This is a genomic window from Chryseobacterium polytrichastri (assembly GCF_900142445.1).
Taxonomy (GTDB): Bacteria; Bacteroidota; Bacteroidia; order Flavobacteriales; family Weeksellaceae; genus Chryseobacterium; species Chryseobacterium polytrichastri.
In genome coordinates, this window is record NZ_FRAV01000033.1 from 1 (window position 1) to 57,372 (window position 57,372).

A 57,372-nucleotide genomic window follows, 5' to 3' on the forward strand; every position below is an offset into this window, starting at 1 on the left:
CACCGGAAATGATGCATAAAAAATCCGGAAAAGTAAAATCTTCCGGATTCGTATCTTAATTGATAACTTGTAAACCTATTTTAGGACTAGTCAAATATAAAAAGGAACAATAGAATGAAAATGACAATAATCATTCTATTATTTTTTAATGATGTGTAATTAGATTCATTACAACTCCTAAAATCATTATCGAAATTCCGAATGTAATCATTCCCAATATATAAGAAATAAAGGCTTTGAAATAACTGATTACCCTATTCTTATCGAAGAATTGCCCAACTGCCCAGGAAAAATAAACAAACACGATTACAGCAGCAATCTGCATGAGATGATATTTCGTTACTCCTTCAAAAATGGCAAAAACAGAAAACATCAGCATTTCCATTCCTAGAACAAAGCATAGGAGGATTAATATTTCAAAGAAATTATAATCATATTTCTTGAAAAATATTTTTAACCAAAAAGCAATAAATCCTCCCATTATGATATTAGAATAGCCATAATGACTTTGAACCCAATTATTAATCGCATTGAACTGCGAATCTTTTGCTCCATCAATTTTTATATAACTCTGTTCGATATGAAAAAAATGATTGATCAGCGTGTAAATTAGGGATGTAACAATAATAAAAATGATAGGTTTTACAAGTCTGCTTCGGTTTTCATTGATGAAATTTTTAATATTTTCTCCGGGTCTTATTAATAATTCCCGTACGGTGTATAAAATACCTCTCTCAAAATGTAAAATGTGCTCAATTTCATGGAGGATGTAGTGCCCGTCGATTCTTTTGGGTTTTAGGTTTTGCTTACAGTTGGTACAAAATTCTTCACTCATGGCTAGTTTAAATTTTAAATACAAAAAAAGATAATTGATTTTAAAAACACTTTACACTTTTGTTTAGTTTTTTGGTATTTTTATCAGATGGAAAATGAAAAGTACTCATTATTCAACCGAAATAAAATAAATGCAATATCTAACGAGGATAAACTTCAGTTTGGTAATTATTTGGAAGTCGTAAAATCTTTTGCTAAAATAACGTATCAAAGTGTGTATGTTATTGATTATGAAAAAATGAAGTTTGAATATGTTTCAGATAATCCATTGTTTTTATCTGGATATTCTGCTGAAGAAGTTACTGAAATGGGATATGAATTTTATTTTAGGAATGTACCCAAAGAAGATTTCGAATTATTGAGCATGATTAATGATCTTGGATTTGATTTTTATGACCAATTACCTAAAAATGATGAACGAAAATTATACAGTATTTCATATGATTTTCATTTAAAAGGTAAATATGATAAACCGATTCTTATTAACCATAAACTTACACCTCTTTTTCTTAGCGAAAATGGATCTGTCTGGAAATCATTATGTATCGTGTCTATTTCACATAATAAAAACGCGGGAAATGTAGCCATACATAAACAAGGTTCTGATGTGTTTTGGAAATTAGATATGTTAGAAAAAGTTTGGATTGCCGAAAATAAATCAAAACTTAAAGAAAAAGAACTGGAAATACTCCGATTATACGCTCAGGGATTAACGATCAATCAGATTGCCGAAAGAATATTTATTTCATCCGATACCTTAAAATATTACAGAAGAAAGATTTTTGATGCTTTTGGAGTTAAAAATTTTACAGAGGCACTTTCTTTTGCAATAGATAATAAGATTATTTAACTTAAAAATAAAAGCAGGAAAATTAATTCCTGCTTTTCTGTTATTTATAAGGATTTGCTTTTTTCTTTTTAATAAATCTATCAACACCAAAAGCTTTATAACCATACAATGAAAATAGTCCTAAGATCATGATGTATAAAACCTGTGGAAGATAGAAAAAATAGCTCAACCACGTAAAATTATCCATCGGACGGTTCCCAACTTTAGGATCAATAGGAATCAATTCTGTTGGAATAGAATGGATATCTTTTGTGAAAAGAGCCACAAGCATCACAATGATTAAGGCGAATGAACTCAGTCTTGTCAACAGTCCCAGAATCAATAATAATCCCCAGAACATTTCATTAGATGCAACAAAGTTAGCCATGAATTGAGGGTTTGAAAAGCCCAGACTTGTAATGGTTTTCAACATATATCCTTGAAAAACAGGATGGAATAGTTTATTGAAACCAGTGATAAAGAAGAATAAACCTATGCTTATTCTACATAGCACATAAAACACGTCTCCGATTTTGTTGAAATTTTCTTTTTGCATTGTGTATTCTATAATTAATTAAAAAAAACTGTGTGTGAGGGGGATTAAGAAGCCAAATGTATAAAAAGTTCAATCAAAATTCAAATAAATTCCTAGATACCGTAGTTATGAGAAAAATTATTAAATTTAGCCAACAGAAAAATCTAATATTTCATGATAGATAAAAGAGTAAAAAATGCAAAGGAGGCCATCGACGGAATTAAAGATGGAATGACTTTAATGTTGGGTGGTTTTGGACTTTGCGGGATTCCTGAAAACTCAATTAATGCTTTAGTAGAAAGCGATGTGAAAGATTTAACATGTATTTCAAATAATGCAGGTGTTGATGATTTCGGATTGGGATTATTGCTTCATAAAAGACAAATTAAGAAGATGATTTCTTCTTATGTAGGAGAAAATGCAGAGTTCGAAAGACAAATGCTTTCGGGAGAATTGGATGTTGAATTAACTCCACAGGGAACTCTTGCTGAAAAATGCAGAGCGGCTCAGGCTGGAATTCCTGCTTTTTATACGCCTGCAGGTTTCGGAACTGAAGTAGCTGAAGGTAAAGAAGTAAAAGATTTTCACGGCAAACCTCATATCTTGGAACATGCTTACGAAGCAGATTTCTCTATTGTTAAAGCTTGGAAAGGAGATCACGCAGGAAACCTTATTTTCAAAGGATCTGCAAGAAACTTTAACCATCCAATGGCTGGAGCGGCAAAAATTACGGTTGCTGAGGTAGAAGAATTGGTAGCACCGGGAGAATTAGATCCGAACCAAATTCACATTCCGGGAATTATGATCCAAAGAATTTTCCAGGGAGAAAAATTTGAAAAGAGAATTGAACAAAGAACAGTTAGAACGAAAGAATAATCTCTTTTGATGAAGAGTATTCGAAACAAAATATTTTAACACTTAGTTTTTACAACAAAGAAGAACACATTAGTTTTTGAAAATCTTTAGATATTGAGCGGAGTCGAAATATTCTTCTTATGTGCTCTTAATTATTTCCAAAGCTTTAGACCTTCTCAAGTGCTAAAATCTTTTGAAACTTTTGTGGTTAAAGAATAAAAATAAAGCGCTGAAATATTTTCAGCGCTTTGTTTATGTTATGATTCCGGGGAAATAAGCATTTTTCTTTCTCCGATTTGTTGGCGCCACATGGCGTAGTATAATCCTTTTTCGGCAATCAAATTATCGTGAGAACCCATTTCTATGACTTGTCCGCGTTCCAATACATAGATTCGATCTGCATGCATGATGGTGCTTAAACGGTGGGCAATAAGAACGGTGATCTGTTCCTTTTCTTTGGAAATGTTTTTGATGGTAGAGGTAATCTCTTCTTCAGTAATACTGTCCAATGCGGATGTTGCTTCATCAAAAATCAATAAATGTGGTTTTCTTAAAAGTGCTCTTGCAATAGCAATTCTTTGTTTTTCACCACCACTTAGTTTTAATCCACCTTCCCCGATAACGGTTTCAATGCCTTTTTCGGCTCTTTCTATTAATGCAGTACAACTCGATTTCTGTAGCGCTATTTCTATATCAACTTCTGAGGCGTTAGGATTCACAAAAAGAAGATTTTCTTTAATGGTTCCTGCAAAAAGTTGGGTATCTTGGGTTACAAAACCAATTTGATTTCTCAGTTCATCAAAATCAAATTCTTTTCCATTAATCGTATTGTAAAAAATATTTCCTTCCTGAGGTCTGTAAAGCCCAACCAGCAATTTCACCAACGTACTTTTTCCTGAACCACTTGGTCCTACAAAAGCGATGGTTTCACCGTTTTTAACATCAAAAGAGATATTATTTAAGGCTTTATATTGAGCAGACTGATGTTTGAAAGAAACGTGTTTAAATTCTAATTCTTCAATAGCCCCAATTTGTTTTGGATGAAGTGGTTTTTCTTCAACCTCTTTTTTCATTAAACGATCAAAATTAGTAAGGGACGCTTCGGCTTCACGATAAGAAATAATGATGTTCCCGATTTCCTGCATCGGCCCGAAAATAAAGAATCCATAAAACATTAGAGATAAATATTGTCCGGGAGTAACGATGTTTTTAAAAATTAATAATAACAAGGTCATGGTGATCATCTGTTGAAGAAAATTCACCATCGTTCCCTGAATAAAACTTAAAGAACGGATACTTTTAACCTTTCTAAGTTCAAGTCCAAGGATCTTGTACGTATTATTATTTAAACGGATAACTTCCTGATTGGTTAATCCTAAACTTTTAACAATCTCAATGTTTCTTAAGCTTTCCGTAGTACTTCCCGCTAAAGCAGTCGTTTCTGAAACGATATTTTTCTGGATGCTCTTGATTCTCTTACTTAATAAATTGGTAATAAAGGCAATTAGAAAAATTCCGCAAATATACACCGGCATAATCGACCAGTGTAAACGGATAGCATACACGGAAACGAAAATGATGCTGACTAAAATTCCGAAGAAAATATTAATAAAACTCGTAATAAATTTTACGGTATCTTCTCTTACTTTCGTTAAAATAGACAAGGTTTCACCACTTCTCTGGTCTTCAAATTCCTGATAGGGCAATGCCATGGAATGTTTTAACCCATCTGTAAAGATTTTCGCACCAAACTTTTGGGTTATCACACTTACGGCATAATCCTGAAAAGCTTTAGCAATTCTACTGATCATGGCTGTTCCGATAAGTAATCCTAAAAAATAGAAAACACCGTGGTAAATTCCATCTCCATATAAGTATTGATTTAGATTTCTTGATAAAAGTTTTTCCTTATCAAAAAAATTAGGGTGCGTAACCAGCTGATCCAGGATATTACCTGTGATCGCCGGAGCAAATAAAGAAAAAACCTGATTAATTGTTGCCAAAAATAAACAAAGGGCAATCAACCATTGGTAAGGTTTAAGGTATCTTAAAAGTATTTTCATTTTAATAAATAATTGTACAAAATTAACAATATTATTTTGACTAACAGTGTTAATAATTTTTATGATTATCTGTGATTTGACATAATTGAAAAAATCTTTGTATTAAAAATTATCCTTGTCAAGGTTCAAAACCTTGACAAGGATACTCTCAGAAGAATTTGCTTAAAGATATTCTTAAAAAGTACACTTTATCCCGAACTAAGGCGATAGTAATAATTTTGAACAACAAAGACCTTTTGTATTCAAGTGAAAATATTTAAATTGCAGTCTAAGTTTTTAATATGCTCACAAAAGAACAAATTGCTAAAAGAATTTCAAAAGAACTGAAAGATCGTTACTATGTAAATCTAGGAATAGGAATCCCTACTTTGGTCGCTAACTACGTTCCAGAAGGTATTTCCGTAGAATTTCAAAGTGAAAACGGAGTGTTGGGAATGGGACCTTTCCCTTTTGAAGGCGAAGAAGATGCAGACGTCATCAACGCTGGAAAACAAACGATCACGATCTTAGAAGGAGGTTCATTCTTCGACTCTGCATTCAGTTTCGGGATGATCAGAGGTCAGAAAGTAGACCTTACTATTCTTGGAGCAATGGAAGTTTCAGAAAACGGAGACATCGCCAACTGGAAAATCCCAGGCAAAATGGTGAAAGGAATGGGTGGCGCCATGGATTTGGTAGCTTCTGCAGAAAACATTATCGTAGCAATGATGCACGTTAATAAAGCAGGAGAAAGTAAGATCCTTAAAAAGTGTTCACTTCCTTTAACTGGTGTAAACTGTGTGAAAAGAGTTGTTACTGAATTAGCGGTTTTAGATGTTACTCCAGAAGGGTTCAAGTTGGTGGAAAGAGCACCCGGAATTTCAGTAGAACATATTGTAAAATCTACAGAAGCAGATCTTATCATTGAAGGAGAGATTCCAGAGATGCAATTCTAAATAAAAAAAACCTTGTCATTGACAAGGTTTTTTTATGACTTCATTAATTGACAAAACAAAATTACGTTATAATAAAACGGTTAGTATTAGGAATGTCATGCTGAACGTAGCCGAAGCATCTAATATTTTAATGGAGTATCTGTTTTAAGACAAAGCAAAATTACTTAATAAAATTACTTACCATCCTGCGCCCCAAAAACCTTCTGTAAAATAGAAGTGGTTCTCATGGCAGGTGTATCTCTTATTCCGCTTTCTTTTTGGGCTACCATTTTAAAAACTCCATTGATTGTTTCTGTGGTAACATATTCATTAATATCGGTTGTAACAGCTTGTCCGGTTAACGTATTATATTTTGAAATAATAGTTTTCCAAACGCTATCAGCACCTACTTTTCCTAATGAAGCTTTCACTTTTGGTTCGAAAGCAGTAAACAATTGGCTTTGAGTTTTACCCTGTAAATAAGTTGTTGCTGCATTATTAGATCCTAATAGAATATTCTTTGCATCGGTAATGGTCATTGATGTAATGGCACTCGTAAAAATAGGGGTGGCTTCCGTCACTGCATCTTCAGCAGCTCTGTTCAGTAATTTTACGCCTTGGTCAGCTAAACTTCCCATTCCTATGGAACGAAGGGTAGTATCTATTTTTCTCAGCTTTTCAGGCATTAGAATTTTTACTGCTTCATTTTTTAAAAAACCGTCTGTTACACCTAGTTTTTTTACGCCTTCTGTAACCCCAATACTTAAAGCTTCTTTTAATCCTGAAGAAATTTGTGTAGAGGTAAGATTACCAATGTTTACCGAAGAATGATTTGTTGAAGGAGTCGTCGTAGAAGTGGTTGGAGTATTTGTTTTCACAGGATTATTAAGGTCTACGCCCGTTTTATCCTTTACGGTAGATTTTATAATATCTAAAATTTGTGCCTGTGCAGAAACTGAAAATAACAGTACGCTGGCTAATAAAATTATTTTTCTCATCGTTTATTTTTCTGCAAAATTAGATGTTTTATTGTAGAATAAGTTAAAAAGTAGGTTGAAGTTTTTCAGAAAATAATTATATTCGCTAAAACCATAATCAAGCAAGATGATACGTTATCTATTTCTATTTTCTGTACTGCTTTCTAATGCATTTTTTTCTCAAACTCAATTGAATTTAATTCCTTATCCTCAAACTTTACAACTCAATGCCGGAAATTTTACTATTTCTGATATTCTTATATTGAGTAATGAATTGCCAAAAGAAGAAACGGATTACTTTAAAAAGAAACTAGATGCAAATATCAAATTTCAGCATTCAGGTAAGTCCGATGCACAATTGGTATATTCTCAGTTACCAAAATCAAATAATTCTCAGCAAAATAATGAGTTTTATACTCTTGAAGTTTTACCAAAGCAGATTCTCATTAAATCATATACCAAACAAGGATATTTTTTAGCGCTTCAAACATTAATTCAACTGATTGAATCTAATCAAAATAATAAAAAAATCCCTTGCTTAAAAATCGAAGACCAGCCTAAATTTGCATGGCGTGGAATGCATTTAGATGTGTGCCGCCACTTTTTCACGGTGAATGAAGTAAAGCAGTATATCGATTATCTGGCGATGTATAAACTGAATACTTTTCATTGGCACTTAACAGACGATCAGGGTTGGAGAATTGAGATTAAAAAATATCCGAAACTTACAGAAATTGGTTCAAAACGTAAAGAGTCGATGATTGGAGCGTATGTTGACAATACCTTTGACGGAAAACCATACGGACCTTATTTTTATACGCAAGAACAGATCAAAGAGGTGGTGAAATATGCTACGGAAAGACATATCACAGTAGTTCCAGAAATTGAAATGCCTGGTCACGCGTTGGCTGCATTATCTGCTTACCCTGAATTGGCTTGTACCAAAGGACCTTTCGAATCTGCTACAAAGTGGGGTGTTTTTGATGATGTTTTTTGTCCGAAAGAAGAGACTTTTACATTTTTAGAAAACGTGTTGGATGAGGTGATGAGTCTTTTTCCATCGCAATACATTCATATCGGTGGTGATGAATGTCCGAAAACAAGATGGAAAGAATGTGCTCATTGTCAGGAATTAATTAAGAAAAATAATTTGAAGGATGAACATGGTTTACAAAGTTATTTTATTCACAGAATTGAAAAATATGTCAACAGTAAAGGGCGAAAAATCATCGGCTGGGATGAAATCTTAGAAGGTGGATTAGCGCCCAATGCAGCCGTAATGAGCTGGACGGGAGTAAACGGAGGGATTGAAGCTGCAAAATCAAAACATTTTGCGGTAATGACACCGGGATCTTTTTGTTATTTTGATCATTATCAAGGGGATCCACAATCAGAGCCAAATGCTTTTGGTGGATTTACTCCTTTAGATAAAGTCTATTCTTACAACCCGATTCCATCAGAATTAAATGCAGAGGAAGCAAAATATATTTTGGGAGTGCAGGCTAATTTATGGACGGAATATATTCTGGATTTTAAACAGGTACAATACATGATTTTTCCAAGATTAATGGCACTTTCAGAAGTAGGTTGGGGAACTTCAGATCAGAAAAAATATAAAGAGTTCGAAGGAAGAGTGATCAATCAGTTCAAAGTGTTGGATAAAATGAATGTGAATTACGCCAAAAGCATTTACAATGTTTTAGGAAAAGTAATTTCAAATAATAGCAATGGAATAGCGTACGAACTTTCAACTTCTCAAAATTCAAGTGGGATAAAATATACGTTGGATGGTACAGATCCTACAGCAACTTCTCAGACGTATCAAAATCCAATTCCTGTTTCAAAATCAATGACGATTAAATCAGCTTATTTTGAAAATGGGCAGATAAAAAGTGCAGTTTCTTCTCAACAATTCACAATCTCAAAAACAACAGGTAAAACGATCACGTTAGAGGAGCAACCAAGTGAAAACTATTCTTTTGGCGGCGCTTTTACGTTAATTGATGGAATTATTGGAAATCAAAAACAGCTGGGTAAAACATGGCTAGGCTTTCAAGGAAAAGATGTTGTAGCAACAATTGATTTTGGAGATAAGACTCCATTTTCAGAAGTATCTTTTAATACCTTAGAAAATAAAGGAAGCTGGATTCATTTGGCAAAATCTGCACAAATTTTTGTTTCTGATGATAATAAAAATTTCAAATTAATTAAAGAAATCGGGAAAGATGAAATTCAAAATTCAAAAGGAAAAATAAAACTCAACGTGGGAAATCAAAATTCAAAATATATTAAAATTAAAATAGAAAACGCAGGAATTATTCCGGCTGGAAATCCGGGAGCCGACTCAAAAGCATGGCTTTTTGTTGACGAAATCGGTGCAAATTAAAAATATATGTAATCATCTAATCCTTAATTCCTGCAACCTAATACCTATAAAAAACGATGAACTCTAGAAGAAAATTTATAAAAAATACAGCCTTGGCATCTTCAGCATTATTGTTGAATCCATTGGATTTAATTGCTAAAGGTTTACCTGAAACAAATAATAAAATTGTCAATAAACCTATCGTACTTTCAACTTGGAATTTTGGTTTAAAAGCGAATGAAGAAGCTTGGACAATATTAGGGAAAGGAGGACGAGCCTTAGATGCCGTAGAAAAAGGCGTTCGTCTGGTTGAAAATGATCCCACTGAAAGAAGTGTGGGATATGGCGGTCGCCCCGACAGAGATGGTAGGGTGACATTGGATGCTTGTATTATGGACGAGAACTACAATATTGGTTCAGTTGCCTGTATCGAAAATATCAAAAACCCGATTTCTGTCGCAAGAGCCGTGATGGAGAAAACGCCGCACGTTATGTTGGTAGGTGATGGAGCCTTACAATTTGCAGTTTCTCAAGGTTTTAAAAAAGAAAATATTTTAACTGCTGAGTCTGAAAAAGAATGGAAGGAGTGGTTGAAAGACAGCAAGTATCAACCTATTGTAAACATTGAAAATCACGATACAATCGGAATGATTGCTTTGGACGCTCAAGGAAACCTTTCAGGAGCGTGTACAACGAGCGGAATGGCTTTTAAAATGCACGGAAGAGTAGGAGATTCTCCTATTATTGGAGCCGGATTGTTTGTTGATAATGAAGTAGGTGCTGCAACCGCAACCGGACACGGAGAAGAAGTTATCAGAACAGTGGGAACTCATCTTGTGGTAGAATTAATGCGACAAGGCCGAAAGCCTCAACAAGCTTGTAAAGAAGCGGTGGAAAGAATTGTACAAATTACGAAGAGAAGAAATAAGAATTTGAAAGATATTCAGGTTGGTTTTATTGCTATTAATAAAAAAGGGGAATATGGTTCATATTGTATTCAGGACGGGTTTAATTTTGCCGTTTATGATCAAAAAGGAAATCGTTTGGAAAAGCCTGAATTCGCTTTGAAGTAATTGATAGGAACGGGCTTTAGCCCGTTTTCAAAATATAAAATAATCAATTGGCTTTAGCCAAAACGTAAATAATAATGAAATTAATAATTCTTTCTTCCTTATTTTTAATGATTGCCTGTAAAGAAAAGGAAACTGAAAAAAGATCTGAATACAAAGCGCCAACAAAAGAAAATCCAATTTCAGAGAATAAATCCAATGAATCTGAAGATGCAAAAAAATGGCTGACAGAAAGTATTGAGAAATTTTTCAAAACAGATCTTTCTACAATGGATTCGGCTATGCAGAATATCACCACCAAAGACTATTATGAGTATAAAACAGATGCTACCAATGTAGAGATGGATACCGAGGGAAGTCTTACGGAAAAGGAGTTTGAACAAAAATGGAAAAGTAAGTTTAATATTGAAAAAGCAGGAACGGGTGTTGGATTTTTAATTTCAGGACAAGACTGGAATGAAATCAAAGTTTCAAAATGCAATTTCATTTCTCAAGATGGAAATACGTATTTGTTTGATGTGATTCTTGAGGATAAAGAATATAAAGCAGAATATCCAATTCAGGTGAAAGTAGTGAAAGAAAAAGAGGGATTTCGTATTGCTGATGTCCTTCAATAATATTTCCCAATTAAAATAAAAGAAGTCAAAAATGTCAAAAATAGAAATAGCGTGCTTCAATCCGGAATCGGCAATGATTGCTTTTGAAAACGGAGCCGACAGAATAGAATTGTGTGATGGATTAAGCGAAGGCGGAACCACACCAAACTTTGAAACAACAAAACAGCTTAGAGAAAAAATAAATATTCCGATTTTTGTAATGATCCGTCCTCGTGGTGGAGATTTTACCTATTCGGATGCCGAATTTGAGCAGATGAAAGAAGAATTGGTTCAATTAAAATCCTTGCGTATTGACGGTTTTGTCTTCGGAATTTTAGATGAAAATGAGGAAGTTAATATTGAACAGAATAAAGAATTGATTAAACTTGCAAAACCTTATCAATGTACATTTCACCGTGCTTTCGACAGAGCGAAAGGTTTAGAATCCTCTTTAGAAAAAGTAATTGATTGCGGATTTAAAACAATTCTTACTTCAGGTCAAAAACCCAATGTTTCTGAAGGAAAAGAAAACCTTAAAAAGCTGGTTGAGTTATCCAATGGAAGAATTGAAATTCTTGTCGGTGGCGGATTACGTTCCACAAATATTCAGGAAATAAGAGAATATACACAGGCTCAGTATTTCCATTCTTCTGCCATTACGGATGGTGGTTCTTTCGCGAATGCTGATGAGGTGATAGCTTTGAAAAAATAAATAAGTGTATGTAATTCAACGGTGTGTTTGTCATTCAGAACGGAACAAAGTGTAGTGAAGAATCTCAACTTAATATTCTTAAAAACTTAATTATAATCTTAATGTTTAAATATAATAATTTAGATTCTTCCTTCGTCAGAATGACAAACGGTACGCTAATTCAAATAAAATAATTAATGAACAAAACTTTCCTTTTTGCTTTCCTTTTTATTCAAAACCTTCTATTTTCCCAATTTTCAGAACGAAATTTATCTTCTGAAAAATGGCAATTCAAAAACTCAAAGGAACAAAAATGGCTTATCGCCACAGTTCCGGGAACGGTTCATTTGGATTTAATAAATAACAAAATCATTCCTGATCCTTACAAGGATGAAAATGAAAAGAAAGTTCAGTGGATAGAAAATGAAGATTGGGATTATCAGACATTATTTAAAATTTCCTCAACAGAATTAACCAACGAAAATATAGAGTTGGTATTTAACGGATTGGATACATTTTCAGAAATTTATCTGAATGGCAAACTATTGAAGAAAACAGATAATATGTTCAGGAAATGGGAGATTTCTGCTAAAGAACAATTGAAAGTTGGAGATAATTTATTACAAATCAAATTCAAATCTGCGGTTAATGTCGGAAAAGAATTAGCAAAAAAAGTTCCTTTTACAATGCCGGAATCTCCAAGAAGTTTTGTGAGAAAAGCGCAATATCAGTTTGGATGGGATTGGGGACCGAGATTGGTTACAGCAGGAATTTGGAAAGATATTAAGTTAAATTTCTGGAATAATGCTAAGCTTGAAAACGTCAAAATCGAGCAGAAAAGTTTAACAAAACAAAAAGCAGAACTCAGGATTCAAACAGAAATTATTGCAGATAAAGAAGGTAAGTATACTGTTTCCGTTAATAGTAAGACGAGCAATTTTCAATTAAAAAAAGGAAAAAACACCATTCAGATTCCTTTTACGATTAATAATCCAAAACTTTGGCAACCCAACGGTTGGGGCGATCCGAATTTGTATGACATGAAAATTTCACTACAAAAAGATTCAAAAATTATTGATAATAAAATTGAAAGAATTGGCTTAAGAACGATTGAATTAATCCAGGAAAAAGATGCTAAAGGAAAATCTTTCTATTTTAAAGTGAATGGAAATCCGATGTATGTAAAAGGAACGAACTGGATTCCTGCAGATAGCTTTTCTCCAAGAATTACCAAAGAAAAATATCAGAAATTGATTAAGGATTCCAAAGAAGCGAATATGAATATGGTTCGCATTTGGGGTGGTGGGATTTACGAAGATGACGAGTTTTACAAGGCTTGCGACGAAAACGGAATTATGGTATGGCAGGATTTTATGTTTGCCGGAAGTTTTTACCCTTCAGACGAAGCATTTTTAAACAATGTAAAAGACGAAGTAAAAGATCAGGTGAACCGACTTCAAAATCATGCATCAATTGCTTTATGGTGTGGAAATAATGAAGTGGATGAAGCGATTGTCAATTGGGGATATCAAAAGCAATTGAAATATTCAAAAGAAGATTCTTTACAGGTTTGGAAAGATTATAAAAAAGTTTTCCATGAATTAATACCCAATACGTTAAAAGAAAACTTAACGGCTGATAAAAATATCTATTGGCCAAGTTCACCGTCAATCGGTTGGGGACACAAAGAAAGCCTGACAGAAGGAGATTCTCATTATTGGGGCGTTTGGTGGGGCGAGCAGCCGTTTGAAATGTATAATGAAAAAGTTCCTAGATTTGCTTCAGAATACGGTTTTCAAGGAATGCCAACATTGGAAACTACAAAATCTATGTTTTCAGGAAACCCGAATTTAAGTTTGGAAAACGGAATCATTAAAGCACACGAAAAGCATTCGAGAGGTTGGGAAATCATTAACACCTACATGAAAAGGGATTACAATTTTCCGACAGACTTTGTGAAATATAATTATGTTTCTCAGCTACTTCAAGCCCGTGGCATGCAGATCGCCATTGAGTCCCATCGTCGGGCAAAACCTTACAATATGGGAACCCTGTATTGGCAGTTGAATGATTGCTGGCCTGTGGTTTCATGGTCTTCTATTGATTATTTAGGAAACTGGAAAGCGTTGCATTATCAGATAAAAAGAAGCTTTGAAAATCAGATCATTTTAACGGAAGAAAAAGATGGAGTTCTGAATTTTTATTTGGTAAATGATGAGTTAAAAAGGATTGATGGAGTGACATTAGATTTAGATATGGTTAAATTTAATGGAGAAAAGTCCGGCTCTGCAGGAACTGTAGATTCAAAAGATGTAGCTGAAAATAGTATACTAAAATTTGATTCCTTTTCACTTGAAGAAGTTATTGGGCATACAGATAAAAATGAAATGATCCTTAACATTACTGCCAGAGATAAAAGTGATAAAATCATTGCTCAAAATCATTATTTCTTCTCAAAGCCAAAAGATTTAAAGCTTACAAAACCAAACATTCAAATCAAGAAAATTTCTTCAACAGAAATTGAAATTTCCACAGACGTTTTGGCGAAAGATGTGTATTTAATTGGCGACGTACATTTCAGTGATAATTTCTTTGATCTGCTCCCGAAAACATCAAAAAGAATTACCCTTTCTAAACCTTTAGAAAAAGTTGAGGTAATAAGTTTGTGGGATACGATGAACAATTAAAATATAAGCTCAGTTGAGTTTTCAGACTAAAAGGATTGGTAGATAGCTAGTCCTTTTTTCGTAGGTATTAATGCGTAGGTGGCATTTACGGGAACCCGTAAAAATTCACAGGTGCTTTTTTATAACATTGTAAAAAAAATACTAATATCTATCGTATGTATAACGAAAAATTGGAAAGACTCATTGAGTTGGCATTAGCTGATGGGGAATTAACAGAGAAAGAAAAACAAGTGCTTTTTAAAAATGCCGAAGCCGAAGGAATAGACTTGGATGAATTTGAAATTGTTTTGGAAGCCAGACTTTTTGAAAAAACAAATGATAAAAATTCAACATCTGCTGCTCCTCAGTCCGATAAGCTCGGGGATATTAAAAAATGTCCTGGTTGTGGAGCCATTGCTGAAAGTTTTGCTACTAAATGTCCAGATTGCGGAACGGAATTTAGAAACATAGAAGTATCAAGCAGCATCATCAGATTTTTTGAAAAGCTAGATGAAGTAGAAGCAACCAGAGATGGTAATTTCTATTCCCAGCATACCAGTAGTAATATTAATCTTGTTACCATTGTACTTTGGATATTTTTATGGCCAATTCTTATATTTTTCAAAGGAATACAGTTTATTATTAATAAATCCAGACCGGGCAAATGGTCTACCACCGATGCTAGGAAAGAAGAATTGGTTTTGAATTATCCTGTTCCGGTTTCTAAAGAAGGGATACTTGAATTTCTCACATTGTCGGCAAGTAAGATCAATACCGCTTCTTATTTTTCTTTATTTTCAGAGCAAACTAAGTATAAGAATACATGGAATAAGATATGGCTTAAGAAAATAGAGCAGATTAATTCTAAAGCGTCTATTTCAATGAAAAGTGATACTGAAACCTATGGGGAAGTGTTTAGTATTGTCGAAAATGCGAGAAATGTTTTACCAGAGAAAATAATAGGAAGGTTTTTAAAGTATTAGGTTCAATGGTTATACTAGTGATAATTGTACTTCTATGGGGGAGTATTTCAAGTAAGCTTGATGAAAACAGAAATACTACCTATGCTTCAAAAGTTAAATCTGCTGAGAAGTTTATAGAAAATAAAAAATATGATGAGGCTGCAGAGCTTGCTGTCAATATTGATGATAAGCACAGTGTTGAAATCAAAAGCAAGATACAGCTGGCAAAGCTTACAGAACAGTTGGATACTTTAGAGCCTTTCATTCAAAATAAGGAATATTCTAAAATCCGCTTAGCATTAGAAAAAATGAGATGGGCTAGAATAAGTAATAAATCGGATTATAAAACAAAGGATATTGAAGAGGTTTCTTACAGGATTTTTATAGCAAAAAAAGAGGCGATTAATAATCAATTGCCTGAAAAAAAGAGAGCGGATATTGAAAGTATATACCTATAAATTTTAAAGAAAATCATGAGACTATTTGGAAATAAAAAGGAAGGAGGGATGATGGATGTGATCCGTTGTGACGAACAGGAATATCTGGTTTGGAAATGGAGCCCCTCAGGTACTGCCAATTCCACGAATAAAGAAAACAGTATCCGTTATGGAAGCAGTTTACGCGTAAAGGAAGGTGAGCTCGCCGTATTTTTTTATAAACAAAATGACGGAACCATTCAGGATTTTATACAAGGACCTCACGACCAGACGATCCATTCTGCGAACTTTCCAATTCTTACTAATATTGTAGGAGCAGCATTCGGGGGAGGTTCCCCGTTTCAGGCAGAGATCTATTTTATCAATCTTTCCGGAAATATACAGATCAAATTTGGAATTCCTTATTTTGATATGTATGATCCGAGATTGATGGATCTTGGAGTTCCATGTGCGGTACGCGGAACCCTGACTTTTAACCTGACCGATTATAAGAACTTCATTAAATTGAACCGGCTAATCAATTTTAGTCTGGATGATTTTAAAGTACAGATCAAGGATTTTTTTCAAAGGAAAATTAAGTCGGTGATGATCAGTGCCCCGCTGGACTATAATATTCCTGTCATGCAGATTGAAAGAAAAATTGATGAGGTAAGTGATATAATACAAGGCAGATTAAAAGATGAATTAGAAGAGTGTTTTGGAATTAATCTGAAGCGTCTGGATATAGGAACGATCGAGCTTGATAAAGAGCATCCTCATTATCAACAGCTTAAAAGAGCAACAGCTGATCAGCAAACGAAATTTACTGAGGCTAAAACAAATATTGAAATTGAAAATCTATCCGAAGTAACAAGAATCCAACGAAAAGACACGGAGCTGGGTGTAGAAGCGAAACATTTTGCTGTTCATCAGCTGAATCAGCATGCCGACGTCCTGAAAACAGCTGCTGCCAGCCTGGGAGGAATGAGCCATGTGGATTTAGGCCATGGAGATGGGTTAAATGCTGCAGGGCTTATGGTAGGAATGGGAGTCGGTGCTTCCATGAGAACGCAGCTTGGGGGGCTGATGGATAATATTACGAATACACCGCCCCCGATTACCCCGGAGCCCATGTTTCATATTGCCCGGAACGGACAGCAATTTGGACCCTACAATCTGGAATCTCTCAGACAGCTGGTACAATCCGGGCAGTTTTCAATGAATCACCACGTTTGGAAAGAAGGAATGTCAGGATGGGAATTAGCAGGGAATGTACCAGGAGTTGCCGGATTATTTAATGTCACACCACCACCAATAATTTAAAAACAATGAAATTTGATATTGTAAAAACCATGATTGCCATTGCTGTAAGCTGTCTTGTTGCTTATGGATGCTATACTTTTAATACCGGTGATCACAAAGAACTATTAACTGTCGGAAGTCTGATTTTTCTGATACCTACTTTAATTTTAACAATCGGTATCCAATTTAATCTACCCCGAACAAATTCACTGATTAAAACTGTTTCGGGTATGTTTTTCGGATTAGCTGTAGTGTGCAATCTTACATTTTCATTGGTAAGCTTTAAAGAACCGTCCTTATACATTATCGTATGTGGAGTCTTATTTTTGGTCTATCTCCTGATTGCCTACTCCATAAGTAGAGCGCATCAATAGCAGTTTTATTATTAAAAGTAAATCAACCTTATAGGTTTTCAAAACCTATAAGGCTTGAGAAAATAGAGAATAGGATTCAAAAAAAGATAAACTTTAGCTTTTCAACTCAAAAATCAGCCGTAAATTTGGGCTATAGTTTGATGTAATTATGGTAAATTTTGTTCTGATCGCGGTTTGCATTGTAGCAGGAATGATTTTCAAAGCAACAAAATCGATCCATCCCGATGCGCATAAAGGCATCAACACCTGGATTCTTTACCTGGCACTTCCTGCGGTTTCCTTTAAATATTTGCCTAAAGTTCACTGGACAACAGAAATGTTTTTTCCGATTGTCGCAACTTTCCTAATTGCTGTTTTTTGCTTCTTTTTCATGATGTTTTACGGCAAAAGTAAAGGCTATTCCAGAAGATCAAGAAGTACAATGGAATTGGTAAGTGGATACAGCAATACCTCATTCATTGGGTTTCCATTAATAGCAGCTTTTTATGGCGAAAGCCTTTTAAGTATCGCAATTATTTGTGATCAGACGATGTTTTTTGCGCTTTCAACTTTGGGAATTATTGCGGCTGTAAAAGGAGGAAGCAAATCAGGGAAAGTCAGTGCCTTATTTATTTTGAAAAGATTGGTCACTTTTCCGCCACTTGTTGGTTGTATTGCAGCTCTGGTTTTATCTCAATTTATTGATTTCACTTTAGCACAGCCATTTTTTGATAAACTGGCAGCCACCGTAAGTCCCTTAGCTTTGTTTTCGGTGGGATTACAATTAAAATTCAATGGTTGGAAAAAACTAATTCCTCAAATGTCAGTTTCAATGTTATATAAATTGATTTTGGCACCTGCGATTGTATTAGGATTAGCTTTATTATTAGGGATAAAAGGGGATGTAGCAAAGATTACGGTCTTTGAAGCGGCAATGCCAACCGTGGTAACTTCAAGTATCATTGCAGAACAATTTAGGCTCAATACCAAACTGACGAATTTAATTATTGGATTCAGTATTATTGTAGGGTTTCTGACGACGGCAATTTGGTATGAGATTATTGACTTAATATTTTAATTAGTTTATTAATTCAAAGTCATACAATATAATAGAGTCAATATTATCTTTCCACTGCTCAATATGTGAAGTATTACTTACAGACGGCATAATTGAAGTTGATTCATAGGAAGAGGCCCCTTTTAATCTTATTTTAGCTTTAAAAATCATTTTTTTTCCTGTTTTTTGAATTGTAAGCAAAATATTAACAGGAGTTGTCATCATTTGAGCTTCGGAAAATGTGAATTCGATACTGTTGTCTTTTATATCATCTTTCTTAAATTTTTGTAGCATATCAAGAAGATCCAATTTTTCTGTGATACTTTCTTCTTTGATGATTTTAAAACTGATGATTTTATTACCTTTGAATTCAGGGTTAAGAAGAATTTTTTCACCAATAGGAATTATAATTTCTCCCTTATTTAAAGAAACTTTTTCCTGAGCTTGGGTAATAATGATAAGAAATAAAAATAATAATGCAAGGATTTTTTTCATGGTTAGTTGTATTAAGTTGAAAAGTTGAATTGATATAACAACGATAAAAATAGAAAAAATTGCAGTTCTCTAAAGAAACATTTAATTTTACACTTTAAATATTTTCCCTTGCGATACGCCCAAATTGTTTTACCACTAAATTTAAAAGGTTCTTTCACGTATAAAGTTCCTGAGGAACTGATGTCTGTTATTCTGCTCGGAATGCGTGTTTTGGTTCCTTTTGGCGGAAAGAAAATTTATACGGGAATTGTTTTTGAACTTCATGACAACGAACCTGAAAATTTTGTGGCCAAAGAAGTCATAAGCCTTTTGGATGATGTTCCGATTTTACCGAAAGAACAGATCAATTTTTGGAATTGGCTTGCCGATTATTATTTGTGTGGGCTGGGAGAAATTTACCGTTTTGCATTTCCTTCTTCTTTGAAATTGGAAAGTGAAACATATTTAAAATTAAGAGCCAACGTAATGGTTGATTTTGAAAATCTGGATGTGAACGAAATGTATCTTATTCAGGCTTTGGAAGTCAGACAGCTGATTAATCTTTCAGATATTGAGGCTTTTATTCCGAAAAAAGAGATTATTAAAACCATCAATTCTTTGATTGATCTTCAATACATTGAGATTGATGAAAAGATAACGGAAAAATACAAAGCAAAAGAAGTAGCTTATGTAAAGATCAATCCATCGGTTTTAAGCAATCAAAACCTTACGGAGATCCTTTCAAAACTGAATAAAGCTCCGAAGCAAAAAGACCTTTTTCTTATTATTCTTGATAAACAGACTGAAGATCCTTCAGGCTTTATAAAGAAATCCGATTTGTTTGCAGATGGCAATTTTGGAAGTTCGCATTTTAAATCTTTAGTAGATAAGGATTTAGTGGAAGAATATTATATGCAGAAAGACAGGATTGAAAGTTATGATGGCGAAATTGAAGAAATCGAAGAACTTTCCGAACTTCAAAAAGTTGCAAAAGCTGAAGTTGATGAAGCATTTGAAGCCAAAGAAAATGTATTGCTTCATGGCGTTACTTCTTCTGGAAAGACGCATATTTATTTAGATAAAATTGAAGAATGCATCAACGAAGGAAAAAATGTATTATTCTTACTTCCTGAGATTTCTTTAACCAAGCAAATCACCCAAAGATTAGAAAAGAAGTATGGCCGACAAATCGGTTTTTATCACCAAAAGCTAACGGATTTTGAGCGGGTAGAAGTGTGGCGAAGAATCAAACAAAACGATATCCGAATTCTTATCGGAACACGAAATTCTTTGTTTTTACCGAATCAAAATTTGGGATTAATTATTGTGGATGAAGAACATGATTCTGCCTACAAACAGTTTACGCCTTATTTTAATGGGAAAGATTCAGCGTTGGTTCTAGCGAGTTTTTATGATGCAAGAGTAATCTTAGGATCAGCAACACCATCGGTGGAAAGCTACTATCGCGCAAGAAAAGGGAAGATGAAATATATTTTCCTTACAGAACGTTTCGGAAATGTAAACTTACCTGAATTTGAATTAATTAATTTTAAAGAGGCTCAGGATTCTAAAAAAGTATCAGGGAATTTTTCCTTACGATTAATTGAAGAACTTCAGAGAACATTAGACGATAAAAATCAGGCTATTATTCTTCACAACCGCCGTGGATATTCAAATGTGGTAGAATGTGAAAGTTGTGGCTACGTAAATTACTGTTCCAATTGCGATGTTGTGATGACATTTCATAAGGCCGCAAATGAAATGAAGTGTCATTATTGTGGTCAAAGAGCATCAAAACCTAAAGCCTGTCCAAAATGTAATTCTGAAAAACTGAATGAAAAAGGTGTCGGTGTAGAGCAGATCCATGAAGAGGTTTCTAAAATTTTCCCTGATAATGAAGTAGACCGAATGGATGTAGATTCTATGCGGAAAAAATTCGCCTACGAAAAATTATACGAAAAAATTGAAGATCGAGAAACTGATATTGTGGTAGGAACTCAGATGATTTCCAAAGGATTGGATTTTGATCATATAGAATTGGTAGGTATTCCGAAAGCAGATTCCTTATTATATGTTCAGGATTTCAGAGCGGAAGAAAGAGCCTATCAGTTGATTACGCAGGTTTCAGGAAGAGCGGGAAGAGTTTCAGGTAAAGGGAAGATTTTAATTCAGACCTATAATCCTGATCACTCTGTTTTTCAGCTGATCAAAATGAATAATACAGCGAAGATCTATAAATATTTCCTTACAGAACGTCAGAAATTTCACTATCCGCCTTTCACAAAACTCATTATGATCGAGATGAAACACAGGAGAGAAGATAAAGTAAACCGTGCTTCCCAGTTTTTAGGATCTATTCTAAGGAAATACCTTCCGGAAGACTGTGTGCTGGGTCCTGAAAGAGCACAGATTACAAGAATGAATAATCTCTATCAGTTTCAAATTATGCTGAAGCTTCCAAGAGGGAAAAACTATGAAAAGTTTAAGAGTATGGTTTTATTAAGTTTAAAAGAATTTGATGAAATTACTGCTTACCAAAGCATCAAAAAAGATGTTTTAGTGGACTTTTAACAATTTTTAACAAAATTTACAGTCTTTTATAAGCGTTAAAGGGTTGATTTCTAACAATAATTTCTACTTTTGGTCGTTGATTAAATGTTTGGTTCTTTTATTGATTGATTTTTAACGAATCTTTTTTATTTGAATCAAATAGAAAACAAAAACAAATTAGATGGTAAATTTCAGAAAATATGTTTCAAGTGTAGCAGTATTGGCTTCTGGTTTATTCCTCGCTCAATCTACTGTTTCTACGGTTCTTTATTCTCAGGCCTACGATAATCAAAAAAGCAACTTAAACTTGCCTTCTCCTATCGCTGCGGTAGTGGAGAAAACGGTATTGTCGGCTAAAGAATTGGTAGATATTAATGTAAACACAATGATGACAGATCCTGTGCTGAAAAACGCAACGTGGGGATTTGTAGTATATGATCCTAAAACGAAGAAGGTCATTTCTTCATACAATGAAAATACTCCTTTGGTTCCGGCTTCTACAACGAAATTATTAACTACAGAAACTGCATTGAATCTTTTAGGAGAGAATTATCGTTGGATGACGCAGTTGGAATACTCAGGAAGTGTGGATGAAAATGGGGTTTTAAACGGTAATCTCTATGTGGTAGGTAGTGGTGATCCTTCTTTAGGAACAAACAAAGCCGGAGCTTGGTCGTACAGAGATATTGTGGCAGACTTCATCAGTGGGATGTCTCGTGAGGGAATCAAAAAGGTAAATGGTGATATTATTATTCAGACAGCGCTTTTCAAGGGTAACATTTCGCGACTTCCGGAAAATGTTGTTTGGTTAGAGAACAATAATTATTATTTACCTGTTGGTACAACTCGTGAAATAAATCCTGCCAACGAAAAACTGATCGTTAAAAAAGGAAACACTTTCTCAGGAGAGAAAAAATTCTTCTATGTTTCTCCTTACAACAGCCAAATGGTTTTTGCAGATAAATATGAAGGTGACGGAATTTTAACTACAAAATTACCTGATGCACCTGCATTTTTAGCCAATACGTTGAGAGCAACCATGATAAAAAGCGGACTTGCTGTTACAGGAAAAGTAACGCCTAAAATGACAGATGCAACCCCTGAAAGCAGAAAGTTGGTTTCGTCTTATAAATCTCCAACGTTAGGTGATATTATTTACTATACGAACCAGCATAGTGATAATTCTTTAGCGGAGGCTTTATTGAAAACAGTAGGCTTCCAGAGTAAAGGAGATCAAACTTCAGAATCGGGAAGAATCGTGGTGACAAATCACCTAAAAGAAGATGGTTTTGATATGTTAGGATTGAATTATATCGATGGGAGCGGACTTTCAAGAAGTAATAATGTAACACCTATTTCTCAGGTTAAATATTTAACCTCTTTAATGGATGAAAAATACTATAAAACGTATTTAACTTCATTACCAATCGGTGGACAATCGGGAACGTTAAAAAGAATGTTTGTAGGAACAGGAAACGGACAAATTTTTGCAAAGACCGGAACTTTAAATAAAGTAAAAGCATTAGCAGGATATATGAAAACAAACTCAGGTAAGACTTTAGTGTTTTCATTGTTAGTTAATAATTATTCGGGATCGGTTGATATGGTGAAAAAAAGAATGGAAAAAATTCTTGAACCGGCCTTAGATCTTTAAGAAATATTTATTTCAATAATATAAGAACCTTTTAATCAATGATTAGAAGGTTTTTTTTATCTTTGATATTCTAATGTACTGAATATGAGAAAATTTTATCTGCTGGTTGTGGCTGTTTTAGCATTTCAACAATTATATAGTCAGACTCAGGATCAAAATATAGAAATGAAAGGGCTTATTGCAAAGGAAGCTAAATCTTTTGCCAAGAAAATGATAGCTTACAATATCAATCCTAACACCTTAAATTACGATTTGCAGTATCAGAGAATGGATGTTACTTTAAATCCATCGGTGTATAATATTTCGGGTTCGGTGACTTCTCATTTTAAGCCGACTCAAAGTATGAACAGTATCTATTTTGATCTGGCGAATACGCTAACGGTTTCTCAGGTACAATACCACGGAACAAATCTTATTTTTCAGCAACTTCCCACGAAAGAAGTGAAGATCGATTTTCCAGCTTCTCTTCCTGCCAATGTGTTGGATTCTCTAACCATACAATATGCGGGACCACCTGATACAGTTAACAGTGCTTTTGCAACAGGAACTCAAAATGGAAACTTTATACTTTCAACATTAAACGAACCGTATGGTGCCCAAGATTGGTTTCCTACCAAGCAAAGTATGAATGATAAAATCGACCGGTTTGATTTTAAAATTACAACACCCTCTCAATACAGCGTAGCAGCGAATGGAAAATTAATGTCTGAAACTTCTCTTCCGAATGGTCAGAAATTGACTTTCTGGAGGACAATGTATCCAACATCGGCTTACTTGATTGCTCTTGCGATTACGAATTTCGTGAAATTAAATGATACCATGGGAAATCCTCCTTTTCCATTTGTGAATTATTTATATCCTACTTCTGCCAGCAATCCATCCATTATGGCTGATATTGATTGGACGAAGCAGATCATGAATACTTTTGAAACGTACTTTGGGTTGTATCCTTTCCGAAATGAAAAGTATGGGCATATGGAGTTTCAATATGGAGGGACGTGTATGGAGCATCAGACGATGTCTTCTATGAGCGGTTGGAATAAACCGGTGATTGCTCATGAGCTGGCTCATCAATGGTTTGGAGATAAAGTAACCTGCGGTGCATGGAATGACATTTGGCTGAACGAAGGTTTTGCCACATTTGGTGAGCATTTAGCAAATGAGAAGCTGCTCATGACGACTCCTCAGTTTATGAATTATTTGCTTGGGCAGAAAGATTATATCACAAGCGCTCCGGGTGGAAGTACCTATGTTCCAGATTCAAAATTAGGGAATGTTGGAGACATTTTCAACGGTAGATTATCTTATGCGAAAGGTGGATATGTTGTAAGAATGATTAAATGGATTTTAGGAGATACGGTTTTTTATCAGGCGATTAAAGACTATCATGCAAGACCAAACTTAGCTTATAATTATGCAAAAACACAGGATCTAAGTGCTTCTTTATTGCAGTCTACAGGAAAAGATTTTACAGAATTTTTTAATGATTGGATTTATGGGGAAGGGTATCCAACTTATACGATAAAGTGGAAGCAGGTGGGTAATCAGGTAACCTTTAAAGCATCACAAACGCAAAGCAGCCCTGTGGTAAGCTTTTTTGAAATGCCTTTGCCTATAAAAGTGACAGGAACAGGCGGAGAAACAGCTTATTTTGCCTTAAATAATACCACAAACAATCAGTATTTTACACAATCTGTTTCGTTTCCTATAGCCAGTGTACAGTTTAATTATGAATATCAGTTGGTGGAAAAAAACTCTACGGTAGCTCAGGATAATACATTGTCTACAGAAGACTTGAGTGTTGACCAGTTTTCATTATATCCAAATCCTGCAAAGAATGAACTGTATATAAAAGGAATTGCTAAACCAACAGAATACACAATTCATTTTGTAGATGGTAAATTGGTTAGAAAGGATAAATATCAGCCTAATAAACCAATTAATATTTCAGAACTTATTCCGGGGACATACATTTTCACAATCAAAGAAAAAAATATTAAGTTTATTAAGCATTAAAATAATATTTTAAAAGCATAGGAAAAGCCTTCATTATTGAAGGCTTTTTTGATTAATACTATTTATCAGCTTACAAAAATAAGTGATGAATCGGTTTACATTAAAAAATCGGATAATAGAAATAATGTGAACGTTCTGCAGATAGCATTGCATAAAGTAATTCCATGGGGTAAAATATTTTAATTGTTAATGATTTTATTATTGAGTTCTCAGATTTGAAAACTGCTGTGTCTTTTAAGGGCTTTCTGTGCTCTTTTATTGGCGATCTTTACTTTATAGCTGAACCATTTTTCTTTAAAGATCTTTCTCATCGCATTATCAAAATGTCTAATGATTACCAGATTTTTAAAGCCTCTCCATTTCTCCAGCCAACTTGAAGGTAATGCTCTTATAGAAACAGAGTATCCTTCTGTTTCATATTGGATATAATGCCACCAACCCGACGGAATATAAAGCGTTTCTCCAGGTTGTATAATGGCTTCATACCCGTTGAGGTATTTTAAAGCAGGGTATTTTTTATAATTGGCTTCTTGAAGATTAATCAGGCTATGAAAATTGTAAGGCAGTTTATACATCAAATCTGATTGTTCCCACGGAAAAAGCCAGATCTTTTTGATTCCCTGAAATTGAGTAATAAAGACATGAGACATATCGATATCAATATGATTTCGGGTAATAGAACCTTTTCCTCCAAAGAACATAAACGGCAACCATTTTAAAATTTTCCCTTTGGTAATATCGTTATAATGAATATCCTCTTTCATTTCTGGTTTTATGCTTAAAAGATTAAATAGGAATAAACGATGTTCTGTAGCTTTCGAACTGATGAGGTCTAGATATTCTGAAAATGTTGTTTCACCAACAGGTTTGCTGGCCACTCTGTCGATAGATTCTAGCTCGCCTCCATAAACATTCACTTTTGTATTTCCGGCAATTTCTTTGAAAAATGTGTAATTCCATTTGGTAAAGGCAGGGCTGTCTGCATCTATAAAGTCTTCTAAAATAATAGGTTGGTTGGGTTTCATGAAATCGTTCAGAAAGTCTTCCGATGCTAAATTCTTGGTCTTTTTTACTGGAGATAATTTCATTCTGTAAAATTTATAGTTCAAATGTAATCATTATCCTACTAAATTAGTAGACTAATGATTGAAATTTAATAATCAATATCAAAATTTTACAATAAAGAATCATAAAAGCAAATACTTTAAAGCCTTTTTACTAAATTAGCGCATCAAAAAATTATCTAAAATGATCTCTGAAAAATATCTTCAAAATTTACAGAACGAACTTAAGAATATTGAGAACGACGGGCTTTTCAAAAAAGAAAGAATCATCACTTCTCAGCAAAGTGCAGAAATTGAAGCCAACGGTAAAAAACTGTTGAACTTCTGTGCCAACAACTATTTGGGATTATCAAACAATGCTGAGGTTATGAAAGCTTCTCAGGATATGATTGGGTCTCATGGTTACGGAATGTCTTCTGTACGTTTCATTTGTGGAACTCAGGATATTCACAAGCAGTTGGAAGAAAAAATTGCTGAATTCTTAGGTCTTGAAGATACTATTTTATATGCTGCTTGTTTCGATGCGAATGGAGGTGTTTTTGAACCTTTATTTACAGAAGAAGATGCTATTATTTCAGATGAATTAAACCACGCTTCGATCATTGACGGAGTTCGTCTTTGTAAAGCGGCAAGATACCGTTACAAAAACAATAATATGGCAGATTTGGAAGCTCAGTTAATTGCAGCTTCTGAAAAAAATCACCGTTTCAAAATTATTGTAACAGACGGAGTTTTCTCAATGGACGGAATTGTTGCAGACCTAAAAGGAGTTTGTGACCTGGCAGATAAATATGATGCGTTGGTAATGGTTGATGATTCTCACGCAACAGGTTTCATCGGGAAAACTGGTCGTGGAACGCACGAAGCCAACGAAGTAATGGGTAGAGTAGATATTATCACTTCTACACTAGGAAAAGCTTTGGGTGGTGCTTTAGGTGGATTTACTTCCGGTAAAAAAGAGATTATTGATATGTTGAGACAGCGTTCTCGTCCGTATTTATTCTCCAATTCATTGGCTCCGGGAATCGTGGGTGCAGCTTTGAAGGTATTGGAAATGATCTCAGACGACACTTCTCTTCGTGATCAGGTAATGGAAAATGCAGAATATTTCAGAGCGGAAATGAAAGCTAAAGGTTTTGATATTCCTGATGGTGATGCTGCGATTGTTCCTGTAATGTTATACGACGCTCCATTGGCTCAGAAAATGGCCGAAAAGTTAATGGATGAAGGAATTTATGTTATTGGTTTCTTCTATCCGGTTGTACCAAAAGGAAAAGCAAGAATCAGAGTTCAGCTTTCTGCAGCGCATACAAGAGCGCACTTGGATAAAGCAATTGTTGCTTTTGAAAAAGTAGGTAAGGAGCTTGGAGTAATTTCTTAATGATTAAAATACAAAAGCAGGTTATGAAAAAAATAATGCTGATTATTGGTTTTGTTTGTTTTCAAAACTTCTTTGCACAAAACATTATGGATCTCGATCTTAAAAATGTTGAACTGCAAGGCATGAGACCTGCTAAAATAAATAAAGAAATGAAAGACATCGGGATTACTCAGATCCCTTTTGTGACGGATAATCCCGATGTTATTTCTAGAATCGAGGAGAAGGAAGTTGGTTCTTCTGTCAAAAAACTATACGCCTACATTTATAATAATGGAGAAAGAGGGGATGGCGGAGTTATCATCATTGAATTTAAAACAAAAGACGATCTCGATGCTTATTTGTCCAAAATTTTTGAACAACCGAATTACAGAGTTTTAGTAAAAGATTTATTTTTTATCCGTGTTTGGAGTGATTACAGTTTGCATGTAGAAGGAAAAGAAACAAGCGAAGATCATTTAAATAAATTAGAAAAATATTATACCAAGTTAGGTGCAAAGAAAATACAGTTAAAGCCTAATGATGCCATTGTTACAGAGGTTACCGATTCTGTAGCTAAATAATATTTTAGGATGATTTTTCAATCAAGATATAGAATAGAATTTTCGAAACCAAAAGAAGAAATTTTAAATAAAATAGAGAATAATTTATATAAAAAGTTTTTTGATTGGGATAAATCTTTTAAAGGAAGAGTTACATCGGAAGGATTCAATTTGAAATATGTCAGTTTGAATTTATCGCCAAAGATTTCGGGGGATTTTAGAAAAGATGAACAAGGTAAAGAAAAGCTATTGCTTACAATAAGTTTTGGGTTTCTGAATCTATTAGCAGTTTTATTTGCCACACTTTTTACATTTTTTATAGCCTTCCTATTTACATTATTTGTTGAGAAGTATGCATGGATTTTTATTTTAATCTTTTATGCTATTTATATCCAATCAATTCGAATATATTGGATAAGCTCAAAAGATGAGGTTTTGGAATATTTAAGAAATTTAGATAAGTTATGTGAAGTTTCTTCACTAAATAATTAGAGATGAAAATACGGTTTTTGTTCTTTTTAGGATTTCTCGTTTTAGTTTCATGTACAACTAAAATGAATCAATACATAAAAGATCAGAATAAGGTAAATAAGAGACACGGAAAATGGAGAGAAGAATATTCTGCAGATGAAGGAACTCTTGTTGCTATAGGAAAATATAAACTAGGAGAGAAGGTTGGAACTTGGAAAACGTTTCTTAATCAAAAGATGTATCAGAAAGATAAAGTTAGAAAAGATATCACAAAGACCAAAAAATATTATTCCAATGGAAATATCATGGAAAGAGGACAGTCAAAATTAGATATTTCTAAAACTGAACGCCACTGGTATTACTTTGGAGAATGGAAATATTACGACAATCAAGGTAAGCCATTGTATATGAAAATATATGAACAGGGCAAAAAAGCGGATAGTATTTCCTATATAAAATAGAACGTTTAGAATGCTTTACACAATAATAAAAGCTTTACATATTATCTTCATGGTAAGTTATTTTGCGGGAATTTTTTATCTCGTAAGAATTTTTGTTTACTATAAAGATACCGATGAATTTGCCGAAGAAAAGAAGAAGATCCTAAGAGAGCAGTACACTTTTATGGCTCGAAGATTATGGAATATTATTGCCGTTCCTGCAGGCGTTATCATGACGGTATGCGGATTGGTGATGATCTTTTTAAATCCGGGATTGATGAAAATGTCTTGGTTTCATTTAAAACTAACCTTTCTGATCGGTTTGGCAATCTACCATTACTGGTGCTGGAAAAAAGTACTTCAACTAAAAGAATTAAACGGAAATACACTGGAAACAGCCAATATTAAACTGAGGCAAGCAAACGAAATTGCGACCTTTATTTTATTCCTGGTGGTATTCACAGTCATATTAAAATCAATGGCGATTGAATATTGGTGGCAATTAATTGCCGGATTTTTCGTTCTGGTATTTTTAATCATGATGACCGTTAAATTGGTAAATAAGAGCAAAAGAAAGAAATAATAGATAATGGTGAATGGTCAATTGTGAATTGTGAATTTTTCCAATACCTGATTCCTAAACTCTATTATCTAAACCCTAAATAAAACTATGATTGCAATTTTTAAGAAAGAACTTTGGAGTTACTTCGGGAATTGGAGCGCGTGGATCATCATTGCGGCTTTCAGTTTGATAGTGACTCTTTTTTTGTTTTTTTTCGATAACGATTCTAATATTTTCGAGATCGGAATGGCTTCCCTACAAAGTTATTTTGTATTGGTGCCGTGGCTGTTGATGTTTATCATTCCGGCATTGTCTATGAAAACTTTTGCGGAAGAGCAACAGACGGGAACATTAAACTGGTTGTTTTCTCAGCCTTTGAAAGTTTCAGATTTAGTTCTTGGAAAATTTCTTTCCGTTTGGGTTGTTGGTATCTTATGTTTGATTCCTTCATTGATCTATCTTTATACAGTCTATGTTTTAGGTGTTCCTGCAGGAAATATAGATTTAGGAATGACGTTCGGAAGTTATATTGGTTTAATTATTTTGATCGCTGCATTTTCAGGAGTTGGAATTTTAGCTTCTTCACTTTCTCAAAATCAAATCATGGCTTATTTGTTGGGCGTTTTCATGTGTTTCATCATGTATTTTGGGATCGAGCAATTGGCAAGTTATAAATTATTGGGCGGAGCAGATTTTATCTTACAGAATGTTGGTTTTTATCAGCACTTCTTAGGTTTCACAAGAGGTCTTATCGATTTCAAGGATGTCGCTTATTTTGTTTTTATCATTGGTGTTACGCTTGTTTTGTCTAATCATTTTATCAATAAAAAGAAGTAGAATTATGAAGAAGATACAGTTTAAATCTCCATTAGGAATTTTACTTTTTGTTATTTTACCATTGGTCATTATCCTTGCTGTTTCAGGGGTTAGATTAGATTTAACAAAAGAAAAAAGATATACGCTTTCTGACAATACCATCAAGGTATTGAAATCAGTAAAGAAACCATTGATTGTTGATGTATACTTGGAAGGTGATTTTCCTGCAAGTTTCAAACAGATTCAGAGCGAAACAAAATTTATGTTGGAAGAGTTTAGAAAAATCAACTCAAACATAGATTTTAAATTCATTGATCCTATTAAAACCAAAATGTCTCAGGATACGTTGATGGCAATGGGAATGCAGCCTTCTGTACTTCCGGACATCAAAGACGGAAAGGTTTCTCAGATCATGCTTTTCCCGTATGCGGTGATTAAGTATGATAAAAAGGGAGTTTCTATTCCGTTGGTGGTGCAGCAGGCGAATATCAATGCAGATGAGCAACTGACAAAATCTATTGAAAATCTTGAATATAATTTGGTTTCAAACATTAAAAATGTTTCAGCCAATAAAAGAAAAAAGATTGGAATTTTAGTAAATCATGACGAATTAAATCCGCGTGAATTTCATGGTTTTATGGAATTAGCTTCTGAAAGCTATGATGCAGGACCTGTGATTCCTAAAAATCAGGTGGAACTGACTGTTGCTGATGTTCCTTTGTTGAAACAAATGAGCGCTTTGGTAATTGCAAAACCTAGAAAAGCATTCACGGATGGCGAAAAAGTAATTCTTGACCAATACATCATGAATGGCGGAAAAACATTGTGGATGATCGATGCCGTAAACGCTGAAATGGATACGTTAATGAGATCTCAAAAAGTAATGCCTTTCCCTGTAGATATCAATATGACAGATTTCTTTTTCAATTATGGACTGAGAATCAATCCTTCGTTGGTAAAAGATTTGAAGAAGTTTGCTTTGCTGAAATTGGTAACAGGAGAAGTAAGCGGAAACCCGCAATACACAAGCCTTCCGTGGCCATATTATCCTCTTGGAATTGCGGAACACAATAATCCGATCACTAAAAATATCAATCCTGTAAAATTTGAATTCCCAACCTCAATTGATACGTTAGGAAGAAAAAATATTAAGACCAATATTCTTTTTGAATCAAGTGAAAGAACGCTTTTAAAGCAGGTTCCCAACTATGTTGATCTGAAAGAAATTGCAAGTGTAGACAGTCTCGGACAAAGAGAAAAACCAAGTACTCCGAAGATCTATGCTGTTGCTTTAGAAGGAAAATTCACTTCCGCTTATGGATCTAGAATTGAAAGAAAATCATATCCTGGTTTTAAAGCGCAGAGTCCTGAAAACAAAATGATCGTTATTGCAGACGGTGATATCGGAAGAAATAAAGTGATAAAAGGTGAGCCTTTACCTTTAGGCGTAGACCTGATGACAAATGAGCAATTTGGAAACGAACAGTTTTTAAGAAATGCTTTAGACTATCTTTTGGACGACAGTAATCTAATGGATTTAAGAAACAGAAACATCGAAGAAAGACTTCTGGATCGACAAAGAATTACCGAAGAAAAAGCCAATTGGCAGTGGCTGAATTTACTACTTCCTTTAGCAATTATAGGATTGCTGGGAGGATTGTTCTTCTGGTTGAGAAAGAAGAAGTTTGGATAGAATATAAATGAAAAAGAGAAGTGGTTAGCTTCTCTTTTTTTATTTTAATATATTTATAAATCCCAAAAAACATTACTTTTATCTTCTTCAACATGTTCATAGAAATTATTTTTAACAACTTCACTTATTATATTATTAATTTCTGGAGATAAGTCTAAAATTTGAGAAAATATTTCATCTTTTAATTTTAACTCTTTTGGATTATTCGAACTTGTTATTGCTGAAACTTCTGTAAAACCTCGCAACTCAAATCTTTTTATAACACTAGAATAGTTTTTAGAAAGTAAATCTTTTATATCATTAATTTTTTCCCATTCTACAATATTTTTGATTTCATTGTCTTCTTGCCAGCCTGTCATTAGTTTAGAGCGCCCAGTTTCAATCACATAATATAATAATAGAATTTCATCATCTTTCATTTTTTTATTTAATATTAGCTCAATGAATTTTGAATATAAACTTTCGTTAGTGATTTTTGGATTAACTATTAATAAATTATTTGACTCTGAATTAGAAACTTTATTTTTTTGCGTTTCAATTTCTCTGTTTTTAGTCTTAGAATCGTAAACTTGAACATTCGAAGAAGTAATCTTACTAGTGTCAATATTTTTAATTTGTTCTAAAAATCGTCTGATATGTTGATTAATTAAAACTGCATTTGTAGAAATTTCAAACTTTTTTGAAATTAACTGAATAAATGATAGAATTCTTTCCTCATCATTTATATAAAATCCAATTTCTCTTGGATCAAGTGCCCCACCTTGAAATTCTTTACTTGACAAATTAAAGTTAGGTGTAAAAATTGCGGCGTGTTCATTTTCAATAATCCATGCAGCTCCCATTTCGTTTAGGCAAGCAACACTTTTATAATATTCTTCAGAAAGTAGATATATTACAAATGGGCTATCTGTTATTTGAGCTTTTAGCCAATGGAAGATATTTTGGCTAATTGGAATACCATAACCTGTGTTACTTGTAAAAATTATTTCATTTTCTTTTATTCCTAAACTCCTTAATAAATCAACTAATAAATTGCCAAAATCTTTATTCTTTGATGAGTGCGAAATAAATATTTTCATTGATATAATCTTTTCAGTTGTAAATAATATTTGGATTCAATAATGAATCGTATTTATGGTAGCGTATATTTTTGCTATATGCTTTTTCCAAATATATAAAAAATACACATAATATCATACTAGAGAAAATACATTAGAATGATTTTAATAAAAAAAGAGAAACCCAAAAGTCTCTCTTTACTCATTAGTTATAAAACATGGTCTACCACGGGCTTATCCCAATTTCGTCTTCAATATCATTACTGTAAAACTGTCCTGTTGGTGCATTTTCATCAGTCAATGTATGTTTAACGATAAAAGAGGCGGCGCTTTCAACAGAACCCGGACCATTGTGATGATTGAAATCTGTTGCGGTATAACCAGGATCGATAACATTTACTTTAAAAGGAAGATCCTTTAATTCATACGCCAGAACAATGGTATAAGCATTCAAAGCAGACTTTGAAGGTCCATAAGCGGCAGCTTTTACAGAATAATATTTCCAAGTCGGATCGCTGTGTAGCGTTAGTGAACCCAATCCAGAAGTGATATTACTGATTCTCGGACTTTCCGATTTTTTAAGCAGTTCTAAAAAGGCCTGCGTCACGCTGATCACCCCAAAGAAGTTGGTATCAAACACGGTTTGAATATCTTTGATTGAAGTGTCTGCTGCCGTTTGAGGATTTACCCCTAGAATTCCTGCGTTGTTGATGAGAATATCCAGTTTATCCTGTTCTTTTTCTATCAAATTTTTAGCAACTAAAATAGAATCAGGATTGGTAACATCTATTTCGATGGCTTTGATATTTTGAAATCCTTTTTCGGTTAATTCTTTTACGATGGCTTCTCCTTTTTCAAGATCACGACTTCCTAAATAAACGAATAATCCTTTTTCTGAAAGTTGTTTTGCGGTTTCAAGGCCAATGCTTCTGTTGGCTCCTGTAATTAGTGCTGAATTCATTTTTTTTGTTTTTAATTGGTGATGTAAAAGTCGGCCAATTAAATAAGATAACATTTGCCAAATGACAAAAAGCGTTGATGAGTTTAGAAGTGATTAATTCAATAAAAATTAAATCACAAAAGTCACAAAAGATTTATGGAATTTAAGTGATTATTGTGAACAGTAAAATTAATTTTTAAACGCAAAGTTTTACTATAAATATAGATTACGTTTAGAGAGCAAAGAGGAGGCGACAAAGTCGCTGATGAAGGCAGCTTCTTAAGAATCAATTATATTGATTCAATTCTTTGCTTCCTAAAATATGCAGAATCAAAAATCAATCTTTGCGTTAAAAAAAGCATTCTAAGTACGGTCTTTATGACCAATATTCTTCCTAATCCTACTCAAAGAAGACTGCGTCATCCCCAAATAAGAAGCAATATAAGAAAGTGGAATACGGTTGACAACAGTAGGATAGATCTCCAAAAATTTAAGATAGCGAGTGGTTGCATCTTCCGAAACAAGCGGACTTCTTCGTTCTACTTTTTGTATCAAGGCTCTTGAAATAATTTTATGAACAATCACCTCCCAACCGACAATGGTTTGTAATAATTCCAGCCAGTCTTTTCTTGAAAAAACAATCATTTTGCAATCGGTTACGGCCTGAACATAAGCGCTTGAACAGATTTCATTATCGAAGCTTTCCAGATCTACGACCATATTATTTTCATCAATAAAGTATTTGGTAATTTCTTCGCCTTTATTGTTGTAATAGCAAACGCGCAAAATACCATCGATAATAAATCCGACTTGCTTTGCCACTTTTCCTGCTTCCGAAAAATACTCATCTTTTGAAAGATTGATCTCGGTGGCTTTGCTTGAAATAAAATCGATCTGTTGTTGATTAAGATTTCCAAACCTTAAAATAAAATCAAATAATTGTTTCATGAATGCAAGTTAGTTAAACTTCGTTTTCCGGCATTTGTCATTTGGCAAAAAGTGATGAGAAAGAATAATTTGTGTTTTTTAATTAAACGATTTACGAAACTCCAACGGTGACTGATTCGTCTTTTGTTTAAATAGTTTACTGAAAGACTGTGGATGCTCAAATCCTAATTCATACGCAATTTCACCCACAGATAAATTCGTTGTACTTAAGCGTTCTTTTGCGGTATTAATTAACTTGTTTTGAATATGCTGCTGCGTATTTTGTTGGGTATGAATACGCAATAACGTTCCCAGATAATTGGGAGAAATATTCATCTGTTCGGCAATGGTTTTTACAGACGGAATTCCGTTTTCAATAAGATTTCCATTCTCAAAATATTGCGCAAGAACCTGCTCAAATCTTTCCAGCAATTCATGACTTGATTTTTTTCGGGTAAAGAACTGACGCTCATAAAAGCGTTCGGCATAAATCAGAAATAGTTCTAATTGAGCAACAATGAGTTCTTGGGTGAATTTATCAATATTGGTTTGATATTCTTTTTCAATGTTTTTAAATAAATCAACAATAATTTTTTCTTCTTTATCTGAAAGAAAAAGGGCTTCATTAATTTGATAACTGAAAAATTCGTACGATTTTATTTTCTTGATCACAGAGGTTCCCCAAAGAAAATCGGGATGAATCAACAATAAATATCCGGTAGGTTCTACTTCAATATCCGATTTCATTTCCAAGCTTAAAAACTGAAGCGGAGAAATAAAACACAACACTCCGGAATCGAAATCATATTTCTGCTGACCGTAATTGAACTTAGCATTGACATTCCGTTTCAAGCCGATTGAATAAAAATTCTGGATCCATTTCAGTTCGTTATCATCCATAGGATAATTGACCTTACTGTAATCTATCAGGCTGACCAGCGGATGTTCAGGATTTGGAAGATTACAGAAAGCATGAAATTCCGAGATTGAATTAAAACGAAATGTCTGTTTCATAATGCTAAGGTATTTAATTATTTTGAAATTGATTTTGCTTGTTTTTAACCATTAAGATTTTATTAAGGTGCTAAGTTTAATTAAGAAAAATCAAATAGATTTTTAAATTCGAATACTTAAAGCTAGGTTAATCTAAATATTATAAACTTCTTAAATGAAATCTTAATGGTTTATGAATTTACTATGGAGATCCTTCGGCTCCGCTCAGGATGACAGCGCTAATACTAACCGTTATAATTAATACGTAAAGTTTTCACGGTGTCATCCTGAGCGGAGCCGAAGGATCTATAAAAAACTTTTTAGCAAATTAAATTACAGTCGACAAAGTCAAACTTTCCCACTTCTCAGCATCACCTTTGATTGTTGCAATTTTATTATCCAAAAACTCATGCGTTCCACTTCCCAATAAGAAATGTACAGGCGGATTTTGTTCTTCACTCATTGCGATCAAGGCTTCTGCTCCTTTTTCAGGATCGTTAGGCTGATTACCGTTTATTTCATCAAGATGAGCGTGTTGAGAATTTCTTGCTGCTTCATATTCTGGAATAGCATTTTCAGGTGTTTTTATAGAATTTTTGTCTAAGAAATCTGTTCTGAAATATCCAGGATAAACAACGGTTGCTTTCACTCCAAAATCTTTAATTTCCTCTGCTAATGATTCTGTAAGTCCGGCCACTGCAAATTTTGTAGCACAATAAATTCCCCAACCCGGAAAGTTTCCGGAATATCCTCCAATGGAAGAAATATTAAAAATGTGTCCTGATTTTTGTTGACGAAGATAAGGCATTGCATTTCTGATTATATTCAGCGTTCCGAATACATTAATGTCGAAATTACCTCTTGCTTCTTTGTCGGAAAGCTCTTCCAAAGTACCAATTAATCCGTAGCCAGCATTGTTGACGATTACATCAAGTTGCCCAAAATGATCAATACTTTTTGCGATGGCAGATTGCACATCTTCATTGTTGGCTAAATTAACTTCTAATGGTAAGAACTGTTCTGATATGTCTCCAATTTCTGAAATTAATGACTGAGCATTTCTTGTCGTAGCAACAACACGATAATTCTTTTCTAATAATTTTTTAATTAAGGCTAATCCCAAACCTTTTGAGGCTCCTGTAACGAACCATACTTTTTTTGTTTCCATTTTTTTATTTGTTTAAATGATGGTACAAAGGTGGAAATATGGGCAGTGGAAAAAGTAGCTCAATCAATGAATGATGTAACCGAATCGTGAATAGGGAATATCTATATAAAAATGGTTAAAGTATCGGGTCGTACTCTAATGAAACTATTGTATTATCTTTAGTCTCAAGATAAAAACCAACTTGGCGGATATGATCTGAAATGGCTATTTGGTTGTAAATAATACCATCTTTTATTTCAATTAATAGATCAATCACTTCTAGATTATGAAACCATTCTTCATTTATATGGCTTAATTTATAATCTGTTTTTGCATCCATATAAAAAACCATTAGATCTTTTTTTACATTAGCAATCCATTCAATATGGCTTATGATTTTTTTGATTTCTAATTCTCCAAAACTGTTTTCAGAATAAATTTCAATAAATCTTCTTTCAACATATTTATTGAGGACTACGATATTCTCTACATGCTCAGGAATTTCCGTTCTATAGATATCTTTACCTTTTACAATATTGAAATCTTGAGGAGAGAGAATTAATGAAAAATTCTTTTTCATTTTGGATTCACGTAAATCTCGATATGGTTCTTTATTGTAGAAAGATCTAGATTCTTTCTTTAGATTGATAAGAAGTTTTTCTAGTTTTTCTTTCTCTTTTTTTTCTGCAAACTTTATAGCGGGTTCCAATATTTCTAGAGCTTTTCTATTGAAACGAAGGAGTTGATAAGTTTTTGATAGAATATAAATTTCTTCCAAATTTTTTTCTTTTTCTTCTAATTCATAAATAACATCAAAGAGCTTTTCAATACTTTCTTCTGAATAGTGTGATTTTTTAAATTCTGCGGAGATTGAGTTAAAATATTTAATTAAATTTTGCATACATAAAATAATTTTTAAATTTAACAAAAACAAAAAAGAGAAACCCGAAAGCCTCTCTTTAATTATAATAACCCTTAAGTATTAGGGCTTTATTTTCACAATTTTATTCTCTCGTATAATCACAATCTCACTGTTGCTTTTTCTTTTAAAGTCGAGCATTTTTTCATAGGCTTGTTCAAGACCTTTTAAAATTTTATTTCTTCTCTCGTCCTTAGCTTCTTTTGTCATCATAATTTTTTAGTTCATTAAATTTTTCATCGTGATAAATAATAATCTCTTCGTTGATATTTTTTTCTGCGATCAGAATATGATTTCCTTCTGAATTATCAAAAATCAAAATCTGATCCACAATTGAAAGATAAATATTAAAAAGATTTATAATTCCATTATGGTATCTTCTTTCTATTACATCTGTAGGAATATTATGACCTCCTTCCTGAACTATAGTTCTTACACGTTCTTTTGCCAATTCCGGATTTTTTAACCAGAAAAACAAGAGAGTAGTGTTATATCCTTTTTCTTTAGCCTTTAAAATTTTGTGCTTATAAGATTTTGTAGCTAAAGTGGTTTCAAAAGCAAAATTTTCATTGCTCTTAAACAACTCATCAATTCTTGCTAGCATGATTCTTCCTGCTTCAAAAGAAACCTTTTCAGGCTGAAAAGGAGATAAACCCTTTGCAATTTCATCAGCATTTACAAATTCTTTACAATTTAATATTTCAGGTAAGATCGTAAAAGAGGCTGTAGTTTTACCAGCTCCATTGCAACCAGAAATTATGTAAAGATTTTTTTCTTCCATCGTTACAAATTTAAGTTATTTTTCTTTTCAATTAAAATAATAAAGAGAAACCCGAAAGTCTCTCTTCATCTATTTAGTTTTCTAAAGCAGGAATCAAATGTTCCCATTTTAGTTGTTTGGCAAAATCTAGCGCTGTTTTTCCGTTGTTGGATTGTTGGTTTCTATCAGCTCCGGCTTCGAGCATAACTTCTACAGAGCTTAAATTTCCGGCAATGGTTTCTTTATGAAGAAGTGTCAATCCATTATCATCAACATTCGTTAATTCATTAGGATATTCTTGTAAAAATTTCACGAAATCTTCCTTCATATTCCTGCTCATGGGATGTTCCACAAGATTTTCGGGTTTTTCTTTTTGTTCATGAACCACCTCAACATCATTAAAATCTCCGAAATCAAGTTGCCATGCATCATCATGCTCCTGTCTTTCTGCTTCTTCCATATCAGCACGCATTTTCTGTATGGTAAAGCCACCGTAAGCTTTAGGTATAGGTTCCTCAGTAGAGAAGAAAAGTTTAGAAAGTCCTTTAGGTTTTTTCACTGCTGGAGTAATGGCAAAAAGCCAGTCGCTGATCTCATTTACAGGGATCTCAAAATAATCTCCGGGTTGTATGTTGGTGATATCATTAGGCTCATTCATCAAATACCCTTTTACATGATCTCCATCAAAGTCAATATCGTTGATCCACATATGTTCTACAATATCTTTCCCTGTTTCCGGATCTTCCTGTGAGAAAGTAGCTTTTACACAAGCCAAATTAAGCCCCGGAACAATTCTTCTGTATTCCCAAGATTGCTCTCTCCAGAAATATTTAAAAGTTTCCCGCGCTTTTTTATAAGCTTCGATCATTTTGGGGTCGGTTCCGTCTGTAAAAATAAACGAATTATTTTCCATTATATTTAAAATTTTTGTGATTTGAATTTGAAAAAAGCAGTGAAAAAGAATTATGAATTAAGCTTGAAAGCATTATGGATATTCACAAAACTGATATTTTTACTGTTCAACTAAAATACGAAAAATTTTAAATGATGGTTTGGTTTTATAGTTAAATTTTAATTAAACTCATTATTGAGGTTTAAGATTGGAATTATTAATTTCAGGAAAAGTTATAACTATTGCATTTTCATCATTTACTGAAAAGGTAATTTCGTCTGTTGGGATTTCAAAATTTAAAATTCTATATTCAGTGATATGACCTTTCTTTTTCTCGAATATTCGAATGGGATAACTTTTTACTTGCTTAAATAATTCTTCTATAATCAAATTTGGATCTTTACAGAAATGTGAACTTAGATTTGTACCTGATTTTTTAATGAAAATATTTGATGTTGAATCAAATGAGATAGTTTTGAACCCTCCAAGTTCATTAAATTTTAAAGTTCCACTTAGGAATAGAGTGGAAGGAACATAGATTTTGTCAATTTCAAAATTTTTAATATTTACTTCCCCCGAATACACCAACGGCTTTATACAGTCGGCTTGAGAAAATAAAAATTGATATAAGCAGAAGCAAATTAAGGTTAATGAAATTCTCATTTAGTTAAATTTAAACATCCTTTATAAAATCCTCATATTCATAATAGAACCTTTCAAAACCATCCATTTTCTCCACAAAAAATTCGAAAATTTCCTGCCAGGTGTTTTTATTGAAAACTGAAACGTTATGTTTTTCAACCCAGATTCTAGCAATTACTTTTCCGTTGTCTAATGTAAAATATTCTTCCTTTTGGAAATCTCCAATAAAATCTTTCAGAATATCCTCCAACGACCAAATTTTGTTATAATAGGCATTTCGGAAATCTTCATCTTTCATTTCTATATCTAAAGAAACTTCTGCTTTTCTGGTTTCTGCATTAAATTTGAATGAAAAATCCTTAACCTTTGTATTATACAACAGCCATTTTCTGGGAAATGATTTCCCAAAAGCGGTCCAAAAGTCTTTTTTTATTTGCTGTGCCTCTTGTTTACTGAACATGGAGCAAAAATAGGGATTTTGGATGGAAGTTGGAAGTCTGATGATGGAAGTAAATAATGCACTTTAGTGCCTTCCAGTAGCCATCTTCCAACTTCGGGACTTACTATTACACATCTCAAACTATTTTCTTATTTTTGCTGTAATGCTATCAAAAAAATCTCAATATGCTTTTAAGGCACTATCATATCTTGTAGAAAAAAGAAATGATGGGCCTGTTCTTATTTCCGAAATTGCGGAACGAAAAAAAATTCCATTAAAATTTCTGGAAAATATCTTGCTTGAATTAAAAAAAGCCGATGTCCTTGATAGTAAAAAAGGAAAAGGAGGAGGTTATTTTTTAAGAGAACATCCTGAAAATGTAAAGCTTGCGAAGATTATTCGTTTAGTAAATGGTCCAATTGCATTGCTGCCCTGTGTAAGTTTAAATTTTTACGAAAAATGTGAAGATTGCAACGAAGATCACTGCAGTTTACATGATGTTTTGATTGAAGTTCGAGATGCATCACTTAAAATTTTAGAAGAAAAAACTCTACTGGATTTGATCGATTGATCGAATCCATTTTTTTTGAATAATTAGTCTACTTATTTGGTAGGATAATTATTTTATTAGATATTTGCATGACTTCAAATGAATAAATATGATTTCAACAGAAGATGCAGATACACTAAAACAGCTTTCAGTAGAGGATGGATTGAAATTTATTTCAGAAAAATTCTCAGATGGAGTTGTTTTCTCAACATCGCTTGGTCAGGAAGATCAGGTCATCACAAATATAATTTTTACCCAAAAATTACCCATTAAAGTTTTTACACTAGATACCGGAAGACTTTTCTACGAGCATTACGATTTGCTTTCAAAAAATAATTCAAGATATAACATCAAAACGGAAGTTTACTTTCCTGAATCTTCTGATGTGGAGAAATATGTGAATGAAAAAGGAATCAACGCTTTTTATCATTCCGTTGAAAACAGAAAAGAATGTTGTTTTATTAGAAAAGTAAAACCTTTGAATCGAGCATTAGAAGGTGCGAAAGTCTGGATTACAGGTCTTCGTTCAGAACAATCTGAAAATCGTGAAAACATGCCAATCATCGAGTGGGATGAAGACCGAAAATTATACAAATACAATCCGTTGATTCACTGGTCGTATCAGGATGTTTTAGATTATTTAGATCAACATAAAGTTCAGGAATTGTCTTTACATAAAAAAGGGTTCATCAGTGTTGGATGTCTGCCTTGCACAAGAGCAATCGAAGAAGGAGAAAATCCGCGTGCCGGACGATGGTGGTGGGAAAGTTCACATAAAGAATGCGGTTTGCATACGCATTAATTCAAATTTTAAGTAGTAAAAATGAGTAAACATACATTAGATTATCTGGAACAGCTGGAAGCCGAAAGTATTTATATTATGCGGGAGATTGCGGCGCAGTTTGAGAAACCGGCTTTACTTTTCAGTGGTGGAAAAGATTCTATTACATTGGTTCATTTGGCTAAAAAAGCTTTTGCTCCAATGAAGATTCCGTTTCCGTTGGTTCATATTGATACGGGACATAATTTTTCTGAGGCATTACAATTCAGAGATTATTTAGCAGAAAATATTGGGGCAGAATTAATTGTAAGAAAGGTTGAAGATACCATTAAAGCAAAGAATTTAACCGAGCCTAAAGGAAAATTTGCTTCCAGAAATTGGTTGCAAACCCATACTTTGTTAGAGACGATTGAAGAATTTCAGTTTGATGCCTGCATTGGCGGAGCAAGAAGAGACGAAGAAAAAGCCAGAGCAAAAGAACGTTTCTTCTCTGTTCGTGATGAGTTTGGACAATGGGATCCAAAATTACAGCGTCCCGAATTATGGAATATCTATAACGGAAGAATCAACAAAGGCGAAAATGTAAGAGTTTTCCCGATTTCCAATTGGACGGAACTAGATGTTTGGAATTACATTAAAAAAGAAAATATTCAGTTGCCATCGATTTATTTTGCTCATAATAGAGATGTTATTGAATTTGACGGACAGTTAATTGCTGTTTCTGATTTCATTCAAATTGATGAAAATGATACCATCATTAATAAAAGAATCCGTTACAGAACCGTTGGTGATATGACATGTACCGCAGCAGTTGAAAGTTCTGCCGAAACGTTGGATGAAGTGGTTAAAGAAATTACCGCTTCCCGAATTTCCGAACGTGGCGAAACCAGAATTGATGATAAAGTGACGGAAGCTGCAATGGAAGACCGTAAGAAAGGAGGATACTTTTAATAAGTAATGGGCAATGAGTAATAAGTAATGCCAAACAAGTCGGTATAATTTTACTCAAAGCTTACAATAATGATTATAAATATAAAAGGAATGAGCGATTTAAAAAAATTACTCATTACCAATTACTCATTACTAATATAACAAATGTGGACATATTAAGATTCATCACTGCGGGAAGTGTAGACGACGGAAAAAGTACGTTGATCGGAAGACTTTTGTACGACAGTAAAAATATATTGATCGACCAACTGGAAGCGTTGGAAAAACAATCAAAGAATAAAAACGAAGACGGAATTGATCTTGCAATTCTTACAGACGGTTTAAGAGCGGAAAGAGAGCAGGGAATTACGATTGATATTGCTTACCGATATTTTTCGACTCCGAAAAGGAAATTCATTATTGCAGATGCTCCGGGACATATTCAGTATACCAGAAATATGATTACGGGAGCCTCAAACTCACAATTGATCGTGATTTTGATTGATGCAAGACAAGGTGTGATTGAACAAACCAGAAGACACTCAATCATTGCTTCATTATTAAAGATGAAAAATGTGGTGGTTGCCATCAATAAAATGGATTTGGTGGAGTATTCTGAAGAGGTTTATAATGATATCAAAGCACAATATCAGCTGGTTGCTCAAAAATTAGGATTACCTAATGTAAATTATTTCCCGATCTCAGCTTTTAACGGAGACAATATTGTTGAAAAATCGGATAGGACAAGTTGGTATAGCGGACCAACCCTTCTTGATTTCCTTGAAAATGTTGAAATCAACCAAGACAATGAAGTTCAAAAACCGAGATTTCAGGTACAATATGTGATTCGTCCACAGACTGAAGAGTTGCATGATTACAGAGGGTATGCAGGTGAAGTGATTTCAGGAGTGTATAAAAAAGGAGATTCAATTACTGTTCTTCCTCAAAATATTCAGACTAAAATTTCAAAAATTGAAACAGGCGGAAAAGAAGTGGAATCTGTTTTCACCAATCAGCCTGCTGTTTTGCATGTTGAAGATCATATCGACATCAGCCGAGGAGATTTTTTAGTGAAAACTGACGATCTTCCGAAAGTTGAAAATGAAATTGAAGCCGTTGTCTGCTGGCTGGATAAAAAAGAGCTGAACGAAGGAAATAAGTATTTCATTCAACATAAAAGCAAAGTTTTAAAAGCAATCATCAAAGAAATTGAATATAAAATTGATGTTAATACGCTTGAAAAAATACCCGTTCATGAAAGTATTAAACTTAATGAAGTGGTAAAAGTTCGTTTGAAAACAGCTTCCCCTTTAGTTTTTGATAGTTTTGAAGAAAGTCGTAATACCGGAAATGCTGTTTTGATCGACGAAACAAGTAATTCAACCGTTGGAGCAGTAATGATTTTATAATATGGTAATCTCAAGGAAAATTCAAATACGATTAAATGTATTATTGGTGACTGCTGTAATAGTAGCTATTGCCGTATTCTCGATGTATGAAATCGGATACCTTGATGAGCTTTTAACCATTTTAGAAAAAGATAATCATATTTTTTACTGGATGCTTTTGGTGGGTGTTCTGGCAGAAATTGTCGCAGGATCAATGGGAATGGGGTATGGCGTGATTTGTACAACAACACTTTTATTCCTGAATATTCCACCACATATTGTGAGTGCAAGTATTCATTCGGCAGAAAGTTTTACAACGGCTGCGGGAAGTGTAAGTCATTTTAAATTGAAGAATATAAGTGTAAGCTTGGTTAAAAAGTTAGCCATCCCAGCTATCATTGGAGCTGTTATCGGAGCTTTAAGTCTTACGTATGTTGGTGAATATTATTCAAAAATTACCAAAACCATTATCGCTTTCTATACCTTATATCTTGGAATTCAGATTTTATCGAATGCTTTTAAACCTAAACAGAATAAAGCATTAAAAAGAAAAACGAACTTAACAAGATTAGGATTAATAGGAGGTTTTATAGATTCATTTGCCGGTGGAGGATGGGGACCTCTGGTTACCGGAACTTTAATTAAAAATGCTTTTACACCAAGATTTGCAGTAGGAAGTTCAACGGTGGCTAAATTTATTTTAACCATAACCGCTGCAGTCACATTCTTTTTTACATTAGGAATACAACACTGGAATATTATTCTCGGCCTTTTAATTGGCGGAATTATCACTGCCCCATTTTCAGCAATGCTTACTGCAAAATTACCTGTAAAGAAAATGTTTGTAGTAATAGGAACGTTGGTAATTGTGATGAGTTCTATTACGATTTATAAATCTGTTTTCAGTTAAAAAAAATCTGCTTATTGTGGAAAAATAAAATAGGTGAAAATGTATTTTGGTTTTGAAAAAACTTTACATTTATACGATAAAAAATAGAACATGAATTTACACGTTGTTGCTCTTTTTAAGTTTAATGAAAATTACTTGATGGATGCGGTTGAATTGTTTCAAAACCTGGTAAAAGAAACAAGAAAAGAAGAAGGCTGTCTGCAGTATGACCTTATTGAAGACAAAGATAATAAAGGAACTTTTCTAATGATTGAATTATGGGAAAGTGAAGAACATCATAACCTTCATAACGGCCAGGATCATCTTTTAAATTTCAGGCAGGATGCTTCAAAAATGATTGAAAGCTCTACTCAGGTTTATAAAGGATTTAAGATATATTAAACGTTTTCTGATTCCTCAAAATAATTATAAAAGGCTGCTTACAAATTGTAGGCAACCTTTTATTAGAAAAAATAGAAAGTATTAAAATTTAGATCTTGATAAGGAATTGTAAGCTTGTTTTCAAATTACAATTCGCGTGTCAATTATTTTATAATTAATTTTTTAGTTTCAGAACTTCCTCCAAACGTTATCTTCACAAGATAATTTCCTGAAGTAAGGTGAGAAAGATTCAGATCTTGTTTGTAAAAACCTGTCTGATTTGCAAGTTCTGCCGAGTACACTTTTTTACCGGTAAGGTCGTATACTTCTACATTCCCTTTATTGTTTGCTTTTTCTTTAACATCAAATAAAACAGTGACATTTTTATCAGCCGTTGTTGGGTTCGGATAAATACCGAATGAAGCTTTTTTATTCGCCAAATCCGTAACGCCTAAAGTTGCGCTAATGTTTTTATATTTAAAATACATATTACCTGTAGAAGTACCATCATTAGATGTAAAATACAATCTGTAATAATCAGATCCTTGTTTTATGTAATATACTACATCTGCATAAACTCCTGAAGTAGGCTTCCAAGAATGCCCGATTTTAGTGATATTATTTGAAAAAGTATTGGCTGCAGGAATTGTAGATGAAGTTGTTGACTGAGTTTCCGGCTGTACTTTGGCTACGGTAATGTTTGTGTTTTGGATGACCCCAGACATTCTGTACTTCATTGTTTGTGGGTTCCCCTGTTGGTCTACGTATGGATAATCTGCCCAGTATCTTGTGAACATAAAGTCCCAATTGGTTTTTGATGGCTCTAAGTTAGGAACTTTATCTCCTGTAGTGAAAGAGAAGTAGTTGAAAAAAGAATCATCTGTACCGTTAGCTATTGTTTTTGTAAGGGTAGCATCCCAAGAAGATGTTCCTGCATTCCATTTAGCATATTTGAAGGTGTATCCTCCGAAATAATCATCAATCATAAATTTATAGTAAACACCTGATGCATATTTCAAAATAAAAATTACTTTACCTTCTACGTGGTGATTAGCTCCATTATAATCTCCCCAACCATACATTGCAGTTCCTTGCTCAAATGCTCCTTCCTGAATATTTGCTGTGTTATCATGGTTATATAAAGGAGCTCCGTATGTTGATACATTATTTGTTGTAATTGTATTCCAATCTGTAGGATTCGCAGAAGCTTGATATACCTCTACATTCTGAGCATCATTGATTCTTGTCCCAAAATTCATACTTGAATTTCTGTAAAACCCGATATCCCAAGTATTGGCAGGCTGAGACACCATATTATTAGCACTAAGGTCAAAAAATACACGATTTTGATATCCACTTCCCATAGACATATTCACCGTTGTATATCCGTTAGCATCTGTTTGGGCCAACACAGTCTGTTGAACTGAAAAAGCAAGTATTGAAGCTAAAAGTAATTTTGTTTTCATGTTGTTTCCTTATTTAGAATGATTCCACAAAAGTATATATTTATTTTTAACTATTCTAAATAAAAACATGATATTTATCTTGTTTATTATTTATTAAACTTATAAAATTCATAGTTAATGGGCTTTTAAAGCAATTTTAATTTTTGTTCATAAAAAAAGCTGACCTATGAATTTCATAAGTCAGCCTTTTCTAAAATGTAAGCTCGTCTAATAAATCTTACTTTTTAATGAATTTTGATTTCACTACCGACTCTTCAGCAGTTTCAATAATGATATAGTAAACGCCTGTTTGAAGAGCGCTGATGTCGAATATTTGTCCTTTTAATTTACCTTCAGCTACTTTTTGTCCTCCTGTAGCGTAAACTTGAATGTTTTTAGGATCTTTCTTAGCAACAAACTGTAATTCTGTATTCTCAGCATTTACAGCAAATTTTATTTCTTCTTTAGATTTTGCAGCATCAGAAACAGCTAAAGTTGAAGATGTATTGTATACTACATTATCAATTTGTAATGCTGTGTGAGCTACAGTTGGAGTAAATTTAAAAACTAAGTATGTTGTTCCGGTAGATGCAGGAATAGGAACATTGATATTCTGAATTGTTCCAGGTCCCACTATTGTAACTGGGCTGCCTACTGCAACGAATGTTGACATATCTGTTGGGTTTGATGCTACTCCAATCTGAATTGTTCCTGAACTTGTGTAAGGTTCTGCTGCTGTAGCTGTAAATGACAAAGCTTTATCACCAGCTGGAGTTACAATCTGAGGTGTAATTAAATACGATGGTTGATTAGTATTATTTCCTGAATATGCTTGAACAGCCTTATTAGCATCAGTAGTAACAATCATTAATGGAGCAGGAGGGAAAGGTAGTGGATTAGTTGCTAATTTTATTGACCATCCATTTTGAGGGAAAGTTACGCTTCCCGATACAAATCCATCAAAGTTTTCATTAATCGTAGCTACTTGTGCATTAGCAGTCATAGCCGTAAGCATTAAAGTTCCAAAAAGTAGTCTTAATTTCATAATATTATTTTTATTTAGAATTATTCCACAAAAGTAGTAAATTATTTTTAACTGTTCTAAATAAAGCATTATATTTGTCGAAAATTTTGAGACTATGAAGAAGAAAGCACTTTCTATACTATCGCTGTCCACTGTTCTTTGGATGAATGCACAGGAAAGAGATTCTCTTAAGCAGAAAAAAATAGAAGAAGTTGTCGTTACGGGACAATATACTCAACAATCTATCAATAAATCTATTTATAAAGTCGAAGTTATTAATGCAGAACAGATTAAGAATATGGCAGCTACAAATGTAGCAGATGTTCTTAACCAGAGTTTGAATGTTTTAATCGTACCGGATCGTAATTCAGGAAACTCTACAGCAAATCTTATGGGACTTGGTGGTGAATACACAAAAATTCTAATAGATAATATTCCTGTAGTAGGAGATATTGGGCTTGGAAATAATATTGACCTTACAAAACTTAATATTAATAATGTAGAACGTATTGAGATTGTAAGAGGTTCAATGGGGGTAGATTATGGAAGTAATGCAGTTGCAGGGGTAATTAATATTATTACAAAAAAGAATAGTCAGAAAAAACTAACACTCAATGCTTCATTACAAGAAGAAACGGTAGGAAAAGAATATAATTGGTATAAAAAAGGCCAGGGAAGACACGTTCAAAATTTGAATATAGGATATAATATTAATGAAAATTGGTATGTTGGAGCTAATATTAACCATAATGATTTTCAAGGCTTTCAAGGTACCCAGGAAGGTTATAAATATTTTGAAAAAGATAAGAAAAGAGGTTATTTATGGCAGCCTAAAGACGTAACAAATGTTGATGCAGTCTTACGTTATAATAAAAATCAAACTTCAATTTTTTATAAGTTCGGGTTTTTAAATGAAAAACTTAATTATTATAATCCTGGAGTTGAAGATTATTTCTATAGTGTTAAAGATATTACTTTATCAAGTGTAGATAGAGATTATCTTACAACAAGATATTTGAATCAGCTTAATGTACAAACAAAACTTGGAGCTGTAAACTATACGGGCGATTTTTCTTATCAAACACAAGATAGAAAGTATAGAGATTTCAAATATGATATTCCTAACAGAAAAGTAATAGGAGATAAATCTGAATATCAGTCTTACAATAAAGCAGATGTATTTTATTCAAGAGGCGTGTTCAGTAATTTCTTAGATAGTAAAAAGATTGATTTTCAAATTGGATATGAATTAGATCATACCTCTGGTTTTGCCGGAAATATTGCCGGAAATTTTGAAGGTACTGATAATGTTAAAAGAAAAATATTCAATTATGCGAATTTTATGTCTGTTGAATGGAATACAACAGATTGGTTATCCATCCGTCCCGGATATCGCTTGGCTTTAAGTGATAAATTTGATGCTCAACATAATTATTCATTAACAGCGAGAGCAAAAGTTACTGAAAATGATAATTTAAGATTAGTTGTTGGTAGTGCAAACAGATTTCCAAATTTTGATGAATTGTATACTTATCAGGTGGATAGTAATCATGATATTCGAGGAAATGTAGATCTGAAGCCTGAACAAGGAATGACAGTGTCTTTAAATGGTGAAAAAAAGATATATACAGTTTCTGGTTGGAACTTAAATTTAGGAACAAGTGCAACTTATCTTAAAGTTAAAGATAGGATTGAGTTGGCAACAATTAGTCAGCAACCCCTGAAATATAAGTATATCAATATTAATAATTATAGTTCTTACATCTTTGAGGCAAATTTTAGAGCACAGAAAAACCAATTTAGTTTAGCAGCAAATGCTACGTATTATGGGATTTCGAAAGAACTAAAAGCTGGAGCACTTACTTCTCCTGATGATTACTTTTATACATTCGAAGCTAATGCAGCTGTAAATTATACAGTTCCTAAAATAAATACGACTCTTTCATTATTTTATAAATATACAGGGAAGACTCAAATGTTTGTATTGGCAACGCCAGATTTGGCTACTTCATATTATGATGTGGGAGAACGAGGAGATTTCCATATGATGAACTTTATCATTACCCAACCTTTCTATAATAATCATTTTGATGTAAGTCTGGGTGTGAAAAACATTTTCGATGTGTCTTCTGTGAGAGATACTACCGTTAGTGGAAATGCACATGAAACTGCAGATCCTAATTCTAATCTTTTTTATGGAAGAAGTTATTTCGCCAGATTAAGCTATAATTTTTAAAAAATTAAAAATGAAAAAAATTCTCTTTTATCTTGTAATAGGAATATCGTTTATATCTCAATCATGTATTAACGACAATGATGATCCTGTGCCATTTACAGCTTCTGAAGGTACTGTGGTTGATGCTGATGTAAAAGGGCCTACCCAGCCAGATCAAGTATGGATTGACTTAAGTGATGTTGATCAGACAGGCCAACCCAAACAAACACTTACAAAAAGAACTGATTGGGACTTAGCCTTTTATTCTGGAAATGAATTTAAAGTGGTTTTAAATTCGTCTATTATGATGGCAGCAGGGAAAATTTCCAATGTTACTGATATTAATGCTGTAACTTCTGCAAACGTAGCGTCATTACAAAGTTTAGTACAGGTAGCAAACTTCAATCCTAATAATACGATATATGTTGATGATGTAAACGGAAATTATCCAAGTGGATATACAGCAATAGGAGAAGTAAAAGCAAATGATTCTGAAAACGCTATCTATTTGTTAAATATGGGGAAAGATATATTTACAGGAAATGTTGCGGTAGGATCGGTAGCAACAGGAGGTGATAGCAGAGGATGGATGAAAGTTCAGGTAATAAGACAAGGTGATGCTTACAAAGTAAAATATGGAGAACTGAATGCAACTGGAACTAATATTAAAGAAGTTGTAATAAATAAGAATACAGCTTACAACTATACTTTCTTAAGTTTAAAATCGGGTAATAAAGTATCTATTCAACCAGAGAAAAATAAATGGGATATTTGTTTTACTGTATTTACAAATACAATTGAAGGTGCAGGAAGCTACATATATGCAGATTTTGTTACTACAAATAATTTGGGAAGCGTAAGTGCTTACGAAGTGAAAACATCAACAGGTTCAGCCGTAGACGCTTTCAATAAATTTAAGTCAGTAGATGTTGATCAATCTAAATTTACTCATAATGATCAACGAGTAATTGGTTCAAATTGGAGAGAGGTAGGTCCATCAGGATACCAAGTGAAAGGTGATGTATTTTATGTTATCAAAGACTCAGCTGGAGATTATTATAAGTTGAAATTTACAAGATTAACTAATAATGAAGGAGTAAGAGGTTATCCTAAATTCCAATACTCACGTCTATAAAAAATAAATCAAATAATAGTATATCATGAAAAAATTCATTCTTGCGGCTTCCATGCTTGTTGCAGTATATTCTTGCAAAAAAGAGGAAGGTGCTAAAAAAGAAAATACAACAGAAGCAAGTTCAGAAGCTCCAAAAACGAATAATAAAATTGTTACGCTGAATGGCGGAATTACAGAGATTGTAGCTGCTTTAGGTCACGAAAAAGAAATTGTTGGAACAGATGTTACAAGTACATATCCTGAATCATTAAAAGCTACAGCTAAAGATTTAGGTCACATAAGATCAATTACTATCGAGCCTATTATGGCGGTTTCTCCAACATTAATTTTGGCTTCTGATAAAGATATCAACCCGGAATTAATGGGTAAAATCAAATCTTCAGGAATTCAAGCTGAGGTTTTCAAACAGGAATTTACGGTTGACGGAACTAAAAAATTAATCGCAGACGTTGCAAAAGCAATTGGTAACACAGATTATCAAAAGCTAAACGATAAAATTGATGCAGATTTAAAACAAATTCAGCCTATCGCTAAGAAACCAAAAGTATTGTTCATCTATGCTAGAGGAAATATGTTGATGGTTTCCGGTAAAAATACGCCTATGGCTGCTTTGATCAATCTTGCAGGAGGTGAAAATGCAGTGAATGATTTCGAAGATTTCAAACCTTTAACTCCGGAAGCGGTAGTAAAAGCAAATCCGGATGTATTGTTCTTCTTCTCAAGCGGATTACAGGGTGCCGGAGGAAACGAAGGTGCATTGAAAATGCCGGGTGTTTCTCAGACAAACGCTGGTAAAAACAAGAAGATCATTGCGATGGATGGAGGCTTGGTTTCAGGTTTCGGACCAAGATTAGGAAAGGCTGCTGTTGGATTAAACAAACTTTTAATTGAGAACACAAAGTAAACTATACTTTTACATTACAATAAGTACCATACTGCTTTTCATCATAGCAGTATGGTCTCTTAATACAGGGGTTTACGACTTTGGGGGTAAATCTGCGTTTGAAGTGTTGGGAAGAGTTATAAAAGGAGATACGAGTTTATCATTAAGTGATAAATATGTAGTGTGGGATGTAAGAGCATCCAGAATTATTATGGCCATTTTGATCGGAAGTATGCTTGCAGTTTCAGGAACGAGTTTACAGGGATTATTTAAAAATCCATTGGCGACGGGGGAAGCAATAGGTCTTACTTCGGGAGCGACATTACTTGCAGCAATTGCAATTGTTTTAGGAGGGCATTTTAAGCAATATCTTCCTGAGATGGTACAATTTTCATTAGTAGGTATCTCAGCGTTTGTGGGAGCTTTATTAGCGATGATGTTGGTATACAGAATTTCAACAAGCGCAGGAAAAACAAATGTTGTAATGATGTTGTTAAGCGGTGTTGCCATTACATCAATCGGGTTTTCGATTACAGGATTTCTGATCTATATTTCAAAAGATGAACAGCTTAGAGATCTTACGTTCTGGAATATGGGAAGTCTTGCCGGTGCAACGTGGACAAAAAATGCTGTTTTAACTATAGTTATCATTATTTCTTACTTGATTTTACTTCCAAAAGGGAAGGCATTAAATGCAATGATGTTGGGAGAAAGAGATGCTCAGCATTTGGGGATCAATGTAGAAAGACTGAAAAAACAGATTGTTATTATCACCTCTTTAATGGTGGGAACCTGCGTTGCCTTTTCAGGAACGATTGGTTTTGTGGGGCTTATTGTCCCTTACATTTTAAGGCTTTTATTTAAATCCAATTATACTTTTATTTTACCATTATCAGCGGTGTTGGGAAGTATTTTATTGTTGATTGCCGATACGTTCAGCAGAAGTATTGTAGCTCCTTCAGAATTGCCGATTGGTATTTTAACCTCGTTAATTGGAGGACCTATCTTTATTGCTATTTTAATTAAATTCAAAAAATCATTGTAATGATAAAGGCGCATCAAATCAGTTATAAGCATAAAGAATTCCACATTTTAGATGGGGTTGATGTCTCTTTGGAATACGGTGAATTTTTAGCAATTGTTGGCCCGAACGGAGCCGGAAAATCAAGTTTATTGAGTGTTCTGGCGAATGAAGTGAAATCAAAGCAAAAAATTGTATTTAAAGATAAAGAATTGAATGACTGGGAAGTAAGAGAGTTGTCAAAACATAAGGCAAAATTCTCCCAGCACAACAGCAATGATATTACCCTTGAGGTGAAAGATGTTGTCATGATGGGAAGATATCCTTATTTTGATGCGCAGCCAAGACAGGAAGACGTGGATGCTACCAACCAGAGAATGCACGAAACTGAAATTTTTCATCTGAAAGACAGAGAATACAATACGCTGTCAGGCGGTGAAAAACAGCGTGTACACCTTTCAAGAGTAATGTCACAGTTGGAAAATGAAATCACCCATAAATTGGTTTTTCTTGACGAACCTTTGAATAATCTTGATGTTAAACATCAATACAAAGCATTGGAAATCATTAAAAATTTTACTCAAAAAGCCAATTCGGCGATTGTTGTTTTGCATGATTTAAATCTTGCGGCTCAGTTTGCCGATAAAATATTATTAATGAAATCTGGAAAGGTTTCTGCTTATGGAACGCCACAGGAGGTTTTTACAGCGGATACAATCAGTGAAGCTTATAATTTTCCATGCACCATTTGCGGACACCCCATTACCAATAACCCAATGATCATTTTTGGATAACCATGGAAAAAGATGAACTAAAAATTCTGGCTCAAAACCTTGCCAATCCACAAGGAGAAAAAGGAAAAGAGATTGGTGAAATGATGAATGCCACCAATATCGGGATGACATTAGAAAGTATTAAAACACTTTTAATAGAAGACAATGAACACATCCTGGAGATAGGACACGGAAATGCAGGACACCTGAAAAGTATTTTGAATATTGCCAATAATTTAAAATATACAGGCATCGATATTTCCGAAACCATGCAGAATGAAGCTAAAGATTTAAATAAAGAATTTAAAGATCAAGCAGATTTTGTCTTATACGAAGGAAAAAAGCTTCCTTTTGAAGATGAGGTTTTCGATAAGATATTTACCGTAAACACCGTCTATTTTTGGGAAGAACCTGTTGATTTTTTAAATGAAATTTACAGAGTATTGAAAGATAAAGGAACCTTCGTTCTTACTTTCGGACAAAGAGATTTCATGGAAAAATTGCCTTTCACTCAATTCGATTTTACATTGTATAATACGGATGAAATGGAAGAAACAGTTTCTAAAAGCCATTTTAAAAGAATGAAGATCTCTGAAAAAGAAGAAGAAGTAAAAAGCAAAGCAGGGAACGAAACCATAACAAGAAATTATACAGTTTTAACCATAAAAAAATAAAATAAATGAGCACATTAGTTAACGATCTAAAAGGAAAATGGGACGCTCTAAAAGCAGAAAATCCACATGTAAGAATTAGAAATGCTGCTGCAGAACTAGGCGTAAGCGAAGCTGAATTATTAGTTACCAACGTAGGGGAAGGCGTAACTGTTCTAAAACCTGAGTTTCAAAATATTTTAACTGAAGTAGAGCAGTTAGGAAAAGTAATGGCGCTTACGCGTAATGACGAATGCGTTCACGAAAGAAAAGGAACTTACCTGAATGGAGATTTCAGCAGTCCTCATGCCCAACTTTTCGTAGGTGAAGATATTGATTTAAGAATTTTCCTTAATCACTGGAAATTTGCTTTAGCAGTAGTTGAGGGTGATAAAAAAAGTCTTCAGTTTTTCGGAAAAGACGGATTGGCGTTGCACAAAATTTATTTAACTAAAGACAGTAACGAAGCTGCTTTTGATAGTATTGTTGAAAAATTTAAGGCTGAAGATCAAAATCAGACTTTTGAATTTGAAGCGGTTGCTCCTAAAGCTCCTGAAAAAGCAGATGCAGATATTGATGCTGAAGGTTTCAAAAAAGCTTGGACAGAATTAAAAGATACTCACGATTTCTTTATGATGACAAGAAAATTCGGAGTAAGCAGAACGCAGGCGTTGAGATTAGCTCCTGAAGGATATGCTAAAAAAATAGACAATGCTAAAGTGGTGAACGTTCTTGAAGATGCTTCAGAAAAGAAACTTCCAATCATGGTATTTGTTGGAAACAGAGGTCTTATCCAGATCCACACAGGAGAAGTTAAGAAAACGCTTTGGCACCAACAATGGTTCAACGTAATGGACCCTGATTTCAATTTACACTTGGATGTAACGAAAATTACAGAAGCTTGGATCGTGAAAAAGACAACAGAAGACGGTGAAGTAACAGCCATTGAAGTATTCAACAAAGAAGGTGACTTTATTGTTCAGTTCTTCGGAAAAAGAAAACCAGGAATTCCTGAATTACAAGAGTGGAAAGACCTTGTAGCGGAATTAGAAAAATAATAATTAGATGATTTTGAATGAGGCCGTTTTGTTTTTTCGTAATTCAAAGCGGTCTTTTTTATTTTAAATTAAGCACAAAACTAATGGCACTTTTTTTAAACTTGTTATTAAATCGCAAAGGCGCAAATTATATGTAAGAAGGTGTTTTAAGGCGCAAGGATTTTATCTGCGATAAAATTGATAACGTTTTAAATTGAATGCTTGCCGAAAATCTTTGATTTTCTTGTGCCTTACCTATTACAGAAAAACTAAAATCTTTGCGCCTTTGCGATTTTCCAACAAAAACATTGAATTTTCAAGTAAATTCCTTGATAGAAATTTGTGATATTTGCGAAAAGAATTCGTGACATTAGTGTTTAAAAGATTCATTAAATTTAAATAAAAATGAAAAATATTTTCATAGCGATATTGCTCGCAAGTTTTTGTTCATTCAATGCTCAAAACGTAAAAGCATATCAATTTTATAATCAAAAAGGGAAGGAGGTTAATACAGATAAATTAGTCAAAGAATTGGCTGAATATGATGTGGTATTCTTTGGTGAAAATCATAACAGCTCGATCAACCATTGGTTACAGTTAAAGATTACAGAAGCTTTATATCAACAGAAAAACGGACAGCTTATTTTAGGAGCGGAGATGTTTGAAAGAGATAATCAATCACAATTAAACCAATATTTAAACGGAACGTTTGATGCTAAAACATTAAAAGATTCAGCGCGTTTATGGAATAATTACGCAACAGATTATAAACCGTTGGTTGATTTTGCTAAAGATAAAAAACTGAGTTTTATTGCGACGAATATCCCAAGAAGGTACGCTTCTCAAACTTCAAAAGAAGGCTTGGAATCTTTAAATAAATTAACGGCAAAAGAGAAAACCTACATCGCTCAATTACCGATCAAAGTAACATTAGATACTCCAGGTTATCCTGAAATGAAAAAAATGATGGGTGATCATGCAGAAGAAATGAAAGTGATGAACTTTATTTCTGCACAGGCTACCAAAGATGCAACGATGGCAGAATCGATCTTGAAAAATATCAAGTCTGGAAAAACATTCGTTCATTATAACGGAAATTATCACAGCAAAGAATTTGGAGGAATTTATTGGTATATCAAACAGAAAAATCCAAACCTGAAAATGGCAGTGATCTCTGTTTTTGAATCTGAAACTCCAGAATTGAAAGTTCCTGAAAAAGACTATATCCCAACAGAGTTTAATCTGATTATTCCTGCGGATATGACGAAGACTTTTTAAAATATAATATTTTAATCAATAGGAACGGGCTTTAGCCCAATGTCATTAAGTTAGTGTATTTCATAAGCTATTTCGTTGATTTTTAGGAACTATTGGTTTTGCTCTTGCTCTGTATTTACCAATATTCCTT

The 57,372-nt window shown here is 33.6% G+C and carries 55 protein-coding genes; 36 read left to right on the forward strand and 19 right to left on the reverse strand.

Annotation, left to right across the window (positions count from 1 at the left end; translation table 11 throughout):
• Positions 1 to 145: 145 nt before the first annotated feature.
• On the reverse strand, positions 146 to 835 hold the full coding sequence (locus BUB80_RS17545) for a DUF3667 domain-containing protein (protein WP_073295615.1): 690 nt from the start codon (positions 833 to 835) through the stop codon (positions 146 to 148).
• An 87-nt stretch (positions 836 to 922) separates the two neighbouring features.
• Between BUB80_RS17545 and BUB80_RS17550 the strand changes: the two genes are divergently transcribed.
• Positions 923 to 1,684, forward strand: a complete 762-nt coding sequence (locus BUB80_RS17550; RefSeq protein WP_073295618.1) for a response regulator transcription factor — start codon at positions 923 to 925, stop codon at positions 1,682 to 1,684.
• Between the two features lie 40 nt (positions 1,685 to 1,724).
• On the opposite strand, the gene BUB80_RS17555 is transcribed toward BUB80_RS17550, so the two are convergent.
• Positions 1,725 to 2,219, reverse strand: a complete 495-nt coding sequence (locus BUB80_RS17555) for a DoxX family protein (protein WP_073295621.1) — start codon at positions 2,217 to 2,219, stop codon at positions 1,725 to 1,727.
• A 153-nt stretch (positions 2,220 to 2,372) separates the two neighbouring features.
• Here BUB80_RS17555 and BUB80_RS17560 point away from each other — a divergent pair, with 153 nt between their 5' ends.
• Positions 2,373 to 3,074, forward strand: coding sequence for a CoA transferase subunit A (locus tag BUB80_RS17560; protein WP_073295624.1), 702 nt, complete (start codon positions 2,373 to 2,375; stop codon positions 3,072 to 3,074).
• 236 nt (positions 3,075 to 3,310) lie between these two features.
• Here BUB80_RS17560 and BUB80_RS17565 read toward each other — a convergent pair whose 3' ends face one another.
• Positions 3,311 to 5,116: an ABC transporter ATP-binding protein gene (locus BUB80_RS17565; protein ID WP_073295626.1), complete on the reverse strand. Its 1,806-nt coding sequence runs from the start codon at positions 5,114 to 5,116 to the stop codon at positions 3,311 to 3,313.
• Between the two features lie 281 nt (positions 5,117 to 5,397).
• On the opposite strand from BUB80_RS17565, the gene BUB80_RS17570 reads away from it, so the two are divergent.
• The gene (locus BUB80_RS17570) at positions 5,398 to 6,051 is read left to right on the forward strand and encodes a CoA transferase subunit B (protein WP_054510610.1); all 654 of its coding nucleotides are present in this window, start codon (positions 5,398 to 5,400) and stop codon (positions 6,049 to 6,051) included.
• A 173-nt stretch (positions 6,052 to 6,224) separates the two neighbouring features.
• On the opposite strand, the gene BUB80_RS17575 is transcribed toward BUB80_RS17570, so the two are convergent.
• Positions 6,225 to 7,028: a DUF4197 domain-containing protein gene (locus BUB80_RS17575; RefSeq protein ID WP_073295629.1), complete on the reverse strand. Its 804-nt coding sequence runs from the start codon at positions 7,026 to 7,028 to the stop codon at positions 6,225 to 6,227.
• A 106-nt stretch (positions 7,029 to 7,134) separates the two neighbouring features.
• Here BUB80_RS17575 and BUB80_RS17580 point away from each other — a divergent pair, with 106 nt between their 5' ends.
• The 9 genes from BUB80_RS17580 to BUB80_RS17625 all read left to right on the forward strand — a co-directional run bounded on the left by BUB80_RS17580 (position 7,135) and on the right by BUB80_RS17625 (position 18,506).
• Positions 7,135 to 9,393 carry a beta-N-acetylhexosaminidase gene (locus BUB80_RS17580; protein WP_073295632.1) on the forward strand — a complete coding sequence of 753 codons (2,259 nt, stop codon included), beginning with the start codon at positions 7,135 to 7,137 and terminating at the stop codon, positions 9,391 to 9,393.
• A 56-nt stretch (positions 9,394 to 9,449) separates the two neighbouring features.
• Entirely contained in the window at positions 9,450 to 10,445 is a 996-nt protein-coding gene (locus BUB80_RS17585; RefSeq protein ID WP_073295634.1) for an isoaspartyl peptidase/L-asparaginase family protein, read from the forward strand.
• A 74-nt stretch (positions 10,446 to 10,519) separates the two neighbouring features.
• Positions 10,520 to 11,059 carry a hypothetical protein gene (locus BUB80_RS17590; RefSeq protein ID WP_073295637.1) on the forward strand — a complete coding sequence of 180 codons (540 nt, stop codon included), beginning with the start codon at positions 10,520 to 10,522 and terminating at the stop codon, positions 11,057 to 11,059.
• A 31-nt stretch (positions 11,060 to 11,090) separates the two neighbouring features.
• Positions 11,091 to 11,750, forward strand: a complete 660-nt coding sequence (locus BUB80_RS17595) for a copper homeostasis protein CutC (protein ID WP_073295639.1) — start codon at positions 11,091 to 11,093, stop codon at positions 11,748 to 11,750.
• Positions 11,751 to 11,926: 176 nt separating this feature from the next.
• Positions 11,927 to 14,416, forward strand: a complete 2,490-nt coding sequence (locus BUB80_RS17600; protein WP_073295642.1) for a beta-mannosidase — start codon at positions 11,927 to 11,929, stop codon at positions 14,414 to 14,416.
• Between the two features lie 155 nt (positions 14,417 to 14,571).
• The gene (locus BUB80_RS17605) at positions 14,572 to 15,378 is read left to right on the forward strand and encodes a hypothetical protein (RefSeq protein WP_073295645.1); all 807 of its coding nucleotides are present in this window, start codon (positions 14,572 to 14,574) and stop codon (positions 15,376 to 15,378) included.
• Positions 15,379 to 15,383: 5 nt separating this feature from the next.
• A complete protein-coding gene (locus BUB80_RS17610; protein WP_073295648.1) occupies positions 15,384 to 15,815 on the forward strand; it encodes a hypothetical protein in 432 nt (143 codons plus the stop codon).
• A 15-nt stretch (positions 15,816 to 15,830) separates the two neighbouring features.
• Positions 15,831 to 17,096 carry an SPFH domain-containing protein gene (locus BUB80_RS17615; protein ID WP_073295651.1) on the forward strand — a complete coding sequence of 422 codons (1,266 nt, stop codon included), beginning with the start codon at positions 15,831 to 15,833 and terminating at the stop codon, positions 17,094 to 17,096.
• Between the two features lie 501 nt (positions 17,097 to 17,597).
• Positions 17,598 to 18,506, forward strand: a complete 909-nt coding sequence (locus BUB80_RS17625) for an AEC family transporter (protein ID WP_073295657.1) — start codon at positions 17,598 to 17,600, stop codon at positions 18,504 to 18,506.
• Here the strand turns inward: BUB80_RS17625 and BUB80_RS17630 are convergent, their stop codons facing one another.
• Complete coding sequence (locus tag BUB80_RS17630) at positions 18,507 to 18,980, reverse strand: hypothetical protein (protein WP_073295660.1); 474 nt, start codon at positions 18,978 to 18,980, stop codon at positions 18,507 to 18,509.
• A 108-nt stretch (positions 18,981 to 19,088) separates the two neighbouring features.
• Here BUB80_RS17630 and priA point away from each other — a divergent pair, with 108 nt between their 5' ends.
• The 3 genes from priA (at position 19,089) to BUB80_RS17645 (ending at position 25,179) form a co-directional block, all read left to right on the forward strand.
• Positions 19,089 to 21,530, forward strand: coding sequence for a replication restart helicase PriA (priA, locus tag BUB80_RS17635; RefSeq protein ID WP_073295663.1), 2,442 nt, complete (start codon positions 19,089 to 19,091; stop codon positions 21,528 to 21,530).
• A 160-nt stretch (positions 21,531 to 21,690) separates the two neighbouring features.
• The gene (gene dacB / locus BUB80_RS17640) at positions 21,691 to 23,163 is read left to right on the forward strand and encodes a D-alanyl-D-alanine carboxypeptidase/D-alanyl-D-alanine endopeptidase (RefSeq protein WP_073295666.1); all 1,473 of its coding nucleotides are present in this window, start codon (positions 21,691 to 21,693) and stop codon (positions 23,161 to 23,163) included.
• 84 nt (positions 23,164 to 23,247) lie between these two features.
• The gene (locus BUB80_RS17645) at positions 23,248 to 25,179 is read left to right on the forward strand and encodes a M1 family metallopeptidase (protein ID WP_073295669.1); all 1,932 of its coding nucleotides are present in this window, start codon (positions 23,248 to 23,250) and stop codon (positions 25,177 to 25,179) included.
• A gap of 209 nt (positions 25,180 to 25,388) precedes the next feature.
• On the opposite strand, the gene BUB80_RS17650 is transcribed toward BUB80_RS17645, so the two are convergent.
• On the reverse strand, positions 25,389 to 26,267 hold the full coding sequence (locus BUB80_RS17650; protein ID WP_073295672.1) for a cupin-like domain-containing protein: 879 nt from the start codon (positions 26,265 to 26,267) through the stop codon (positions 25,389 to 25,391).
• Positions 26,268 to 26,427: 160 nt separating this feature from the next.
• On the opposite strand from BUB80_RS17650, the gene kbl reads away from it, so the two are divergent.
• The 7 genes from kbl (at position 26,428) to gldG (ending at position 32,145) form a co-directional block, all read left to right on the forward strand.
• Positions 26,428 to 27,624: a glycine C-acetyltransferase gene (kbl, locus tag BUB80_RS17655; RefSeq protein ID WP_073295675.1), complete on the forward strand. Its 1,197-nt coding sequence runs from the start codon at positions 26,428 to 26,430 to the stop codon at positions 27,622 to 27,624.
• A 23-nt stretch (positions 27,625 to 27,647) separates the two neighbouring features.
• Positions 27,648 to 28,184, forward strand: coding sequence for a hypothetical protein (locus BUB80_RS17660; protein WP_139262761.1), 537 nt, complete (start codon positions 27,648 to 27,650; stop codon positions 28,182 to 28,184).
• Between the two features lie 9 nt (positions 28,185 to 28,193).
• Complete coding sequence (locus tag BUB80_RS17665; protein ID WP_073295681.1) at positions 28,194 to 28,655, forward strand: hypothetical protein; 462 nt, start codon at positions 28,194 to 28,196, stop codon at positions 28,653 to 28,655.
• 2 nt (positions 28,656 to 28,657) lie between these two features.
• Complete coding sequence (locus tag BUB80_RS17670) at positions 28,658 to 29,095, forward strand: hypothetical protein (protein ID WP_073295684.1); 438 nt, start codon at positions 28,658 to 28,660, stop codon at positions 29,093 to 29,095.
• Positions 29,096 to 29,105: 10 nt separating this feature from the next.
• Positions 29,106 to 29,657 (forward strand): CopD family protein, encoded by a 552-nt coding sequence (locus BUB80_RS17675; RefSeq protein ID WP_073295686.1) that lies wholly within the window; start codon positions 29,106 to 29,108, stop codon positions 29,655 to 29,657.
• Between the two features lie 87 nt (positions 29,658 to 29,744).
• Positions 29,745 to 30,473 carry an ABC transporter permease gene (locus BUB80_RS17680; protein ID WP_073295689.1) on the forward strand — a complete coding sequence of 243 codons (729 nt, stop codon included), beginning with the start codon at positions 29,745 to 29,747 and terminating at the stop codon, positions 30,471 to 30,473.
• 4 nt (positions 30,474 to 30,477) lie between these two features.
• The gene (gldG, locus tag BUB80_RS17685) at positions 30,478 to 32,145 is read left to right on the forward strand and encodes a gliding motility-associated ABC transporter substrate-binding protein GldG (RefSeq protein ID WP_073295692.1); all 1,668 of its coding nucleotides are present in this window, start codon (positions 30,478 to 30,480) and stop codon (positions 32,143 to 32,145) included.
• Positions 32,146 to 32,198: 53 nt separating this feature from the next.
• On the opposite strand, the gene BUB80_RS17690 is transcribed toward gldG, so the two are convergent.
• The 11 genes from BUB80_RS17690 to BUB80_RS17735 form a co-directional block, all read right to left on the reverse strand.
• Positions 32,199 to 33,224, reverse strand: coding sequence for a toll/interleukin-1 receptor domain-containing protein (locus BUB80_RS17690; RefSeq protein WP_073295695.1), 1,026 nt, complete (start codon positions 33,222 to 33,224; stop codon positions 32,199 to 32,201).
• A 202-nt stretch (positions 33,225 to 33,426) separates the two neighbouring features.
• Positions 33,427 to 34,164, reverse strand: a complete 738-nt coding sequence (locus BUB80_RS17695; RefSeq protein ID WP_073295761.1) for an SDR family NAD(P)-dependent oxidoreductase — start codon at positions 34,162 to 34,164, stop codon at positions 33,427 to 33,429.
• A gap of 342 nt (positions 34,165 to 34,506) precedes the next feature.
• The gene (locus BUB80_RS17700; protein ID WP_073295698.1) at positions 34,507 to 35,091 is read right to left on the reverse strand and encodes a Crp/Fnr family transcriptional regulator; all 585 of its coding nucleotides are present in this window, start codon (positions 35,089 to 35,091) and stop codon (positions 34,507 to 34,509) included.
• A 78-nt stretch (positions 35,092 to 35,169) separates the two neighbouring features.
• Complete coding sequence (locus BUB80_RS17705; protein ID WP_073295701.1) at positions 35,170 to 36,084, reverse strand: helix-turn-helix domain-containing protein; 915 nt, start codon at positions 36,082 to 36,084, stop codon at positions 35,170 to 35,172.
• A gap of 307 nt (positions 36,085 to 36,391) precedes the next feature.
• On the reverse strand, positions 36,392 to 37,231 hold the full coding sequence (locus tag BUB80_RS17710; RefSeq protein ID WP_073295703.1) for an SDR family NAD(P)-dependent oxidoreductase: 840 nt from the start codon (positions 37,229 to 37,231) through the stop codon (positions 36,392 to 36,394).
• A 115-nt stretch (positions 37,232 to 37,346) separates the two neighbouring features.
• Entirely contained in the window at positions 37,347 to 38,111 is a 765-nt protein-coding gene (locus BUB80_RS17715; RefSeq protein WP_073295706.1) for a hypothetical protein, read from the reverse strand.
• Positions 38,112 to 38,192: 81 nt separating this feature from the next.
• Entirely contained in the window at positions 38,193 to 38,342 is a 150-nt protein-coding gene (locus BUB80_RS23690) for a hypothetical protein (RefSeq protein ID WP_175549627.1), read from the reverse strand.
• Positions 38,323 to 38,910, reverse strand: coding sequence for a zeta toxin family protein (locus BUB80_RS17720; RefSeq protein ID WP_073295709.1), 588 nt, complete (start codon positions 38,908 to 38,910; stop codon positions 38,323 to 38,325). Before BUB80_RS17720 ends, BUB80_RS23690 begins: the two co-directional genes overlap by 20 nt.
• Before the next feature lie 73 nt (positions 38,911 to 38,983).
• Complete coding sequence (locus BUB80_RS17725; RefSeq protein ID WP_073295712.1) at positions 38,984 to 39,802, reverse strand: DUF2314 domain-containing protein; 819 nt, start codon at positions 39,800 to 39,802, stop codon at positions 38,984 to 38,986.
• 171 nt (positions 39,803 to 39,973) lie between these two features.
• On the reverse strand, positions 39,974 to 40,444 hold the full coding sequence (locus BUB80_RS17730; RefSeq protein WP_073295714.1) for a hypothetical protein: 471 nt from the start codon (positions 40,442 to 40,444) through the stop codon (positions 39,974 to 39,976).
• Between the two features lie 10 nt (positions 40,445 to 40,454).
• Entirely contained in the window at positions 40,455 to 40,883 is a 429-nt protein-coding gene (locus BUB80_RS17735; protein WP_073295717.1) for a DUF4268 domain-containing protein, read from the reverse strand.
• 142 nt (positions 40,884 to 41,025) lie between these two features.
• On the opposite strand from BUB80_RS17735, the gene BUB80_RS17740 reads away from it, so the two are divergent.
• The 6 genes from BUB80_RS17740 (at position 41,026) to BUB80_RS17765 (ending at position 45,802) form a co-directional block, all read left to right on the forward strand.
• A complete protein-coding gene (locus tag BUB80_RS17740; protein WP_054510642.1) occupies positions 41,026 to 41,433 on the forward strand; it encodes an RrF2 family transcriptional regulator in 408 nt (135 codons plus the stop codon).
• Between the two features lie 88 nt (positions 41,434 to 41,521).
• Complete coding sequence (locus tag BUB80_RS17745) at positions 41,522 to 42,214, forward strand: phosphoadenylyl-sulfate reductase (RefSeq protein ID WP_073295720.1); 693 nt, start codon at positions 41,522 to 41,524, stop codon at positions 42,212 to 42,214.
• Positions 42,215 to 42,235: 21 nt separating this feature from the next.
• Positions 42,236 to 43,144: a sulfate adenylyltransferase subunit CysD gene (gene cysD / locus BUB80_RS17750; protein ID WP_073295722.1), complete on the forward strand. Its 909-nt coding sequence runs from the start codon at positions 42,236 to 42,238 to the stop codon at positions 43,142 to 43,144.
• A gap of 146 nt (positions 43,145 to 43,290) precedes the next feature.
• Positions 43,291 to 44,532 (forward strand): sulfate adenylyltransferase subunit 1, encoded by a 1,242-nt coding sequence (locus BUB80_RS17755; protein ID WP_073295725.1) that lies wholly within the window; start codon positions 43,291 to 43,293, stop codon positions 44,530 to 44,532.
• Positions 44,533 to 44,578: 46 nt separating this feature from the next.
• On the forward strand, positions 44,579 to 45,421 hold the full coding sequence (locus BUB80_RS17760; RefSeq protein WP_228433881.1) for a sulfite exporter TauE/SafE family protein: 843 nt from the start codon (positions 44,579 to 44,581) through the stop codon (positions 45,419 to 45,421).
• A gap of 90 nt (positions 45,422 to 45,511) precedes the next feature.
• The gene (locus tag BUB80_RS17765) at positions 45,512 to 45,802 is read left to right on the forward strand and encodes a putative quinol monooxygenase (protein WP_073295731.1); all 291 of its coding nucleotides are present in this window, start codon (positions 45,512 to 45,514) and stop codon (positions 45,800 to 45,802) included.
• 143 nt (positions 45,803 to 45,945) lie between these two features.
• Here BUB80_RS17765 and BUB80_RS17770 read toward each other — a convergent pair whose 3' ends face one another.
• Both BUB80_RS17770 and BUB80_RS17775 read right to left on the reverse strand, forming a co-directional pair.
• Positions 45,946 to 47,247, reverse strand: a complete 1,302-nt coding sequence (locus BUB80_RS17770) for a T9SS type A sorting domain-containing protein (RefSeq protein WP_073295734.1) — start codon at positions 47,245 to 47,247, stop codon at positions 45,946 to 45,948.
• A gap of 217 nt (positions 47,248 to 47,464) precedes the next feature.
• Complete coding sequence (locus BUB80_RS17775; protein ID WP_073295737.1) at positions 47,465 to 48,271, reverse strand: T9SS-dependent choice-of-anchor J family protein; 807 nt, start codon at positions 48,269 to 48,271, stop codon at positions 47,465 to 47,467.
• Positions 48,272 to 48,365: 94 nt separating this feature from the next.
• Here BUB80_RS17775 and BUB80_RS17780 point away from each other — a divergent pair, with 94 nt between their 5' ends.
• The 8 genes from BUB80_RS17780 to BUB80_RS17815 all read left to right on the forward strand — a co-directional run bounded on the left by BUB80_RS17780 (position 48,366) and on the right by BUB80_RS17815 (position 57,242).
• Complete coding sequence (locus BUB80_RS17780; RefSeq protein WP_073295740.1) at positions 48,366 to 50,486, forward strand: TonB-dependent receptor plug domain-containing protein; 2,121 nt, start codon at positions 48,366 to 48,368, stop codon at positions 50,484 to 50,486.
• 10 nt (positions 50,487 to 50,496) lie between these two features.
• Positions 50,497 to 51,600 carry an HmuY family protein gene (locus tag BUB80_RS17785; protein WP_073295743.1) on the forward strand — a complete coding sequence of 368 codons (1,104 nt, stop codon included), beginning with the start codon at positions 50,497 to 50,499 and terminating at the stop codon, positions 51,598 to 51,600.
• A gap of 25 nt (positions 51,601 to 51,625) precedes the next feature.
• Positions 51,626 to 52,504 (forward strand): heme/hemin ABC transporter substrate-binding protein, encoded by an 879-nt coding sequence (locus tag BUB80_RS17790; RefSeq protein WP_073295745.1) that lies wholly within the window; start codon positions 51,626 to 51,628, stop codon positions 52,502 to 52,504.
• Positions 52,488 to 53,528 carry a FecCD family ABC transporter permease gene (locus BUB80_RS17795; RefSeq protein WP_073295748.1) on the forward strand — a complete coding sequence of 347 codons (1,041 nt, stop codon included), beginning with the start codon at positions 52,488 to 52,490 and terminating at the stop codon, positions 53,526 to 53,528. Before BUB80_RS17790 ends, BUB80_RS17795 begins: the two co-directional genes overlap by 17 nt.
• Positions 53,528 to 54,298 (forward strand): heme ABC transporter ATP-binding protein, encoded by a 771-nt coding sequence (locus BUB80_RS17800; RefSeq protein ID WP_073295750.1) that lies wholly within the window; start codon positions 53,528 to 53,530, stop codon positions 54,296 to 54,298. Before BUB80_RS17795 ends, BUB80_RS17800 begins: the two co-directional genes overlap by 1 nt.
• Before the next feature lie 2 nt (positions 54,299 to 54,300).
• Positions 54,301 to 54,951 (forward strand): class I SAM-dependent methyltransferase, encoded by a 651-nt coding sequence (locus BUB80_RS17805; RefSeq protein ID WP_073295753.1) that lies wholly within the window; start codon positions 54,301 to 54,303, stop codon positions 54,949 to 54,951.
• A 5-nt stretch (positions 54,952 to 54,956) separates the two neighbouring features.
• On the forward strand, positions 54,957 to 55,985 hold the full coding sequence (locus BUB80_RS17810; RefSeq protein WP_073295756.1) for a hemin-degrading factor: 1,029 nt from the start codon (positions 54,957 to 54,959) through the stop codon (positions 55,983 to 55,985).
• A 384-nt stretch (positions 55,986 to 56,369) separates the two neighbouring features.
• On the forward strand, positions 56,370 to 57,242 hold the full coding sequence (locus BUB80_RS17815; RefSeq protein ID WP_073295759.1) for a ChaN family lipoprotein: 873 nt from the start codon (positions 56,370 to 56,372) through the stop codon (positions 57,240 to 57,242).
• The last annotated feature ends 130 nt before the right edge of the window (positions 57,243 to 57,372 follow it).

Bases quoted from the DNA above. Each gene is read 5' to 3' on its own strand.
- BUB80_RS17545 (WP_073295615.1), bottom strand. From the start codon at position 835: ATGAGTGAAGAATTTTGTACCAACTGTAAGCAAAACCTAAAACCCAAA.
- BUB80_RS17550 (WP_073295618.1), top strand. From the start codon at position 923: ATGGAAAATGAAAAGTACTCATTATTCAACCGAAATAAAATAAATGCA.
- BUB80_RS17555 (WP_073295621.1), bottom strand. From the start codon at position 2,219: ATGCAAAAAGAAAATTTCAACAAAATCGGAGACGTGTTTTATGTGCTA.
- BUB80_RS17560 (WP_073295624.1), top strand. From the start codon at position 2,373: ATGATAGATAAAAGAGTAAAAAATGCAAAGGAGGCCATCGACGGAATT.
- BUB80_RS17565 (WP_073295626.1), bottom strand. From the start codon at position 5,116: ATGAAAATACTTTTAAGATACCTTAAACCTTACCAATGGTTGATTGCC.
- BUB80_RS17570 (WP_054510610.1), top strand. From the start codon at position 5,398: ATGCTCACAAAAGAACAAATTGCTAAAAGAATTTCAAAAGAACTGAAA.
- BUB80_RS17575 (WP_073295629.1), bottom strand. From the start codon at position 7,028: ATGAGAAAAATAATTTTATTAGCCAGCGTACTGTTATTTTCAGTTTCT.
- BUB80_RS17580 (WP_073295632.1), top strand. From the start codon at position 7,135: ATGATACGTTATCTATTTCTATTTTCTGTACTGCTTTCTAATGCATTT.
- BUB80_RS17585 (WP_073295634.1), top strand. From the start codon at position 9,450: ATGAACTCTAGAAGAAAATTTATAAAAAATACAGCCTTGGCATCTTCA.
- BUB80_RS17590 (WP_073295637.1), top strand. From the start codon at position 10,520: ATGAAATTAATAATTCTTTCTTCCTTATTTTTAATGATTGCCTGTAAA.
- BUB80_RS17595 (WP_073295639.1), top strand. From the start codon at position 11,091: ATGTCAAAAATAGAAATAGCGTGCTTCAATCCGGAATCGGCAATGATT.
- BUB80_RS17600 (WP_073295642.1), top strand. From the start codon at position 11,927: ATGAACAAAACTTTCCTTTTTGCTTTCCTTTTTATTCAAAACCTTCTA.
- BUB80_RS17605 (WP_073295645.1), top strand. From the start codon at position 14,572: ATGTATAACGAAAAATTGGAAAGACTCATTGAGTTGGCATTAGCTGAT.
- BUB80_RS17610 (WP_073295648.1), top strand. From the start codon at position 15,384: ATGGTTATACTAGTGATAATTGTACTTCTATGGGGGAGTATTTCAAGT.
- BUB80_RS17615 (WP_073295651.1), top strand. From the start codon at position 15,831: ATGAGACTATTTGGAAATAAAAAGGAAGGAGGGATGATGGATGTGATC.
- BUB80_RS17625 (WP_073295657.1), top strand. From the start codon at position 17,598: ATGGTAAATTTTGTTCTGATCGCGGTTTGCATTGTAGCAGGAATGATT.
- BUB80_RS17630 (WP_073295660.1), bottom strand. From the start codon at position 18,980: ATGAAAAAAATCCTTGCATTATTATTTTTATTTCTTATCATTATTACC.
- dacB (WP_073295666.1), top strand. From the start codon at position 21,691: ATGGTAAATTTCAGAAAATATGTTTCAAGTGTAGCAGTATTGGCTTCT.
- BUB80_RS17645 (WP_073295669.1), top strand. From the start codon at position 23,248: ATGAGAAAATTTTATCTGCTGGTTGTGGCTGTTTTAGCATTTCAACAA.
- BUB80_RS17650 (WP_073295672.1), bottom strand. From the start codon at position 26,267: ATGAAATTATCTCCAGTAAAAAAGACCAAGAATTTAGCATCGGAAGAC.
- kbl (WP_073295675.1), top strand. From the start codon at position 26,428: ATGATCTCTGAAAAATATCTTCAAAATTTACAGAACGAACTTAAGAAT.
- BUB80_RS17660 (WP_139262761.1), top strand. From the start codon at position 27,648: ATGAAAAAAATAATGCTGATTATTGGTTTTGTTTGTTTTCAAAACTTC.
- BUB80_RS17665 (WP_073295681.1), top strand. From the start codon at position 28,194: ATGATTTTTCAATCAAGATATAGAATAGAATTTTCGAAACCAAAAGAA.
- BUB80_RS17670 (WP_073295684.1), top strand. From the start codon at position 28,658: ATGAAAATACGGTTTTTGTTCTTTTTAGGATTTCTCGTTTTAGTTTCA.
- BUB80_RS17675 (WP_073295686.1), top strand. From the start codon at position 29,106: ATGCTTTACACAATAATAAAAGCTTTACATATTATCTTCATGGTAAGT.
- BUB80_RS17680 (WP_073295689.1), top strand. From the start codon at position 29,745: ATGATTGCAATTTTTAAGAAAGAACTTTGGAGTTACTTCGGGAATTGG.
- gldG (WP_073295692.1), top strand. From the start codon at position 30,478: ATGAAGAAGATACAGTTTAAATCTCCATTAGGAATTTTACTTTTTGTT.
- BUB80_RS17690 (WP_073295695.1), bottom strand. From the start codon at position 33,224: ATGAAAATATTTATTTCGCACTCATCAAAGAATAAAGATTTTGGCAAT.
- BUB80_RS17695 (WP_073295761.1), bottom strand. From the start codon at position 34,164: ATGAATTCAGCACTAATTACAGGAGCCAACAGAAGCATTGGCCTTGAA.
- BUB80_RS17700 (WP_073295698.1), bottom strand. From the start codon at position 35,091: ATGAAACAATTATTTGATTTTATTTTAAGGTTTGGAAATCTTAATCAA.
- BUB80_RS17705 (WP_073295701.1), bottom strand. From the start codon at position 36,084: ATGAAACAGACATTTCGTTTTAATTCAATCTCGGAATTTCATGCTTTC.
- BUB80_RS17710 (WP_073295703.1), bottom strand. From the start codon at position 37,231: ATGGAAACAAAAAAAGTATGGTTCGTTACAGGAGCCTCAAAAGGTTTG.
- BUB80_RS17715 (WP_073295706.1), bottom strand. From the start codon at position 38,111: ATGCAAAATTTAATTAAATATTTTAACTCAATCTCCGCAGAATTTAAA.
- BUB80_RS23690 (WP_175549627.1), bottom strand. From the start codon at position 38,342: ATGATGACAAAAGAAGCTAAGGACGAGAGAAGAAATAAAATTTTAAAA.
- BUB80_RS17720 (WP_073295709.1), bottom strand. From the start codon at position 38,910: ATGGAAGAAAAAAATCTTTACATAATTTCTGGTTGCAATGGAGCTGGT.
- BUB80_RS17725 (WP_073295712.1), bottom strand. From the start codon at position 39,802: ATGGAAAATAATTCGTTTATTTTTACAGACGGAACCGACCCCAAAATG.
- BUB80_RS17730 (WP_073295714.1), bottom strand. From the start codon at position 40,444: ATGAGAATTTCATTAACCTTAATTTGCTTCTGCTTATATCAATTTTTA.
- BUB80_RS17735 (WP_073295717.1), bottom strand. From the start codon at position 40,883: ATGTTCAGTAAACAAGAGGCACAGCAAATAAAAAAAGACTTTTGGACC.
- BUB80_RS17740 (WP_054510642.1), top strand. From the start codon at position 41,026: ATGCTATCAAAAAAATCTCAATATGCTTTTAAGGCACTATCATATCTT.
- BUB80_RS17745 (WP_073295720.1), top strand. From the start codon at position 41,522: ATGATTTCAACAGAAGATGCAGATACACTAAAACAGCTTTCAGTAGAG.
- cysD (WP_073295722.1), top strand. From the start codon at position 42,236: ATGAGTAAACATACATTAGATTATCTGGAACAGCTGGAAGCCGAAAGT.
- BUB80_RS17765 (WP_073295731.1), top strand. From the start codon at position 45,512: ATGAATTTACACGTTGTTGCTCTTTTTAAGTTTAATGAAAATTACTTG.
- BUB80_RS17770 (WP_073295734.1), bottom strand. From the start codon at position 47,247: ATGAAAACAAAATTACTTTTAGCTTCAATACTTGCTTTTTCAGTTCAA.
- BUB80_RS17775 (WP_073295737.1), bottom strand. From the start codon at position 48,271: ATGAAATTAAGACTACTTTTTGGAACTTTAATGCTTACGGCTATGACT.
- BUB80_RS17780 (WP_073295740.1), top strand. From the start codon at position 48,366: ATGAAGAAGAAAGCACTTTCTATACTATCGCTGTCCACTGTTCTTTGG.
- BUB80_RS17785 (WP_073295743.1), top strand. From the start codon at position 50,497: ATGAAAAAAATTCTCTTTTATCTTGTAATAGGAATATCGTTTATATCT.
- BUB80_RS17790 (WP_073295745.1), top strand. From the start codon at position 51,626: ATGAAAAAATTCATTCTTGCGGCTTCCATGCTTGTTGCAGTATATTCT.
- BUB80_RS17800 (WP_073295750.1), top strand. From the start codon at position 53,528: ATGATAAAGGCGCATCAAATCAGTTATAAGCATAAAGAATTCCACATT.
- BUB80_RS17805 (WP_073295753.1), top strand. From the start codon at position 54,301: ATGGAAAAAGATGAACTAAAAATTCTGGCTCAAAACCTTGCCAATCCA.
- BUB80_RS17810 (WP_073295756.1), top strand. From the start codon at position 54,957: ATGAGCACATTAGTTAACGATCTAAAAGGAAAATGGGACGCTCTAAAA.
- BUB80_RS17815 (WP_073295759.1), top strand. From the start codon at position 56,370: ATGAAAAATATTTTCATAGCGATATTGCTCGCAAGTTTTTGTTCATTC.